We start from the raw sequence: 57,671 nt of genomic DNA on the forward strand, positions 1-57,671 counted from the left end.
TGCGAAAACACTTCGTTGATAAGCCAACCTTCGTTTCACTTTTGGGCATCACAGTCGAACGTCTGGATCAGCTTATTGCCGCCAAAGCCGTTCCGGAACCTACCTACGTTTGCAATGGAAACACTATAAGCTCCGCAGTTTTTGGGGTTATTGAGACTGAAGAATCTATTTATGGCGATTACTTTCGTGCCGAATGCAGCAGATGGGTCAAGATTGCAGATCAAGCCGCGCCAGGCCAAGAGCGTGATGCGGTGTTCTCAGTATTAAGCCATGAGCTGGAACTTGGCTTACAGGACTACTTCAAAGAGCCTGAAATTATTGAAAAAAAGATCCAGGACTTCCTGCCCTACTTTTTGAATGGCACTTTTGGCCTATGTATTGCCGATCCATCCAGCGGAACCGGCATAGCCCGAAAAGAAGTTCTTCAGCATCAACTGACAGAGCTAACAGAAAACGGCAGCAATCCATCACCTGAAGCTATGTCCAAAAGCGAACTTCTCCAACTGATTGACGACTACGCTAGCTCCAGCATGCCCTTTTCACCCGCTGAGTATGAACGTAGCAGTCGAAAACGCTTGGTTGATGATTTGCGTCTTGCTGTTGTAAACGCTTGACCCACAAACGCTGGGGGGCACGAAAAACGGGGGCAAGTCTTGCGTCTTGCCCCGATTTTCATAGCCAAGCAGAACTAAGCCGCAGCCCTATAGTTATCCAACATGGTATAACTTCGGGCATAAAGCGCAAAAACAGCAGCTGCCACTAAAGCAAAACCTGCGAAGAAGAACATTAAAAATGCGGTTTCCGATAAGCCTGTCGCTTCGACTTGCGACAATACGGTTTCACTACGAATACTGCTATTCGCCAGCAGCACCCATAAGTTACCTACTGTTACCGACAACTGCCAGAAGCTGGTAATGGTGCCTTTCATGGCAGCAGGTGCCTGGCTGTAGGCAAACTCTAAGCCTGTAGCCGATACCAATACTTCGCCAAAAGTCAGCAGCGCATAAGGCAATACCTGCCAGACAATAGACATCACAGTGCCACCGTCCATCGCCAGTTGTACCGAACCAATTACAATCCAGCTTAAACCAGCAAAGGCAATACCAGCCCCCATACGGCGCAGCGCTGTAATACGCACACCACAACGCTCCAGAAGCGGATAAAGTACCATATGGTTAAAAGGGATCAGCAGCATCACCAGCAGCGGGTTTAACGCCTGCATCATGGCAGGTTCAAACCAGTCGGGTTTGCTCATATCATTGGCTTGTAAAATCCAGGTCGAGGCTTTTTGATCAAACAAAGACCAAAAGGGTGTAACCAACGCAAACAAAATTAAAATACGCAGCACTGAACGCACACCATCTACGGCTATATCAGGGTGCACACCCCGCGCTCTTTCCAATTGCACAGCTGCACCAGCACCACCAAAACCCATCACCAGCACTAAAGCTAAACAAAAAGCTGCGACAAAACCTAAAGTTGGGGTTTGGCTTAAACTAAAAATCGCTAAAGCAAAACCGACCAAAGCCAGATACAAACCGCCATTGGCCTTGCCTTGTTCTTTGGCGAATAAAGCGGTTTTCACTACCTTTAAAAAGCTATGCGGGTTTTTAGGCTCTGGCGCTATATGCACATAACGTTTACGGCCGAGCCAGAAAAACAAAGTGGCTAATGCCATCAGTATGCCTGGTATACCAAAAGCCACTGCAGCACCAAAGTGCTTTAAGGTCAGTGGCATCAGCAAGGACGCAAAAAAGGAGCCGAAGTTAATAGTGAAATAGAAGATATCAAAAGCTTTTTGCGCCAGCTTTTTATTACTCTGGTCAAACTGGTCGCCCATAAAGGCCGAAACTAAGGGTTTAATGCCGCCCGACCCCAGGGCTATTAAAAACAAGCCGGTGTAAAAGCCTTCCTTACTGGTTTCAAACAAGGCCAAAAACAAATGACCAATACAGTACACAATACTCAGCCATAAAATGGTGTTGTATTTGCCAAGGTAACGGTCAGCCAACCAGCCGCCTAATAAAGGGAAAAAGTACACACCAATCACAAAGGAGTGAAACACTTCTTTCGCCATAGAGGCGCGCATTTCTTCAGGTATAGATAACAGCAGAGCTGTCATTAAAAAGGGCGTTAAAATATTGCGCATACCGTAGAAGCTGAAACGCTCACAAGCTTCACTGGCAATAATAAAGGGGATTTGCCGTGGCCAACGGGCCTGTTTTACATCTGTGGACATTGGTTTTCCTCTTACTGACTCCATAGCTGTGGAGTTTATTTTTTAGTTTTAATAACAAACCGATACTACCCCATCAGTCGTATAAGCCCAAGTACAGAGCGGAAAAACCGAAAAAACTGGTTGTGTTGACATCAACTTGCATAGAAAACCAGCAAACAAACCGAATAGACAAAGATGTGGTAAAAAAACGGTTGACGCAAAAAAGCCTGATGAGCATAATACGCGCCACTTGCTTAGGACAACTAAGACATAGTGGCTACATAGCTCAGCTGGTTAGAGCACAGCACTCATAATGCTGGGGTCGCAGGTTCGATTCCCGCTGTAGCCACCACTTAATTTGTTCGTCCAGTGTTTGCGGAAATGGCGAAATTGGTAGACGCACTGGATTTAGGTTCCAGCGCCGCGAGGCGTGAGAGTTCGAGTCTCTCTTTCCGCACCAAGCAAGTAAGAATTCTGCAGTTTCTGCAGGGGTATAGCCAAGCGGTAAGGCAGCGGGTTTTGATCCCGCCATTCTGGGGTTCGAATCCCTGTACCCCTGCCATTTAATTGAAGTGGCAGTGTAATCATCAAATTACACAATTTTAGCTACAACAGTTCTGCAGGGGTATAGCCAAGCGGTAAGGCAGCGGGTTTTGATCCCGCCATTCTGGGGTTCGAATCCCTGTACCCCTGCCATAAATTGGAACCCAGCCTCGGCTGGGTTTTTTCTTTTCTGCAATACCTGTTTTGCTAGTTCTGCGAACCCCACACCGCTTTACCTTCAGTGGATAAGGCACTAAAAGTCACAGTCCATTTGGCTGGTGTTTCATGCCACTGCCGTGATACCACACCTTCATAACTGCCACTGCCATCCAGGTTAATACTGATCTGCTGATTAACTCCATACACCCAGCTACCTGTTTTATCACCACTGATAGTGCCATTGGCTAACAAATTAATACTGACCGGCTTTTTGATTTGCGCTGAAATGTCTTTACCATGCTCAATCAGCTTATAACTGCCAGCTAACTGCTCTGCTGTCACTGCTTTGTCGGTATGGGCGGCATAACGATGTGGAGCTACCACAGGCCAGCCGTTTTTGTTGATAAACATCTGATGCACCCGCACCTGATGCTGCTCTCCCTGTTGTGGAAAGCGGGTGTGGAATATCAAAAAATACTGACCAGAGCTTTCGTCATAATAAGCCGAGTTATGGCCAGGTGACACATAACCAGTGCCAATGCCAGTGCCAGCCTCGCTGCTTTGGCGTTCAAACAGAAAGTTACCCATTAATTTTTCGGCATAAGGCGCTATGCTGGCATCATCAAATAACGGCAAAGCCGGGTTGGATTTTACGTCAGCCATAGAATTACCCAAGGCATCGAAATAAGGGCCTTCAGGATTACTGGAGCGCGCCACTCGTATGTTATAACCGCCGTTCGCATCCAGGCCACCAAAAGATACAAAGAGGTAATAATAATCGCTGTCCGGACTGTACAGCACGTATCCAGCTTCTATCCTGCTGTGATTACCACCCATCAGGTGTTTACCATAACCTTGATCGGGTAAGGGCAGGCCCGTGATTTTATCCAGCTCCAGAATAAATAAGCCGCCCGAATAGGAACCATACAACATCCACAAGCGGCCGTTTTTATCAAAAAACACATCAGGATCTACCACATTGGGGTGAATGGTGGCATCGTAAATTGAGCCATCTTCACTGGCTTCACCCCACATACCGGATTTCAGCAACAGCTGCTGGTTTTTGTAAGGCCCTTCGACTGAGTCTGCCACTGCAATACCTAAAGCCGAGCGTGGCGAATCGCCTTTGCAGGCGTTGTAGTACATATAAAACTTGCCACCAATTTCAATCACATCGGCAGCCCAAAGCGTTGAAGTTTGAGCCCAGTCAAAGGTTTCTTTCAGCTCTATTGCGGCATTGGGCATCAGCTTATTGTTGGCGTTGACACCATCAGCCACTAAGGTCCAGTTTTGTAAATCAGTGGATTTAGCCGCAGCTAAGTGAGAGCCAAAGATATAAAACTCTGAGCCTACCTTGATGACCGAAGGGTCGTGTACTGCCACATTGCTAAAAGCGGGTGCATTAGGCACAGGTGGCGGTATCACTACAGGCGGCGGATTGCCTATAGTTGGCGGAGCTACTGTGGTTTCAGAACCACCACCACCACAAGCGCAAAGCAATACCAGATTCAGCGCCAGCCATAAAGGCGCCTTTTTAAAAGCGGGTCTTAAAGTAGATCGTAAAGTAAAAGTCGTCATAAAAATCCCCTGTCATGTTGAATAGAAAGGCCAGCTATGCTGCTGGCTCGTCTGAAGCAGACAGGGTTAATAATAATTCAATATTATTGTATTACAAATATAACTCTCCAAAAGAAATCAGTCAGGCGCTATAAAGCCCTACCCTGTTTTTGCCTGCGCCGCCAAAGCAAAGCGCCCAGTCCCACGACCACCAAAACAGCAGCTGCATAAATCGGCATTTTAAAAGGCCGGACGGACTGGCGTAGTTGCTGTTGCCAGTTGTCGTATTGCCGTTGTTTGGCTGCGACAAAATCAGGCTCTGGGCAGTTTTGGCCAAATTCAGCTCCCCAGCTGACATAAGGCCCATGTTGCAAATAGTGCTGATAATAAGCTTTGGCCAGTTCTGGCTGACGTATTAATAACCATTTTGTCGAATGACACAAAGTGGCCACAAAAGCCTGACTGTTTTGCGGTACCAGCTCTGCAGCTTGTGCCGACAAGTCAGCGGCAAAGTGCCGGTAATGAAACCTGCTGTTGTATTTTGGCGCTGAACTGCCTAAACGCTGTAACTCAGCCAGAGGTAAAGTGGCTGCTTTCACATCATCTTCGTAAGGTTCAAGCTGGCCATAAAACACTTGATAATCTGGTGCCAGTTCAAAGCCCAGTAATTCCAGGCCGTGCTCTCTGGCCAGTTTCGCCTGTTCAAACAAAGCCTGGGCTTTGGCATTATCAGTCCAGCTGCTTTTTGCTGCTTCGGCATAGCTCTGATAGCGCTTTGCCAGTTGCTTTAATTCCGGATCGACAAAATAGGCCTGAGCCTGCTGGTAGTGACCAGCGCGCATCAATCGTCTGGCCGTTAAGTGATGCAACAACAGCTCGACTGGGGTATCACCAAAATAATGCCACTCAGATTTTTCCGGTACCGCAGCCACAGGATGCAAAGCCACAAAGCTTGTCAGTTCATCCAGCGTCAGTACCCGCTCTGCGATATAAGCCGTATCTTGCCAATACTCCATACCGGCAGCCGTTAGCAGAGAAATCGCCTGCAGATAATCGCCACGGCTTAATTCGACAATGCCGTGTTCGGCCTGCACACGACAATAGTGCTGCCTTTGTAAGTCTTCGATTGAAAGTTTGCTGTAGTAGTCTTGCTGTACCGGCACCACCTTTGTTTGGCTGAGCTCTGGGGCAAAAGATTTACTGGCTTTGGCATAAAACTCCGCGGCTTTACTGCTGTCACCGGCTTTTAATGCCATTTTTGCCCGCAGAGTAAAAGCCAAAGCCGTTTGATCCAAATGAGGCAATAACTGCTCTACCAAAGCAAACTGACCTTGCTGATAGGCGGCAACGGCCAGCTGTGTTGCATTGTGCAGTTGAATATCCGGCACCTGGTTCAACACAGCAAGCAATCGCTGTAACTGGTCTGGATCCATATAACTTAAAGCGCTGAACTGTGTCATCAGGTAACGGCTTAATAATCCAGCCACAGCTGGAGTTTGCACTAAAGGCATTAACTCCTGGTCCGGCATAGCGGCCAGCTCTTTACTTAACCACAATAAAGAAGCGCGACCACTTTCGCTCCAGCGGCTTTGCGCTGCATACAAAGCTATAGCTGTAGTCCAGTCACCTTGTTGTTTCGCTAGCTTTGCTTGTTCACCTAAACTGGCCACAGCCAACTGCAAAGGATCGGCAAGGCCAGCAGCGACTTCTTGTTGCAACTGGTTATATAAAGTAGCCACTTCGGCTCTGTGATCCACATCGTATTGCCGTAGTAAAACCCGGCTCAGTGAATACAAAGCCCAGCTGCGTCTTTGCTGCTGTTGCTCCAAAGGCAAAGCCAGCACCTGACGAAATAAGGCAATGGCCTGCTGATCGTCTTTTTGTGCAAAAGCCACAGCAGCTGCAGTGTAGAAACGCAGTTCAGCAGCTAAAGTTTCCCCCGCAGCTAAGGCCTGCTGCACTGTGGCGCTTTGACGCATTTGCTGCACTATCAGGGCCTGCTCTTTACTGAGCAACTGCTGCTCTGCTTGTTCTGTGGCACTGACCCAACGCTCGTTCTGATAATCATAACTGTCTGCAAAAACCGTATCGCCTGGCTTTGATGGCTCAGAGACAAGCGAAGGTACTGCTGCCGCCAAAGCCTGAACTTCCACTAAAAATACCGGTTCTGTTAGTGCCGCAAAGGTGTGAGCCCGGTCTGAACTCAGCATCATCGGAAAATCCGGACCACAGGCCCAGGCACTGCTGCATAAGGCAAGGCTGCTGAACAGCAAGCTTCTGTTAAATTTCAGCATAAAATCATCCTTGAGAATGAAAGAGGGTTAAGTTTTTACATAAAGCCCAGCCTACCACTAAAGATTGACCAGGTTGCAGCACAGCCTCAGTTTTGGTTAAAACAAACTGTAGCTGATTTTTATCTGCTGAAAAGTCTAACTCGTAGCCTGAGACCGCATCAGCAGCACTGCAGGAACTGCCCGACAAGCGGATTTGGGCTGGCAACTGAGCCGCCACAAAACCATGGTTTTCCGCCACCAGTTCAAACTGTGGTGCTGTACCCCGCACACTTAGCTTTAAATCGGCGGTCAGAGGTTTGCCCGAACTAACCGCCTGCAACTGCGCATAAGACCAACTGCGATTGTCGGATGGCAAAGGTAAACGAAACCAGACCAACCCTTGCAGCAGCGGCCAGTTTTGTTGCTGCAACCACAGACTAAATTGCTGTACTGCAGCCGCATCCAGCCATAACTCCTGCCGTTTGGTCTGACTTTGTAGTGGCTGTTCACTTTCAACCAGCCAGCCGTCAGCTTGTTTAAGCAAAGCCGAATGATACGAAGGTACTGCAATATAAAACGGCTTTTGCGCCTCTGCCGCCAATTGTTGCGCCCAACCTTTGGCGAGCTCTGGCTGAAACAAGCCTTGTTCAGGCGATATAACCGAATGCACCTGTAAGGTCAGTTCATCAATCTGCTGTTGCAATTCAAGCCAACCCGGCTTGCCTAACCAGTCAGGTAAAGCTGTAATGCTTAAAGCCAGAGTCTGAGGCAATAGCTGACGTAACTCTTTGATCCAGCCAGCATAAGATGCAAGCTGACTGCTGGCACAGTCATAATCCAGCTCCAGTTGCGTGACCTTCACCCCTTGCTGTTGCCATAATTGCAGCAGCGTTGTGAGTTTTTGCTGCACCAAAGCTGTTGGTAATTGTTTTAACTGACCATCGAGGCGTACCACCAGATGCACAGCGCGCCCATCGCCAGCCAGCAGCGGTAAATCGACCTTCGCTTCTGTCCAGACTGGACCAGCTTTAGCCTGATGCAGCTGCAAAGCTAAAACCCTCAGCACAGTGAAATCTGCTTTGCTTTGTGCCAAAGCCCCGGCGTGTTCAGCTGTCCAGAGTCGCTGCCAGATATAAATATGCTGAGAAAAAGCAGAGCTGCCCTGTGGGCTACAAGAGCACAACAAGCAAAGGCTGAGCACCAGACTGAGCAGTTTGAATTGAGACTTCAAGCGCTGTACTTATTTAACGAAGGAATACCTGGAGTATAAGGCCCTGCGCAGCGGCAGGGCCATAGCTTTATACCATTCGTCTTTCAAAATGCGCGGGTGTTGGCTGCGTCTGTTCACCCCAATCACTTAGTACAGCTAAGCTCATGGGGATGCACAGCCTGGCCGCCTACGCCCATGTCGAAATCCATTGGGTATAGATCAGAAACTATCTGCGGTAATTTCCACTTGTTTGACTTCACCATAAGTTTTGGCAACGTCTTTAATAGCTTCAGCTTTGCCAATCAGCACAAATTGCAGCTGATCTTTAGGGAAATAGCTGTTGATCAGGCGTTTGCTTTCAGCCACTGTCAGTTGATCCACTTTGCTTTGGAAACTGTTGATATAGTCCTGATTAAAACCATACAGGTACATATCACCTAACAAGCCAGCTAAGGCCGTATTGGTTTCAAAACGAGGTGGAAACTGGCCTTTGACATAAGCTTTGGCTGAATCCAGTGTGGCTTGATCTATGCCCTTATCCCATAGACGCTTATAGGTTTTCAGGGCTAAATCTACAGCAGCCTGAGTACTTTCAGTTTTGGTAAAACTGCCGATATTAAAAGTACCGCTGGCTGAATAACGATCAAAACCTGAGCCAGCACCATAAGTTAAACCTGAGTTAACCCTCAGCTCGTCGTTCAGCCAGGAGGTAAAACGACCACCTAACACTGTGTTCACCACACTGATGCCGACATAATCGGGGTTGTCCTGTTTAATGGCGATACCACCAATACTAAAAGTGGTTTCTATCGCATCGGCTTTATTCACCAGCAAGACTTTGGCTTTTTCTGCCTTTGGCAAAGCCGCAGTTAAATCAGGTTGCTGCACTGCTGCACCGTTTTTCCAGCTGGCAAACAGCTTTTGCAACTGAGCTTTCATCACTTCAGCTTTGAAGTCGCCCACTATGCTGATAGCGGTATTATTGGGCTGATAATAACTTTGGTGGAAGTTTTTCACCTGCTGCTGGCTGATGCTCTGTAATGAAGCAGCAGTGCCTGAAACCGCGTTGCCATAAGGGTGAGCGCCAAATACCAGCTTATTAAAGTACTGATCCATCACCATGCGCGGGCTTTCTTTGGCCTGAGCCACTGCAGCCACCTGACGTGCTTTTAACTTGTCAAACTCTGTGGCATCAAAAGCAGGCTGAGTCAGCACCTGATGAAATACAGCGAGCATTTGTTCTGTGTCTTTTGCCATAAAATCAGCACGCAGACTGGAACCTTCCATAGAGCCATCACTGTTCAAACTGGCTCCTAAAAAATCGACCATCTGTTCAATTTGCGCCTTGCTTTTACCACCAGCGCCCAACAATAACGCCTGACTGGTTAACTGGGCTAAACCTGCCACCTTGTCGTTGACGGCACCAGCGCGCACTGTGGCCTGCACTGTAATTAACGGCACTTCGTGTTGGGGCAATAAAAATACCGTTAAGCCGTTATCCAGCTTCAATTGCTCGTAGGCCGGTAACTGGAAACTGCCCGGGTTTGTGCTGCGATTTGAGTTTTGTTCTGCCATGCTCGGCAAGGCAAAAACAAAAGAGCTCAGTAAAACCAGCGCCGCAGCTTTTGGAGTTTTAGTGAAATGGCTCATAGATCTTTATCCTCAGCAGAGTCCAGCACAGCAACAGTGCGGTTGGATTTTTTCAGGTAGGTTTGCGCCACTCGCTGAATATCAGCAGGTGTCACTTTTTGATAGTTTTTCGGCGCATCAAACAACTTCTGATAGCTGCCAAAATACAGTTCGTAGGTGCCGATAATATCGGCTTTGCCATTGATGGTTTCCATTTCCCGATAGAATTGCATCAGCTTCTGGTTTTTGGCTTTTTCCAGCTCATCCTGACTGACACCTTCTTTGGCCACTTTATTAATGACACCAATCAGCGCAGTCTCGAGATCCGCAGCTTTGACGCCAGGATTGGCTATAGCCATCATATAAAATAAGTTCGGGTCAAAGGACATAGGCAAATAACTAAACACATCCACCGCCAGTTCTTTGTCGACCAGGCCCTGATACAAACGTGAGCTGTTGCCCTGACTCAAAATAGAATTCAGTAAATCCAGCGCATAATAATCCGGGCTGGAGCTGGCCGGAATATGAAAACCTAAGAGTAAATTTGGGCTGGTGACTGAAGCTTTTTGCACATAAACCCGGCGTTCACCTTTTTGTTCCGGCTCGACAGTACGCACAGCTTCAGGTTCTGGCTGAGAGGGAATAGGTGCAAAATACTGCTCCGCCAGTTTTTTCACTTCGGCTAACTTCACATCGCCCGCAACCACCATCACAGCATTATTTGGTGCGTAGTAGGTTTTGTGGTAACGCTTTAAGTCATCCAAAGTCCAGGCTTTGATATCAGACTCATGGCCAATCACAGACCAGCTGTATGGATGGGCTAAAAAAGCCACACCTTTTAATGCTTCCTGAATAGTGCGGAAGTTAGAGTTTTCAAGGCCAGTGGAGCGCTCAGAGGTAACGACGCCTCGTTCGCTTTCGACCATTTTGGCGTTGATATCCAAATGCCCAATGCGGTCTGCTTCTAAATCAAAAATAGTCTCCAGAGCGTTGGCCGGGAACCAGTTGGTATAGACAGTTAAATCTTCAGTGGTATAGGCATTATTGGCGCCACCTGCTGCTTCCATGCTTTGGTCAAACATCTTTGGGCCATATTTTTTGGCGCCGTTAAACATCATATGTTCAAAAAAGTGTGAGATACCTGTAATGCCAGGGTATTCGTTGCGTGAGCCTACTTTCCAGAATAAATAGCTGTTGGCATTGGGAATAGATGCATCTTCCAGCACCAGAATTTTCATGCCATTTTTAAGCGTAAAGCTTTGAATATCTTTAGCTTCTGTTGCCTGAGCTGAACTGATCACCAGCCCAAGCATCAGCGCCAAAGCTGACTGTTTTAACTTCATACTCACTCCCTGCCTGTGTTTTACCAAAGCTTTGCCCTACGCTCACTTCTTGGCGTAACGAAAAGAGAATGAGCAAAGCAAAAGTCTAAGACTAATCGAAAAACAAAAACGCCCTGCAACAAAATTGTTACAAGGCGTGTATTTTTTGATGACGCACGGCGGAACAATGAGTTAGTCAGGTTTGTCCTGAGCAAAATCTAACTCGCCTTTATCTGTCCAGTACAAGGGGCGGACACGAGTATGGCGATTACCGTCCTGCAGTGGATTACCCTGAATCTCTTTGTAATCACGGGCGTGGTACAGCATTAAGTCAGTGACGCCATCTTCGGCCACTACAAAGCTGTTATGACCAGGGCCAAAACGTTTGAGGCTGTCGTTGGTGTAAAACACAGGTTTGGGCGCTTTGGTCCAGCTTGAGGTTTTCAGCAAGTCGGCATCTGCTGGCGCTGTCAGCAGCCCCATCGCATATCGATGATCGGTGGCACTGGCGGAATAAGCCAGCCAGATTTTGCCATGTTTGATCAATACTGCAGCGCCTTCATTGACTTTATAACCTAAACGCTCCCAATCCAGAGTGGGTTCTGTCAGTAAAGTGGCGGGTAATTCAAGCTCTGTGGCGCTGCGCATTTTGGCTATCCACAAAGCGCTGTTATAACTTTTGTTTTTATCCTGCTGTGCCCACACCAGATAATGCTGGCCCTGATGCTCAAAGTGAGTGGCATCCAGATTAAAACTATCCCAGCCTGTGTTGAGCGGCCCCAGATCTTGCCACTGGCCTTGCAATGGATCAGCAGAGCTGTTTTTCAAGACATAAGTGCGGATATGAAAAGCTTGATCGGCCTGACCCGCGGCAAAGTAGATATACCAGGCTCCGTCTATACGATGCAGTTCAGGAGCCCAGATATTAGCGCTCATTGGGCCTTTGTCTTTTTTGCGCCAAATGACTTTAGGTTCAGCTTCCGCCAGCCCTTGAATACTTGAACTGTGGCGTAACTCAATACGATCAAATTCCGGCACTGAAGCTGTGAAGTAGTAAGAATCTGCAGCAGCTCTATACACCCAGGGATCTGCCCGGTTTTTAATCAGCAATCCGCTGTCGTTTTTGATCACATCTTGCGCCAGCAAATTAAAACTCAGCAGGCTTATCAGTAAAAAATTAACCAGCTTCAACATAAAGACCTCCGCTTTTTTGTATGGCAGCCCAGTCCAGTACCGCCAGTTCAGACTCAGGCAAGCCCTGATAAGGCGACTGATAGATCAGCAAACTACCGGCATCTGGCTCGGCATTTAACTGTTCTTCAGTTAAACCTTGTCGCGCTGTGGTAACAAACAGCAGGTTTAAGTCAGGCCCACCAAAGGCCAGGCAAGTCGGCTGACTGACAGGCAAAGTGTGTAATGCAGTTTGCTGTCCTGAAGGCGAAAAACGGGCTATAGCAGCGCCGCCCCATAAAGCACACAACAGATGATCCTCTGCATCTATCACAGCACCATCAGGTTCTGCGCCCTTGGGTACTGTGGCAAACAACTGCGGCTGCGAAGCTGTGCCTTGCTCTGCATCAAAGCCATAAGAATAAATCACGCCTGTGGGTGAGTCGGCGTGATACATCAGGCTGCTGTTGTTATTCCAGCACAGGCTATTGGGAATTTGTAAGCCGGTTATCACCGCATGACAACCTTGCTGATCCAGCCGGTATAAAGTGCCATGCTGGCCGTGATCATGCTCTTTCATAGTGCCAGCCCAAAACCGGCCCTGACGGTCGATTCTGCCATCATTCATTCGATTGCCAGATAAATGTCTTTCAGGTTTGATTAACAAAAACACCTGTTGTGTTTCTGGCTGATACAAAGCAAAACCTGACTCAAAAGCCACCAGCATCGAATAGTCAGAGCGCATTGGATCCGTGGGGTTTAATAAAGCAAAACAGCTGATGCGTTCAGGCAGCGGATAAGTATTAAGCTGTAATGAAGGCCAGAATAACTGATATAAAAAGCGGCCATGAATGTCAGTCCACCAGACCGAATCGCTGGCACCATGCCAGACAATGCCTTCACCTAATTTGTTTTTAAGCGGGATGCTGTGCAATAAAGTTAACTCGCTCATGCCTTGCCTCCGGCTTTACTTTGCCATTGTTTGCTCAGCAGCTTTTGCAAAGCGATAAAGAAAAACAGCAGACCGCCTATGACTATTTTGCTCCACCAGCTGCTTAAGCTGCCGTCAAAATTGATATAGGTTTGAATAAGGCCCATCAGTAAGACACCCAATACAGTGCCGATAATAAAACCACTGCCGCCTGTAAGTAAGGTACCGCCTATCACCACAGCAGCTATCGCATCCAGCTCTACTCCAACGGCGGACAGGGCATAACCTGAGTAGGTATAAAAACTAAAAATAATACCGGCCATGGCCGCCAGCATACTGCTTGAGGCGTACAGCAAAATAGTAGTGCGGGCGACAGGAACGCCCATCAGTTGGGCTGATTGACTATTGCCACCCAAGGCATAGACATAAGAGCCAAAGCGGCTGTAGTGAGTAAGTACCAACATCAGCAGCACCAAAGCTATGGTCAGCAAAGAGGTGGCACCCAGCCAACCACCATCCGGCAGTTCCAGTCCAAACTCGGCCACTGCATCATAAAAAGGATGCTCAATAGCCACAGACTCTTCACTTAATAAAGTCGCCACACCACGGGCTAAAAACATACCCGCCAAAGTGACAATAAAAGGTTGTAGCTGGTAATACTGAATTAAGGCACCCATACCAGCACCAAAGAGTGCGGCACAAGGCAATATCACAGCAAAAGCAACTAACGGATGCCATTGATAAGGCCCAATCAATAAGGCTGCTGCCACACCGCTTAAGGCAATAACAGAACCGACTGACAGGTCGATGCCGCCGGATAAAATCACCAGCGTCATGCCCAAAGCTGTCACCAGCAAAAAGGCATTGTCGCTAATTAAGTTAGTAACCACTCGCAGACTGGCAAAACCATCAAACTGGCTGGCCCCAGCGCCAAACATCAACAACACCAGGGCAAAAGTGATCCACAAAGGTAAATAAGTGCGGGACATCAGGCTTTTCCTCCACGCAGCTTGTTAAAACTAAACAGCGCTTTAAGCTGATTGCGAAACAGTTCAGACTGCAACATCAATACAAGCAATATCACTAAAGCTTTGATCAATAAGTTAAATTTGGCAGGTAAACCACTGACGACTATGGTGGTACTTAAGGCCTGAATAATCAGCACTCCTATCACAGCACGAGGCAGAGAAAAGCGCCCTCCTGTTAAAGCCGCGCCCCCTATCACCACAGCTAAAATGGCATCCAGTTCTAACCATAAACCCGCGTTATTGGCATCTGAGCCCTGAATATCTGCTGTAGCGATAATGCCTGCCAGAGCTGCACAGCCACCGGCCAGTAAATACACAGTCAGCTTAATGCCTCTGTCATCTATGCCCAAATAGCGGCTGGCTTTAGCATTACAGCCCACAGCTTCAATAAATAAACCCAAGGCTGTGCGTTTGAGCAGCAACTGCATAATAAGCAGCGCCAGCAAGACTAACCAGACTGGCACAGGTAAACCTAAAAAGGAGCCTGAACCTAAAGCGGCAAAGTCAGGGTTCTGAAAGGTAACAATCTGACCCTGGTTTAATAGCTGCGCCACACCACGACCTGCCACCATCAGCACCAGTGTGGCCACTATCGGCTGAATACCCAGATAACTGACCATAAAGCCATTGACCAGGCCGCAAGCTAAACCTGTCAGTACAGCCAGCCCTATCACCGCAGGAATAGACCAGTCGCCAAGCACTAATAAGTTAGCGCACACTGCGCCGCAAATCGCCATCACAGCGCCGACCGACAGATCAATACCGCCTGTGGCAATGACTAAACTCATGCCTATGGCCAGTAAAGCCACGGGCGCACTGCGATTGACAATATCAATCAAAGGCCCATACAAGCGGCCATCCTGCCATTGCAAAGAGAAAAACTGTGGGTCTAGCAGCACATTCACCAGCAATAACAAAGCTAAAGCCAGCAACGGATAAAGGTATAAGCTAAATTGATGCGCCGACTGGCCAGGGCTATAGCGCGCCTGCCTTGCTGCTTTTAATTGTTCGGCTTTTAATTGGTCAGACTGGGTAGAATTCAAAATTGTTGCCTCGTTCGTCATACGCTGGCTCCCGCTATAGCAGCCATAATGCGATCCGGGTTCAGATCTTCACCACTTAGCTCTGCTACTTTTTTCCGGTCACGCATGACCACTACTTTGCTGGAAAAGGCCGTGAGTTCTTCCAGCTCAGACGATGTCACCAGCAAAGACATACCTTGTTGACAAAGCTGCCGGATCAGCTGCAGAATTTCTGCATGAGCACCAATGTCGATGCCTCGGGTGGGCTCATCCAGTAACAACAGCTTGGGCTCCACCGCCAACCAACGCGCCAGAATCACTTTTTGCTGATTGCCACCACTTAACTGGCCTATAGGCTTATCCGCATCTGGTGTGGCAATTTGCAGTTTTTCAATATAAAAATCAGCCAGTTGTTGCTGCTTCTTTTTAGAAATCACCCGCCACCAGCCTTGTTTGGCTTGTAGCGCTAAGCTGATATTTTCACGAATGGATAAAGGTGCAATTACTCCTTCGGTTTTACGGTCTTCAGGACAAAGCGCAATACCAAGGGCTATGGCTTGTGCCGGATTACTCAGTTTAATGGGCTTACCTGCAAAACTTAAAGTACCGCCATCGGCTTGATCCAAACCAAATAACAAACGACAAATTTCAGTACGACCTGAACCTAATAAACCCGCTAAACCCACAGCCTGACCCGCAGGTAAATCCAGATCCAACTGTTGCACCGACTGACCAGAATTTAACTGCCGCGCTATTAAAATAGCTTCTGAGTGTTCCACTGCGACACACGGCGCTTGATGACGCTGCTGACACAGCTCTTTACCCAACATAGCGGCAATCAATTCGGCTTTATTTAAATGGGCAGTCTGGTATTCACCGACAAAACAACCGTTACGCATGACCGTAATACGGTCGCTGATTTGATACACCTGATCCAAAAAGTGGGTGATAAAAACGATGGCCACGCCCTGCTGTTTCAACTGGCGCAGCACCTGAAATAAAGTTTGTACTTCATCGGCATCTAAACTGGCTGTGGGTTCATCCAGCACCAGCACTTTGGTGCAAGCGGCTCCGCGTTTAGGGGCTACACCACGGGCAATAGCCACCAGCTGTTGCACTGCAACTGAGAACTCAGATAAAGGTGCAGTGACGTTGATATCAAGGCCAAAAGTGCTTAATAACTGCCGTGCCTGATTTGCCATGGCTTTTTTATCAATTAAGCCAAAACGCTTAGGTTCTGAACCTAAAAACAGGTTATGCGCTACGGATAAATTTGGCAGTAAATTCACTTCCTGATAGACGGTGCTGATGCCTGCTTGCTGCGCATCTTTAGGTGTATCAAAATTTAAAGCTGTAGAATCCAGCAACAGTTCGCCGCCATCTTTTTGCAGCACACCTGTCATCACTTTAACTAAAGTAGATTTGCCTGCGCCGTTTTCACCTAATAAGGCATGCACTTCACCGGCATATAAACTCAGCTGGGCTTGCTGCAGTGCTTTTACGCCAGGGAAGTTTTTGTTTATCTGCCGCAGTTGCAGCACTGGCGTAGCGCTGCTGTTGTTGCTCTGTTCTGACATCAGAAGCTCCTGAATAACCAAACTGAATAACCAAAATAGTAGGATTAGTTCAGGCGTCTTTTTTCATATTCAGCAGCAGCCGTATCCTGCAGGAATAAATCCCCTGTGGTACGGATCAGCTTTTCTGTGTCTTTTTTACCTTTCAGATAAGCCTCAATCACATCAAAAGCCGGGCCACCTAAATGCGGATTCAGCTCTACTGTGGCATTGGCATCACCATCGGCCATGGCTTTAAAATAATCAGGTACAGCATCCACAGACACCACCAGCAAATCTTTGCCTGGTTTCAGGCCTGCTTCTTTAATCGCCTGAATAGCGCCTAAGGCCATTTCATCGTTATGAGCCCAAAGTGCACAGATGTCTTTGCCACCCTGCTCTGCTTTGAGCAAAGATTCCATCACTTCTTTGCCTTTGGCTCGGGTAAATTCAGCGGTTTGACTGCGGACAATTTTGGCTTGTGGATGTTGCGCCAACACTTCGTTAAAACCTTTAGCACGGTCTATGGCAGCCGTAGCTCCGACTGTGCCTTGCAGTTCAATGATATTGCACTGCTGTTGAGCCTGGGGTTGACTCATTAACCAGGTCGCAGCTTTGCGGCCTTCTTCAACAAAGTCGGAGGCAATACGGGTGACAAATAACGACTCGTCCTGCACTTGCACATTACGGTCCACTATCACCACTGGAATACGGGCACGTTTGGCTTCTCTCAGCACTGGAGTCCAGCCGGTCTCCACCACAGGGGCAATGATAATGGCATCCACTCCCTGAGCAATAAAACTGCGCACTGCTTTGATTTGGTTTTCCTGCTTTTGCTGCGCATCAGAAAACTTCAGATCGATGCCGCGTTTTTTCGCTTCAGCTTTGACTGACTCGGAAAAACTGGTACGCCAGCCACTTTCCGAGCCCACCTGAGCAAAACCTACAGTGGTGGCAAAACTGCTGTGACAAACGAAACACAGGCCAAGACCTGCAACTATGGATTTGATCTTCATACGTCGACTCCCCTTGTCTACTGACAGACCCATGTAATATTTTTAAATGGCAGGCCTGCTGTGATTGAATTCTGTTTTTATACAACTGTTGTTATAAAACGTTAGCTATACCCCAATACAAAACGGCTGCACTGCCGGTACAACTGCCCTGCTTTAAGCAAAGCTGTTGGAAAATTTGCTTTATTGACCGCATTTGGATAGCCATGAGGCTCCAGACATAAAGCGGCGTATTTCTCTATTGGCTTGCCTTGGTTACCCACTATGCTGCCATCGAGAAAATTACCGCTATAAAACTGGATACCAGGTTGGTCAGTAAACAACTGCAAAGTGCGACCAGATAGCGGATCGCGCACTAAAGCGGCAGGGCGATTCTGATCGCGGTCTTTACTTAACACAAAATAATGGTCGTAGCCGTTTTCAAGCTGATCAATATGCTGGCCTATCGGCTTACCTGCTTTAAAATCAAAAGGGCTTGTTGCTGGCATTAACTCGCCTGTGGGCACCAGTTGTTTATCCAAAGCCAGAATAAAATCGGCATCTAGCTGCAATTGTTGCTCAAGCACAGTGCCTTTACCGACACCGCCAATAGCCCAATACGCATGATTGGTCAGGCTAACTGGCGTGTCTTTATCTGATACGGCGCTGTATTCCAGTACCAGCTCATTGTGCGCCAGCAAGCTATAACGCAGCTGCACATCTAACTGCCCAGGAAAACCTTGATCACCCTCTAAGCTGGTGATGCGAAAGGTGACGCTGACTCTGTCTTTTTGCTGGTCGATATCAAAACTCCAGAAGCGACTACCTAAACCATCAGGGCCACCATGCAATTGATTGGGCCCTTCATTGGCAACCAACGAAATTACCTGGCCTTTTTGCATATAAGCGGCAGCACCAATGCGGTTCGCCACCCGACCTATAGTCACGGCAAAATAATAAGGATTGCGGGCAAAGTGGCTTGGGTCCTGATAGTTTTGCAAAAGTTCTGTTTTTTCAGCGGAACCTGATTCAGGCATCAGCACTGACCATAAACCTGCACCCAGATTACTTAAGGTCACACTAAGTCCGGCCGGATTAGTCAGCTTAATCAGCTGCAAGGGCCGCTTTAAAGCAGCCACCTGCAAGGTGTCAGTAGTGACGACAAAGTCCATGTTAAGCGTCAACCGCAACGCTGGTTTTTACGCCATTGACCAGTCGTGGCAAGCCCCATGGATTGGCGTTTTGCAGCTCTGGTGGTAATAATTGTGCCGGGTAATTCTGGAAACAAATAGGACGGACAAAACGGGCAATTGAAGCAGTGCCTACCGAAGTAAAACGTGCATCAGTAGCGGCAGGGAAAGGTCCGCCGTGCATCATGGCATCACAAACCTCAACACCAGTCGGGAAGTTATTCACCACCAGACGGCCTACTTTTTGCCGCAATACACTAATCAATTCAGCCTGAGTAGCAAGCTCAGCAGCTGTGGCCTGTAAAGTGCCTGTCAGTTGACCTTTTAAAGTGCGCACTACCGCCAGCAATTGCGCCTGATCGGCACAGCTCACCAGCACAGAGACATGACCAAAGACTTCTTCCTGCAAATGTGGATTGGCTAAAAAGGCTTCGGCTGTGACTTTAAAGAGTTTGGCCTGAGTGCAGAAGCCTGCTTTGTCGCCCACAGCTTCGCCGCTACCGACCAATTCAACACCGGACTGAGCAGACAAATGCGCCGTACCCTTTTGATAAGCAGCAGCTATGCCTTCGTTCAGCATGACGCCAGCTGGTACTTTGGCTAAAGCAGCTGATGCTGCAGCGCAGAATCTGTCTAAAGCCGGGCTTTGAATAGCCACTGCCACACCAGGATTGACGCAAAATTGTCCAACGCCCAAAGTTAAAGAACCAACAAAACCAGCAGCTATCCCTTCGGCATTTTGTTCAAGCGCGTCTGGCAACAGAACTACAGGGTTGACGCTGCCCATTTCGGCAAATACAGGAATAGGTTCAGGCCTGTTATTGGCCAGTTGAAACAATGCCATGCCACCTGCTAAAGAACCGGTAAAGCCCACAGCTTTTACTTCTGGCGCTACCACCAGCTCAGAACCAACTTCGCGGCCAGAGCCCATAATCAAAGAAAACACACCAGCAGGTAAACCGGCTTTTTGCACAGCTTTATGCAAAGCACGAGCTACCAGTTCACAAGTACCAGGATGAGAGTTATGACCTTTGACAATCACAGGGCAACCCGCTGCTAAAGCCGCAGCTGTATCACCACCAGCTACAGAAAAAGCGAGTGGAAAGTTACTGGCACCAAACACCACCACCGGGCCTATAGGCTGATTGGTATAACGTAGATCTGGCCTAGGCAAAGGCTGACGTTCAGGTAAGGCGGTATCAATACGAATATTCAGGTACTCACCAGAGCGGATAGAAGAGGCAAATAAACGCAGCTGATTAACAGTACGGGCACGCTCGCCTTCACCCCGGGCTTTTGGATAACCTGTTTCCAGCGCCACACGCTCTGGCAATACATCCCCTAAAGCCATAATTTCGTCGGCGCACAATTCTAAAAACTCAGCACGCTGTTTCAGCGAAGTGGCCGCAAAAACCGGCGCAGCTTCTGCAGCAGCAGCCACAGCCTGATGCACCTGAGCTTTGCTGGCATAACTCATCACAGGTTCAATAAAAGCTGCTGCAGCTGGGTTGACCGCCTGGTATTGACCTGCTTCGCCTTGCACCCATTGCCCGTTAATCAGTTGTTGGCCTGTAATCATCATTGCTAAACCCTTGTTTACTCTTAAGTCATAAAAAGTGGTGGAAAAAAAGTGGCTGAATCACTGCAAGGCAGTTAAATCCAGCCACCGTCCACAATAAAGTTTTGTGCTGTACACAATTTGCTGTCGTCGGAGGCCAGAAACAGCGCCATAGCTGCCACATCTTCCGGCATCAGGCTGTCTTTGACGCATTGATTTTTTTCAATATCCCTTGCCGTTTCTTCGTTCACCCAGTACTTCAACTGACGTTCTGTCATCACCCAGCCCGGAGTTAAAGTATTCACGCGGATTTTATCCGGCCCTAAATCACGGGCTAAACCCCGGGTTAAACCCAAAACTGCAGCTTTAGAGCTGGTGTAGCCCGGCATACCGCCCTGGCTTTCATACCAGCTCATCGAACCTAAATTGATAATAGAACCGCCGCCCAGCTGTTTCATCTGCGGATACACCGCCTGAATGGCAAAAAACTGATGGCGTAAATTGATATTGACCCGCTGATCCCAGTACTCCGGCGTGACTTCAAGGAAGTTGTGTCTGGTATCGCTGGCAGCGTTATTAACTAATACGCTGATAGCGCCAAGCTGTTGCTTGACCTGCTCTATCACCTGCTTTAAATCATCAATATTCAGCAAATCACAGGCATAAAACTTCAGCTCTGCTCCCGGATATTTTGCCGTTAAATCAGCAACTAAAGCCTTAGATTCAGCTTCTAAGATATCAACAAAAGCCACTTTAGCGCCCTGAGCGATAAAAGCCTCTACCATGCAAGCACCAATGCCTGAACCACCGCCACTGATAAATACGGTTTTGTGACGCAGACTTGGATACTGATTGCTTAACGTCATAAGGTGTCCTTTCTAAATAAAATAATCGGCCCAGCTGGCACCACCCACAGGGCCGATCCGGCGTAAAGCCTAAACTAATGCGAATGAGCCGGTACCGCTGCACCACGACAGCCGACTAAAAAGTCGAAGTCGCAGCCTTCATCGGCCTGTAATACCCGTTCGCGATAAATTTCCATATAACCACCAGTGCGCATAATCACCTGCGTGGCTTTTAATTTCTCTAAACGTGCGGCGATTTCTTCGTCCGACACTTCCAGATGCAATACACCATTGTGTGCATCCAGCTGAATATAATCCCCTTCCTGCACCGCAGCTAAAGGCCCTAATTCCATGGCTTCAGGCGTCACATGCAATACCACAGTACCAAAAGCTGTACCACTCATACGGGCATCTGAAATACGCACCATATCTTTAATGCCTTTTTGCAGCACCTTAGGAGGTAAGCCCATATTGCCGACTTCAGCCATGCCTGGGTAGCCTTTTGGTCCACAGTTTTTCAGCACCATCACGCTGTTTTCATCAATATCCAATTCAGGATCATTAATACGGGCTTTGTACATATCAAAGTTTTCAAACACCACTGCTTTACCGCGGTGTTTTAATAAATGCGGACTGGCGGCTGATGGTTTTAACACAGCACCACGAGGTGCTAAGTTGCCACGTAAAATGCAAATGCCACCACTGGCGACCAGCGGATTGTCCATAGTGCGGATCACATCGTCGTTGTAGCATTCAGAGTCTTTGACGTTGTCCCAGATACTTTTGCCGTTGGCCGTTAACGCATCGTTATTTAGCATGCCGTTTTCGCCTAAACGGCGCAGCACTGCAGGCAAACCACCTGAGTAATAAAATTCTTCCATCAGGTATTTACCGGACGGTTGCAGGTTCACCAGGGTAGGAACACCTTTGCCGTGTGACCAGTCATCCAAAGACAAATCCACCCCAATACGACCCGCTATGGCTTTTAAGTGGATCACTGCATTGGTGGAACCACCAATAGCGGCATTGGTACGAATGGCATTAATAAAGGCATCTTTAGTCAGAATTTTCGACAGTTTTAAATCTTCATGCACCATATCAACAATACGCATACCGGATAAATGCGCCAGCACATAACGACGTGAATCTACAGCAGGAATAGCGGCATTGTGAGGTAAACTGGTGCCTAAAGACTCAGCCATACAAGCCATAGTAGAAGCCGTGCCCATGGTGTTACAGGTACCGGCAGAACGCGACATGCTGGCCTCCATATCCATAAACTGTTCCAGCGTAATACGGCCAGCTTTGTATTCTTCATGCGCCTGCCAGACAAGCGTGCCTGAGCCGACATCTTTGCCGTGGTGTTTGCCATTTAACATAGGGCCACCTGTGACCACTATGGTCGGTAAGTCACAACTGGCCGCGCCCATCAATAAGGCTGGAGTGGTTTTATCACAGCCGACCAGCAGCACCACACCATCTATTGGGTTACCACGAATCGCTTCTTCAGTATCCATAGCCGCCAGGTTGCGCGTTAACATGGCGGTTGGACGTAAATTGGATTCACCGTTGGAGAACACCGGAAATTCAACCGGAATACCACCTGCTTCACGAATGCCGTTTTTGACCCGTTCAGCAATTTGACGAAAATGTGCATTACAAGGCGTCAACTCAGACCAGGTATTACAAACCCCAATCACTGGCTTGCCCTGAAAGTGATGATCAGGAATGCCTTGATTTTTCATCCAGCTGCGATACATAAAACCGTTTTTGTCGTTAGTACCAAACCAGCTGGCAGAGCGAAGCTGCACTTTTTTCTTTTCGTCTTGGGCCATAGTTGAATCCTGAAGCAATTTGATTTAATAATATTGTATTACTAATACATCAAGCTGAAGCCAAAGTTCAAGCAGTTCGTAAAAAATTTTCACCAAAGCTGTGCAGATTTATTCACTCTGCATTGATTTAATTAGAATTTTTTCTCTGCCCCTGATTTGTGCAACTTTTGCACATCTGGCTCAAATTGGTCGTATACCCAAGTGACCAGATGCGCTGAATTCTGCATATTGAAGTTACTTGGGTATATTGGTAATACTATAAGATAATTATTATTAAATCACGACAGGGGTATTATGAAAAACGTTCAGATTTTTACCATTTTACTGTTCACCGGATTATTCAGTCTGGTTAGCAGCAGCCTGTGGGCTGCCAATCCGTTATTTACCGATGTACGTACTGCAGATCCGGCCGCTTTGGTGGTCGGTGATACCGTCTATTTGTACACAGGCCATGATGAAGCTAAAGACAATAAGACCTTTTTTGTGATGAATGACTGGTTAGTGTTTTCATCCAAAGACATGAAAAACTGGCAGGCTCATGGCGCTAAGCTTAAAGCCAAAGATTTCAGCTGGGCGAAGGGCGATGCCTGGGCTTCGCAGGTCATTGAAAAAGAGGGTAAGTTTTATTGGTATGTCACAGTACGCCACGCCACTATCAATGGTTTTGCCATTGGTGTTGCTGTAGGAGACTCACCGCTTGGGCCATTTAAAGATGCCCGCGGCACTGCGCTTATTACCAACGATATGACGACCGACACCCACATCGACTGGGATGATATAGACCCATCGGTCTTTATTGACGACGACGGTCAGGCCTATTTGTTTTGGGGTAATACCAAAGCCCGCTACGCCAAACTCAAAGCCAATATGACAGAGCTGGATGGCCCTATCCATAATCTGGATTTACCCAATTTTACCGAAGCCATTTGGGTGCATAAAAAAGCCGATTTGTATTACCTGTCTTATGCTTCGGGTTTTCCAGAAAAAATTGTCTACGCCACCAGCAAAAAAATCACAGGGCCTTGGGTTTATCAGGACATTCTGAATGAAGTAGCGGGCAACTCCCCCACTAACCATCAGGCCATTATTGAATTTAAAGGCAAAGATTACTTTTTTTATCACACAGGCGCAGCTCAGCCTGATGGTGGCGAATTCCGTCGTTCAGTCGCAGTTGACCGCCTTTATTACAATAAAGATGGCACTTTGAAAAGGGTCATTATGACCAGTGAAGGTTTAGATAAAGATCAGAACTGATGCGGCGGGCTGGGCAGGGGCCGCGGCTTGTCCCGGCCCGTCCATGGGCATCGCGGTGTCATTAGACAGGCGGGGATAAACCCCGCCCCTAGGTTTTATGGTTCTGCTTGACAACAGGTAGCAGAAAACAGATATTAATCTTATTGTAATACAAATATAAAATTAACGAGGATGTGCGATGCGTTTAATTCAATTTGTGACACCAGGGCAGCAACGCGCTGTGGCTCTGGTGTTATCCAGCACAGAGGTTCAGCCTTTAAGTCAGATTCAAACCGTCTATCAGCTGGCAAATCAGGCTTTGGCTGCTAAAAAGCCATTGCAGCAGTTAGTGACAGAACTGGTCAGTGACCAGCGACTGGATTATCAGGCGATAGTAACCGAAGGCCGTTTACTGGCGCCTTTTGATCATCCGGACAATGCGCATTTGCTGGTGACAGGCACAGGACTGACGCATTTAGGCAGCGCTGATACCCGCGCTACTATGCATGCCCAAACCAGCGGCAAAGCAGTGGCTGAACTGACTGATACCATGAAAATGTTTAAGTTAGGTCTGGATGGCGGTAAACCTGCTGCAGGTGAAACCGGTGTACAACCTGAATGGTTTTATAAAGGAGATGGCAGCATAGTGGTCCCCCCCGGAGCTGCGCTGCTATCTCCTTCTTTTGCTTTAGATGGTGGCGAAGAACCTGAAATTGTTGGTGTTTATATCAATGACGCTGAAGGCCAGCCATGGCGCATAGGTTTTGCTTTAGGCAATGAGTTCTCCGATCACAAAACCGAACGACTGAATTATTTATACCTGGCGCATTCCAAATTACGGCCTTGTGCTGTGGGCCCTGAATTGCTGCTGGGGGATTTACCTGCTCATATTGAAGGTACATCTCGCATTTACCGTGACGGTAAACTGCTGTGGCAAAAAGCTTTTGTTAGTGGCGAAGACAATATGTCGCACAGCATCAGTAATCTGGAACATCACCACTTTAAATATGATTTATTTTGCCGCCCAGGTGATGCCCACCTGCATTACTTTGGTACTGCCACTTTAAGTGTGGGTGATGGTATTGAAACTCGCTCTGGTGACGTATTTGAAATTGAAGCACCTGTCTTTGGTCTGCCGCTGCGTAATGCTTTGGCTGTAGATAGCAAACAACCTTTGAAAGTGAAGGCGCTTTAAAACGTTCGGCAGGCAGAGTCTCAGACTCTGCCTGCAATCATCTACTCCGGCTGTTTTGCCAGATTTTTCAGCGCATATTCCAAGTTTTCTTTCGATTTAGCCAGCAACTGGAACATCTCTATTTTTGCTTTAGCGGCATCGCCTGCAGCTATCGCCTGATACACAGCTTTATGGCCAGGCAATGAGTCAACATACTCTTCGGCAATAGCACTACTTAAACGGAACAAGCCCATCAAAGCCGTTTGTATTGTCATGCCTAGCGAGATCATAAATTCATTATTCGTGGCATCCAGTACCGCCATATGAAATTCCAAATCGCTTGAGAACACAGCATCAGTGCCAATTTCAGCTTTTTCCATCGCATCGTAGGCTGCGCCTAAAGTAGCTGATTGTTCTTCGCTACGGTTTTTCGCAGCCAACTCAGCAGCTGCTGGTTCAAAAATCTCGCGAATTTCAAATAAAGAGATAAAAAACTGCGGTGATGGTTTGGATTCAAAGCACCAGCTTAAAATTTCGCTGTCGAACATATTCCAGTGCTTGCGCGGCCGAATGCGGGTACCCAACTTAGGCCGGGATTCCAGTAAACCTTTGGAGGTCAGAATTTTAAAAGCTTCACGCAGCGCAGTGCGGGACACGCCTAACTCTTCACCTATAGTAGTTTCGTTAGGAATATATTCACCTGGTGAATAAATACCACTGACAATACGAGTGCCTAATTCTTCCGCCACCCAGCCATGAATACTTTGAGGCCGGCTTTTTAACTGATTTGCCATGCAGATCCCCTAAACATCGACCTGCAATTCAGGCCAAAACCAAATTCTTACTACAATAGGATTTATGTTAACCGATTTACTGTTAAAAAGCTTAACAGCAGTCTGATTTCATTAGTTTTTCATGATAAGCGCGAAAAAATCATAGGCATTAGGTTAGCAAATAGCAATAGCCACCTTTGCTGTTCCGCCTTGGTGCGTTTTTGCACAATCACAGCGCAAGCTTTCGATATTTCACTGTTACAACATCAACACAAACCAACCTAATCCAATGAAAAATATAAGGATTTAAAAGCTGGCATAAGAGCTGCTTTGTTTTTGTTATCGCATTGGCTGCGGTTAAATAATCATCTTTTGGCAAAGGCGCCATCTGTTTGTCTCCGGTTTTCGGGGCCAGACAGATGGCGTTTTTTTTTGAGGAAAACCTATGAGACTTTTAACTCTTACTCTATTGCTCGGCGCCTGTTGCCTGAGTCAGACAGAGGCTGCTCTTGCAGAAAAAACCGATCTGCGTTTGGGGTTTGTCAAACTAACCGATATGGCACCTTTAGCTGTGGCGCTGGAACAAGGTTATTTTGAAGACGAAGGGTTATTTGTCAGCGTGGAAGCGCAGGCCAACTGGAAAGTATTACAGGACAGAGTAACAGACGGCCAACTGGATGCAGCTCATATGCTGGCAGGCCAAGTGGTGGCTGCCTCTGCAGGTTTAGGCAGTCAGGCTAGGCTACAAACCAGTCTGGTGTTGGATTTACATGGCAACGCCTGCACCGTCTCTAAAACCATCTGGGATCAAGTGCCGGCGGCGCAAAAATTAGCTGCAGGTCAGGCACAATCAGCATCCACGCTGCAAACAACGCTGAAAGCTTATGCCGAACAAGGCAAAACCATGCAGTTTGGTACTGTATTTCCTTATTCCAGCCATAACTATGAACTGCGTTATTGGCTGGCTGCTGGCGGTATTCACCCTGGTTTTTATGCACCAGAGCAAGGCGATAACTCAGGCCAGTTGCAAGCGCAGTTACTGATTTCTGTGACTCCACCACCCCAAATGCCAGCCACTATGGAAGCTGGTACTTTGCAGGGCTTTTGTGTCGGTGAGCCCTGGAATCAACAAGCGGTACAAAAAGGTTTAGGTGTGGTGCTGGTGACCAATGAACAGCTACATGGCGCTATGGCGGAAAAGGTATTGGGCGTCACCGCAGACTGGGCCAAAGCCAATCCCAATACCCATATCAAACTGATTAAAGCCTTATTGCGTGCAGGTTACTGGCTGGATCAAAACAACAATGCCAACAGAGCTGCAGCGGCAAAAATGATCTCTCAGCCGCATTATGTCGGCGCTGACGTCGGCATTTTAAGCCGCAGCATGACAGGCACCTTTGAATTTGAACAAGGCAAAGCCAGCCAGCAGCAGGATTTTAATGTGTTTTTCCGCTATCACGCCACCTACCCCTTTTATGCCGATGCGATTTGGTATCTGACCCAAATGCGCCGCTGGGGCCAAATAGCTGAAGCTCAGGACGATGCCTGGTATTTGCAACAAGCTCAGCAGGTATTTCAGCCAGAGCCTTACCAACAAGCTGCGACTGCACTGATAGCCGAAGGCAAACTAAAAACGACCGACTTTGTTGATTTTACAGCCACCTATTTAACCAGACCAGGCAAAGCGTCCAGCTTTATCGACGGTAAAGCCTTTGACCCCAGTCAGCCTAACGCCTATTTGCAGCAGTTTGCCATTGGGCAACAAAGCGCTGCTACGCCAAACATGGCCACAGCCAAAAACTAACAGGAGTAGTTGATGAATATTCTGAAACACCCGGCCTTAAGCCAATGGCAAAACCAGTTCAGCTCGACTCTGTTCTGGCGTAAACAGCTGAAACAAAGCCTGTTGACCTTAAGCGGCCTGCTGGTGTTTGTACTCTGCTGGCAACTGGCGTCCAGCCAAATCCAAACCTCTTTGGGTCAGTTTCCCGGACCAGCTCAGGCGGCTGCTCAGTGGTCGCAGTTAGTCGACGAATACCAGGCTGAAAAACAACGTGAAGGTGCGTTTTATCTACGTCAGCAGGAACGTCATGCCGCTGCGTTGGCTGAAGATCCAACGGCTGAATTGACCAGCTTGCCCTACCGCGCCAGACCAACCTTTTTTTCACAAATTTTGACCAGCCTGCAAACGGTGTTAACTGGCTTTGTGCTCGCCAGCTTAATCGCAATACCGCTTGGCATTTTGATTGGACTGAGCAGCAACTTGTATCAGGTGTTTAACCCACTGATCCAGCTGTTTAAACCTATTTCACCTTTAGCCTGGTTGCCGCTGGTGACCTTAATAGTCAGCTCGGTGGATTTGAGCTCAGCCTGGGGCAGCCGCTCTTTTGTGGTCTCGGTCTGTACTGTGATGCTGTGTTCACTCTGGCCAACCTTACTGAACACTGCAGTAGGCGTCAGTCAGGTGCCACAGGATTTACTCAATGTCAGCAAAGTGCTGCGCTTAAGCTGGTGGCGTCACCTGCGCATCATAGTTCTGCCCTCTGCTGTGCCTATGATTTTTACCGGCTTACGTTTGTCTTTGGGCATTGCTTGGATGGTGCTTATTGCCGCCGAAATGCTGGCGCAAAACCCCGGCCTTGGCAAGTTTGTCTGGGATGAGTTTCAGAACGGTTCATCCGATTCATTAAGCCGCATTTGTGTGGCTGTGCTGGTGATAGGCCTGCTGGGTTTTGCGTTAGACCGGCTGATGTTGATGCTACAGCGCAAAGTGAACTGGGATAAAACTGCGGTCAGCCGCTAGGAGCTTGTTATGCAAAAAACACATTTAGAACTGACTCAGGTCGGTATCAGTTTTCCCACTGAAAAAGGCCCTTTTGTTGCGCTGCAAAACGTCAATCTGCATATCAAAAAAGGCGAGTTTGTCAGCCTGATAGGCCACTCAGGCTGCGGTAAATCCACAGTGCTGAATATTGTCGCAGGTTTACATCAAGCAACAGCAGGTGGGGTAATTTTAAATCACAAAGAAGTGACAGAACCAGGCCCTGAGCGGGCTGTGGTGTTTCAGAACCATTCATTATTGCCCTGGCTGACTGTGTATCAAAACGTTGAGCTTGCGGTAAAACAGCAGTCTGACGGCAAAAAAACCAAAGCGGAAATCCGTGATTGGGTGGAACACAACCTGGAGCTGGTGCATATGAGCCATGCACTGGATAAAAGACCCAACGAAATCTCAGGCGGTATGAAACAACGGGTGGGCATAGCCCGGGCTTTGGCGATGCAACCTGAAGTGCTACTGATGGATGAGCCTTTTGGCGCTTTGGACGCTTTAACCCGTGCTCACTTGCAGGATTCGTTAATGGAAATTCAGGCTCAGCTCAATACCACTGTGATGATGATCACCCATGATGTGGATGAAGCTGTGTTGTTATCTGACCGCATTGTGATGATGACCAATGGCCCAGCCGCCACTATAGGCGAAATTTTAACAGTCGATTTACCACGCCCGCGCCACAGACTGCAACTGGCCGATGACCCCAGCTATAACCATTATCGTCATCAGGTGCTGAGCTTCCTTTATGAAAAACAGCGCAAAGTGGAAGATCTGGGCAGTAAAAGAGCGGAAAAACAGCAAAGTAAAACTCAGGCCAGCGCTTGAAGGAGCGACAAATGACAGACGCAGATTTAGTCATTATTGGTAACGGTATGGCGTGCCACAAATTGCTGGCCGATTTGGTGCAACACCCCAACAGACCTGCCCGTATTCTGGTGTTTGGTGCTGAAACCAAAGCAGCTTATAACAGAGTCTTGCTGTCGTCTCTACTGGCGGGTGAACTGGCTGACGAAGCTGCAGAACTTAGTCCTGCCGACTGGTATCAGCAGCATCAGATTGAACTGGTTTTGGGCGATGCCATAGTGCATCTGGATAAACACAATAAACAACTGATTAGCCGAAGTGGTTTAGTAGTGCGTTATCAGCAACTGGTGCTGGCCCTTGGTGCAGAAGCCACCACACCACCTTATGCAAAAACAGCACTGCCAGGGCTTTGTACTTTCCGAAACTGGCAGGATTTAGAACAACTACGGCAAGTCGCAGCCAAAGGCGGTAAAGCGCTGGTGTTAGGTGGTGGTTTTTTAGGTTTGGAAGCCGCTGAGGGTTTACGTAAACAAGGCATGCAGGTCAGCTTGTTGCAGCGCAGCGGTTATCTGCTGAATCGCCAACTGGACCCAGCCGCTGCGATTTTATTGCAGCAACAGCTGGAGCATAGAGGCCTGACTATTTACACCCATGCTTCAGTATCAACATTGCTGCAGCAGGATCAAAAATTTAGTGGTGTGGTGCTTACGGATGGCCGCCAGTTGGAGGCTGATGTACTGGTGATGGCCCTTGGCATCACGCCGAATATTCAACTGGCACAACAGGCCGGATTAAAAACAGATCAGGGCATTTGTGTCGATGCGCAACTACGAAGTTCAGACCCTGATATTTTTGCTTTAGGTGAATGTTGTCAGTTTGGTGAACATACTTTTGGTCTGGTGGCCCCTATCGCCGCTCAGGCACAAGTGTTAGCCGCCGTATTATCAGGCCAAAACGCCGGTTATCAGCTGTCCGACAGCAGCACACAGCTAAAAATCAGCGGCATTCAATTAAGCTCCTGCGGTGATATTCCCGCCTTATTGCAGCAACAGGATTTACAGCAGTTTTGTTATCAGGATCAGCAGCACCATGACTATCGCAGGCTCTGGCTGGATAAAGAGAGCCGTTTGGTGGGAGCTGTTTGTCTAGGCGATACCAGCTTGTCCGGTTTTTATGCCGAGCTGATTAATCAGCAAAAAGCTGTCAGTTGTAGTACGGAGCTGCTATTTGGCCCTGCACAGCAAGCAGCGTAGAAAAAAGGATCCGTCATGCAGCACAAGCCACTATCCACTTCAGCCAGCAACAACAAAGCCTTGACCGACAGCTTTGGTCGCAGCTTCGGTTATCTGCGTTTATCTGTTACCGAACAATGTAATTTCCGTTGCCTGTATTGCCTGCCGGATGGCAGCAGTTGTGTGGCTAAAACCGAATTAAATCTGCAGGAAATTAAACAGCTGGTGACCACTTTTGCTGAACTGGGCACCAGCAAAGTACGGATCACAGGCGGAGAGCCCAGCTTACGTAAAGACTTAACCAGCATTATCTCTACAGTCAAAGCTATTCCCGGTATTCAGACAGTGGCTTTAAGTACCAATGGCTACCGGCTGCAAAAAGACGTCAGGCACTGGCGTGAAGCAGGTTTGGATCAACTGACGGTCAGTGTCGATAGTCTGGATGAAGCAACTTTTGCGCTGGTGACAGGCCAGGATAAATTGCCGCAGATCATGGCGGGGCTGGAGCTTGCTGACAGCCTGGGCTTTGACAGCATTAAACTGAACACTGTGCTGTTGAAACAACACAATGCCGCAGCTTTGGCTGATTTTCAGGCTTTGGTACGGCAAAAAAACTGGGCCTTACGTTTTATCGAGCTGATGCAAACCCAAACAGGTTCGGCCTTTTTTCGTACGCAGCATTTATCCGCCCAAGCGCTGGAACACCAGCTGCAACAACAAGGCTGGACAGTGTTAACAAAAACCGCCACTGCAGGGCCAGCCCGCGAATACCAGCATCCGGATTATCTGGGTCGTTTAGGTTTTATTACCCCTTATCAACAGGATTTTTGTGACAGCTGTAACAGATTAAGAGTGTCCAGCACAGGCCAGTTGTTTTTGTGTTTATTTGCCGAACAGCATCAAAACCTGCGGCCCTGGTTGAGCCAGCCCACAGAGCTACTCAAAGGTTGGCTGCAACAGCAAGTACAGCAGAAAAAAGCCAGCCATTTTTTACATCAGCAGAACCCGGGCGCCACCCGGAACTTCGCCATGATAGGTGGTTAAGGAGCAATAATGCTTGAGAACTTTGGGGCCATTTTACTTTGTGGTGGCAAGTCCAGCCGGATGGGGCAAGACAAAGCTTTGTTACGCTATCAGGCTTCAGCTTATTGCTGGCAAGGGGTAGCGCCAACCTTGCTGGAACATCAACAACTGGTGCTGATCCAATCCGGTGCCAGCGAAATTTTATTAAGTGGCAACAGAGCCGGAGCCATTGCCGATCACTGGCCTGATAAAGGGCCACTGGCTGGCATTCATGCCTGTTTAAGCCAAAGCAAATATCAGCTGAATCTGGTGATCCCTGTGGATATGCCGGGCCTAAGCCCCAGGTTATTGGAAACTTTAGTACAACGTCATCAAGGCGATGTCAGCACTTTTGCCGAAAGCACTTTGCCTTGTGTGCTGCGCCGATCTGAAGCATTGCTCGACTATCTGGAGCTGCAACTACAACAAGGCGGCTCCGGCTGTTCACTCCGGCAATTGCAGCAGCAATGGCAAGTGCTTCAAACACCCTGCCCGGCACCGGAGCAGCTTTTTAACCTCAATACCATCACAGAATGGCGCCAGCATCAAAGCGTCAGGGAGAATTTATGGCCTTTCAGTTCAGCAGCGTATTAACCCCTTTATCTGTGGCCGTTCTGACGGTGTCAGACACCAGAACACCAGATAACGACAGTTCAGGCGATTGCCTGGCCGAACGTTTAACCAAGGCAGGCCACCTGTTGGCAGAGCGGCGTATTGTCAAAGACGACTTGTATCAGATACGGGCTTTGATCTCGCAGTGGATTATTTCACCTGCTATTCAGGTGATTTTGCTGACAGGAGGCACAGGATTTACCGCCCGAGATTCGACACCTGAAGCGGTCAAACCTTTGCTGGATATAGAAATTATTGGTTTTGGTGAGTCCTTCCGGCAACTCAGCTGGCAGCAGGTCGGCAGCTCCACTATTCAATCCCGCGCTTTAGCGGGTTTAGCGAATAAAACCCTGATTGTCTGCCTGCCTGGATCGCCCAACGCCTGCGCCACAGGCTGGGATTTGATTTTACAGGACCAGCTCGACTCCCGGCATAAGCCCTGTAATTTAGTGCCCCATTTAAAAGCCTCTACTGCGGCTTTATGTCAACCAAGGAGCGCCTGATGCACGCATTCACTCATTTAGACAGCAAGGGTCAGGCCTTTATGGTGGATGTCAGCCAAAAAGCCGTGACCACCCGACAAGCCACAGCCACAGCTTTGCTGCAAACCACCAGTCAGGTGATCCAGCTGATAGAACAACAACTGGTCATCAAAGGCGATGTGTTGGCCACAGCCCGTCTGGCCGGCATTATGGCCGCCAAACAAACCAGCCAGTTGATCCCTTTGTGCCACCCCTTGCCGCTGAGTCAGGTGCAGGTGCATTTTCAGCTGGACCAGAATAAAGGCCAAATCCGCATTCAGTGCTGCTGCAAAGTCACAGCCAACACTGGCGTTGAAATGGAAGCCATGACAGGAGTTTGTGTTGCAGCTTTAACCTTGTACGACATGGTCAAAGCTGTGGATCCAGCTTTGCAGATCAGTGCTGTGCAACTGCTGGAAAAACAAGGTGGCAAATCCGGGCTATGGCAGACGCCGCATGTACAAAAGGAGACTGTAGATGCTTAAAGTGGTGTTTTTTGCCAGTTTGCGTGAAGAGCTGGCAACCCGTGAACTGGAGTTATCCCTGAATGGGCCTCTGACTGTAGCAGAGCTAAAACAACAACTGGCGTTAACCAGCCCTGTCTGGTTACGTCAGCTTTGTCAGCGGCAAATACTGCAGGCCGTCAATCAACAATTAGTAGGTCAGGATCATCCACTGCAGCAAGGTGATGAAGTAGCTTTTTTTCCCATGGTGACAGGAGGTTAAGCATGTTCAGCTGCCAGATTGAAGTACGGGTACAAACTGCAGACTTTGCCGTTGAGCCCATTTATCAGCAGTTGTTAAAACAAAGCCCGGACTGTGGCGCTTTGTGTTTTTTTGTCGGTAAAGTGCGGCAGTTCCAACCGGATGATTCAGGCCAGAGCCACCAGAAAACCAGCGCTTTATTGCTGGAACATTATCCGGGCATGACAGAGCTGGTATTACAGCAATTGGCTGAACAAGCCGCCAGCCGCTGGCCTTTGCAGCATATTCAGCTTATTCATAGAACAGGGCTGCTGGGGCCTAATGAGCAAATCGTGCTGGTGGCTGTGAGTTCGCCACACAGAGCCGATAGTTTTGCCGCCACAGAGTTTTTAATGGATCAGCTGAAAAGCCAGGCGCCTTTTTGGAAAAAACAACAAAACCAGCAACAAAGCCAATGGCTGGAGTCAAAAGACAGCGATCTGGCCGCGGCACGGCGTTGGTATAAACCGGAACAGTTACCGCTGCTGTTAAAACAAAAGGCTATAGATGCGCGGCCTTAAACTGGTTTTTGCCTGCTTTATTTTCAGTTGTAATGCTGCTGCATCACAGCTGATAGCTGCGGCTTCGGATTTACGGCTGGTTTTGCCTTTGTTGCTGGCGCAGTATCAGGCTGAAACTGGCGTCAGCATTCAGCCGGTATTTGCGTCCTCCGGCAAGCTCAGTCAACAAATTCAGCATGGTGCACCTTTTTCTCTGTTTCTGGCGGCCGATCCTTTGTACACCAACACCCTGCTGCGCCACTGCAGCGCCGAACAGCAATGTCAGACCGGTGTATATGGCCAGGGTCAGTTGCTACTTTGGTATCACAATCGTTTTCAAACTGCCGAGCAAGCGCTGGCACAAAGCCAACATATAGCGATAGCCGATCCAAACCACGCGCCTTATGGCAAAGCCGCTTTGGCTTATTTGCAACAGCACCAGCTCTGGTCGCAACTGCAAGCAAAAATACGCCGCACTGACAACGCTGCTTTGGTGTTGCATTTATTGCGTACAGGTCAGGCCGAAGTGGGAATTGTGGGTCATGCATTGTTGCCAGAGACCAGGCTGCAGCAATTGTTGCCACAAGCCCAGCAACAACAGTTGCAGTTATTACAACAGCTGGGCCGGACAGAAGTTGTGCCTGCACATTTATACCCGCCCATCCGTCATAGCTGGTTTTACCGGACTGAGCAGAAACACCCTGAAATCAAAGCTTTTTTAGACTGGATGCTGGCACCAGAACAACAGCAGTTCTGGACCGATGCTGGCTTTCGGGAGCACAACTAATGCTGTACCCGGCCGAATGGCAAGCCTTGTTACTTACCGTCAAACTGGCGCTTTTAAGCAGTTTTTTCTTACTGCTGCTGACAGCACCGCTGGCCTGGTGGCTCAGCCGTGGCCACAGCACAACACGTAATGCCATCAATGCGCTTTTGACTTTGCCTTTGGTGTTGCCTCCTACCGTATTAGGTTTTTATTTAGTCTTGCTGTTAAGTCCGGATTCCTGGTTCAGCCAGTTATTACGCCTTGCTGGTATTGAAGCTCTGGCGTTTCGTTTTGAGGGCCTGGTGCTGGCTTCTATGTTGTATTCGCTGCCTTTTGTGGTGCAGCCACTACAGCAAGGTTTTGCGCAAATAGCTCAGGAGTTGTTGGATCAAAACCGGGCTTTAGGTGCCAATAGCTGGCAGTTAATGGCTCAGTTAATTTGGCCTTTAAGCCGACCTGCACTTTTCAGCGCCTTTATTTTAAGTTTTGCTCATACGCTGGGCGAATTTGGCATAGTGCTGATGATAGGTGGCAATATTCCCGGTCAGACTCAGCTGCTGTCGATGTTGATTTATGATCAAGTCGAAAGCCTGAACTACGCCCGAGCTCATCTGTTATCCGGTTTGTTATTGCTGTTTTCTTTTAGTGTGCTGTTTTGGCTTTATCAACAACAACGGGGGCAGCAGCAACGAGGGCAACAACAAAGGAGCCAGAAATGAGTCTGCAATTAAAGTTGAACTGGTCAGCCAGCAGCTTTTGTTTGCAGCTGGAATTAAAGCTGGATAACAACTGGATTGGTATTTATGGTCAGTCCGGCAGTGGTAAAACTTCGATGCTCAAAGCCATAGCGGGTTTACAACCAGATGCCGCTGAACACTGCAGTTTTCGTGGCGAGTTATGGCAGCAAGGCCAGTATCAAAGGTCTTTATCCAGCCGAAAAGCTTTGTATCTGGCGCCTGAAGCTTTGTTAATGCCACATAAAACTGCGTTGCAGCATCTGCAACTGGCCAGCGACTGGAGCAAGTCGCCTGAAGATACAGCACAAATTATTCAGGATTTTGAACTGCAACCCTTATTGGCTTTGTATCCATCACAATTGTCATCTGGCCAGCAGCAAAAACTGGCGTTAGCTCAGGCTTTGATCACCAGGCCCCGGCTTTTGTTGCTGGATGAAGCGCTGGCCCATCTGGATCATCAACAAAAAACAGCGGTGCTGAAACAACTGAAACATTATCAACAACAGCAGGGTTTTATGCTGCTGTGGGTCAGCCATCAAATGGAAGATTTATGCCTTTATTGTCAGGAGATTGTCTGGTTAAAACAGGGGCAACTGCAGCAACAACAACAGCTGTGGCCGCTGCAGCAAGGCCAGACTTTTTTTGCAATTTAACGTAAACAAAAGGCCAATGGTTGCAACAGCACCTGCTCTCCGGCTTTTACGCCTGAACCTTCGGCAGGCAACACCACCAGGGTATCTGCACGCGCCAGTTCAATTAAGGCGGCAGAGCTTTGACTGGCCGCAGGCTCTACAAAACCCGCTTCGGCGTTCTCACTAAAACGCGCGCGTTGGAATTCCAGCCGCCCTGGCTTTTTACGAAAATCCACAGCTGCAGTGGTATAAAAATCAGCTGCAGGTACAGCCACTACTCCGGCAGCCTGTTCAAGCACTGGCAATACCAACTGTTGAAAGGTGATGGCCGCAGAGACCGGATTGCCCGGTAAACCAAAAAACCAGCAACGACCTAACTTGCCAAAAGCAAAAGGTTTACCTGGCTTTATCGCCACTTGCCAAAATTGCACCTGACCCAGCTCTATTAACACTTGACGGGTAAAATCAGCTTGCCCTACAGACACACCACCTGAGCAAATCAGCAGATCAGCCTCTGAACTGGCCTGTAAAAAAGCCTGCCTTAGTAATTCAGGCTTATCCGGCACTATGCCCAGATCAAGGGGTTCGCAGTCGAGTCGTTTTAAAGCGGCTTGTAACAAATATCTATTTGCATCGTAACAATGACCAGATTTTAACGGCTGACCTGGTTCTGTTAACTCATCACCACTGGAGCAATAGGCCACTTTGAGTTTGTTATACACTTGCGCTCCGGCCAAACCAGAAGCGGCCAACACGGCCAGATCCAAAGCCCCCATTCTGTGACCTGCAGCAAATAACAAAGCACCTGCTTGTAAGTCTTCCCCTAACCAGCGGATATGATCACCTTGTTGATAGCGCTGATCGGTGTCAAACCGCAGCTTTCCTTGCTCAACCACACAATATTCCTGCATCAGCACAGTATCAGCACCTTCAGGAATAGCGGCTCCTGTCATCACCGCCATGGCCTGGCCTGCTTGCAGCGGGTCTTGTGCTTGTTGTCCGGCTAATACAGTGCCCACTAACTCTAAAGCAACACCTGCGTTGATATCCTCATAACGCAGCGCATAACCATCCATAGCCGATTGGGTAAAAGCCGGCATAGCCACAGGGCTATAAACAGCTTCTGCCACTACTCTGTCTAAAAGCTCTGGCAAAGGGCAATACTGGTGTTGAATGGGTGGCGACACTTCACTTAACATCAGCTGCAACGCTTCTGCCATAGTCAGACTTTGTTGTTCCAAGCAGGCGCTGTGGCTCATAGGCTTTGTCCTTGTGTAGTGATTTCTGACGCAATCAAGGCTTTTAACTCAGGGATACAGGAACCACAGTTAGTGCCGCACTTAAGCTGCTGCCCCAGTTGTTGGTAGCTGTTGCAACCTTCACGAATAGCCGCACAAATTGACGCTTCCCGCACCTGAAAACAGCTGCAAATCACTGCACTTTGTGGCTCTCCAGAGTTACTGCGCCCTGTCAGTAGCTGACGCCTGTCGTTCAGACTGAGCTCTTTATTAAATTGCTGATCCAGATACTCCAAAGCTAAATTCAGTGGCTGTAGGCTGATAAAGACACAACAACTTAGCTGCTCTGCTTCAAAAGCTGCAGCTCTGTAATGGCCAAGACTTAACGCCTGACTACTCAGTTCTGGTTGAATATGTAAAGCAGATAACCACAGCTGCAGCTTGGTTGGATCCAGCCCTGAGTCAGCAGTAGTGGCCAGATCAGATTCAGCCAGCTGCAGATGGTAAAGCACTGTCTGGGCACTTTTTTGTTTGCTGGCATAGCCACTGCTGCGGCATAAAGGCCAAAGCAGTTCATCCAGTTCTGGTTTTAAAATCAGCCAGACCTGCCAGTGCAAATTTAAAGGATTGATTTGCACCTGCGCTTGTTTTAAGGCTGGCTGGCCTGAGACGGGATCGACCAAAGCTGGCACCAGCACATCACAACGGCCTCTACTGCTAAATTGTTCAGTCCAATGAATAGGCACAAAACATTCGCCGCTACGCTGAGCTTCGGTCAGCCGGACACGCGCATCCATCTGACCTAATGAATTCGACAATCTCGCCAAACCGCCATCAATCAAGCCCAGTTGCTCTGCGTCCACGGGATGAAGTTCCAGAAAAGGTTCGGCTCTGTGTTGCAGTAAAGAAGCAGCCCGACCTGTTCTGGTCATGCTGTGCCATTGGTCCCGAATTCTTCCTGTGTTCAGCAGTAAATGATCCGCTGCCAGCTCAGCGTTCTGTTGTTGTGAGACCGCAATAAAGCGTGCCTTGCCAGAGGGCGTATAAAACTGACCATCAGCACCTAAACGACTGGCACCCTTTGGGTATTTGTGATTCACCGGCCATTGCACAGGAGCTAAGTCCTGATACTGCTGCGCTGTTAAATGCATCAAACCGGATAAATCAAAAGCGCGCTGACCGCTGTTCTGATAGGCAGATAAAGCGGCATGTTCGGCGAAAATGGCGGCAGGCCCTGCATAAGTAAAATGTTCGGCAAATCCCATAGCTTTGGCAACATCACAGATCATCTGCCAGTCATGCCTTGCTAAACCAGGAGCGGGTAATAAAGTGCATTGCCTGGAGATACGCCGCTCTGAATTAGTCACAGTGCCGTCTTTTTCACTCCAGCCTGTGGCGGGTAACACAATATCAGCACAGGCGATAGTGTCGGTGTGGCTGACAATGTCGGAGACGATCACTAAAGGACAAGCTTCTAACGCGGCTCTCACTCTGTTGGCTTCCGGCATACTGACCACCGGGTTAGTCGCCATAATCCAGATGGCTTTAATCTCACCACGCTCTACAGCCTCAAATAAATCCACAGCTTTATAGCCGGGCTGATGGCAGATATTCGGCGCTTGCCAGAATTGCCGCACCAGTTCTATATCGGCGTTTTGGCTGTAATCCATATGAGCAGCCAGTTGATTAGCCAAGCCCCCTACTTCGCGACCTCCCATCGCATTGGGCTGACCTGTAAGCGAAAAAGGCCCACGACCTGCTTTGCCGATACGGCCTGTCGCCAGATGGCAATTGATAATAGCATTGACTTTATCTGTGCCGTTTTGTGCCTGATTCACCCCTTGCGAAAACAAAGTTAAGGTCAAAGGTTCATCAATAAAACAACGATAAAAAGCGTCCACTTGCTCTGGAGGCAGATCACAACCCAAGGCGACTTGTTCAATAGTGCCAGCTTGTTGTTGCGCACTGGCCAAGGCTTCAGAAAATCCTTCGGTATGGGCTTTGATGAAGTTGTGATCCAGTTGGTTTTCTTTGGCTAAAAAGCTCAGCAGACCATTAAATAACAACAAGTCTGTGCCGGGTTTGAGCGCAAGATGCAAATCAGCACCTTCGCAGCTGGCCGAGCGGCGTGGGTCTATCACAATAATTTTCCGGCCAGGGTCTTGTTGTTTACAGGCCTGAATGCGCTGAAATAACACCGGATGATTCCAGGCCATATTAGCCCCGACCAGAATGTAACAACGCGCCAGCTCAATATCGGCATAACAACCCGGCACTATATCGGCACCAAAAGCGCGTTTGTGGCCAGCCACAGTTGAGGCCATACAGAGCCTGGAATTGGTATCAACATGAGGGCTGCCAATAAAACCTTTCATCAGCTTATTGGCGACATAATAATCCTCCGTCAGCAGCTGGCCAGATAAATACATAGCGACAGAGGCTGGGCCATATTCGGCAACAATAGCGCTAAGACGACTGGATACTGCATCTATAGCTTCAGGCCAGCTCACAGTCTGACCATCTACTTTGGGTGCCAGTAGCCGGCCTTGTTCGCCCAGGGTCTGAGCCAAGGCAGAGCCTTTGACGCATAAACGACCATAGTTGGCCGGATGCTCACTATCACCTGATATCTGCAGGTCAGTCTGGCCTTCAACACGAACTCCACAACCTACACCACAATAGGGGCAAGTGCTTTGCAGTTGCATGTCTGCTCCTCTTTAAAATAAAAAACGCCCGTCTACGCCTCTAAGAAAAGAAACAGTAAGACGAGCGCCTTTGCTCATATAGTTGCTTAAAGCTTAAGCAAAGCCGATGCCAAGCTTCTTTTGAGGTGTTTTGTGCTCTGCAGGCCAGTGCGGCTGACGGAAACGACTAAAAGGGCATGATTCTGGTGCAGACTGACCTAAAAAAGTGCAGTGGTGTTGGAATTAAACTGCCACAGAACAAACAGGACAATGCGGGTTTTTAGCAATCTGCAGTTGTTGCCACTGACTAAACAACGCGTCAAAACACCAAAGTTTTCCGGCCAGCTCTGAGCCTAAACCTGACAGTATTTTTATAGCTTCCAACGCAGCAAGACTGCCGATAACTCCAACCAAAGGAGATAACACGCCTTGATCCAGACAATTGAATTCCTGTTGCGACAATGCACTGCTGTAACAGCAATAACAAGGGCCTGCAGCAGAGGCAGGAAAATAACTGATTTGACCTTCCAGCCGCACAGCGGCGGCACTAAGCAAAGGTTTTTGTTGGTGATAACAAGCGCGTTGTAACTGCTGACGGCTATCCAGATTGTCGGTGCAATCCAGTACTAAATCAAACTCAGCTAGTCTTTTGTTCAGGCTGTCAGCCGTCACTTGTTCAGACCAGCTTTGCAGGCTACAGGCCGGATTTAGCAACTGTAGTTTTTGTTGTGCCACCTGTACTTTTTGTTGTCCTACATCCGCATCCTGATACAACAACTGACGGGGTAAATTACTTAAGCTAATCTGATCAAAATCCGCCAGCGTTAAATGTCCAAGGCCGGAGCTGACCAGATAAGGCGCAGCAGCAGAGCCCACCCCACCCAAGCCCACTAACAAGACTTTTTGTTCTGCAAGTTGCTGCTGGCGATCCTCGTTCCACTGTGCCAGCAGAAAATGCCTGCTATACCTTAATTGCTCTGTCATCTGAAAGGCTGACCACTAAAATCAGGGGAAGGAGTCAAAAATCTGAGCATTTATTGTGCCAGCTCATGAAATTGATAAAAACTGTAATCCTGTATTGCCTTTCATTGCATTCTTGATTATAAAGCGGCTCGTATAAAACCTGAATGAACTCTACAGCAGAGGTTACAACTCCAGTGCCAGTGAAAATAGCGCCAAAAGATATCAAGCTGGGTTATGCCATTAAACTGCCGGTCGGCTGGATGAAACATCCATTTCTGACCAATAAATTGGTGGTGGAATCTGCGCAGCAGTTGCGGATTATTTTGTCGTTAGAACTGGACTATGTGTATTTTTATCCGGAGCGTAGTTCTGTTGTGGTTGATAGCACAGCGGATCACAACGAAGCTTCTGTCAGTCGGGATATAGAGGATCTGCAACTTCGCACCCAAATGCAACTGGAAAAAGAGCAACGTATAGAGCAAGCCAAAGCCCACAGACGCGAACTGCAAAAAACTGAAAAGGCTTTTGCCCAGTCCATGGCACAAGTACGTAATCTGATGACCAAAGTACAAGGCCGTCCGCTCAATGCCATCGAAGATGCCAGCCAATTGATCAGTAATCTGGCCGATACTATTTTGAGTGAAGACGCTTTGGTATTGCACCTGATATCCCAGGCAGGCAAAGAACAGGAGTCGATGTACTTTCACGTCTTAAACGTGTCTATTCTGGCGATGATGCTGGCAAAAAACTTAAACTACAGTGCAGACGAAGTGAAATGGACAGGTTTAGGTGCCATGTTTCACGACATAGGAAAACTGAAGATCCCCAGCCAGATTTTGCGTAAAACTTCAGCTTTAACCACTCCTGAGCTGAATTTCCTGAAACTTCACCCCAAACTTGGCCTGGAGCTGCTGGGCCTGACCCAACAATTTCCGGCTGAAGCCAAAGCTATAGTAGAACAACATCATGAGTATCTGGACGGTAGTGGTTATCCGGCTGCTTTAAAAGCCGGGCAAATTAATAAACTGGCCCGTATTGTCGCTGTAGTGAACGAATTTGATAACCTCTGCCATCCGCTTGATATGTCACAGGCCCGTTCGCCTCACCATGCTTTATCCCTGATGTATAAAACAATGAAAGGCAAACTTGGCGATCTGGAAATGAGAGTCATGATCAAGATGATGGGAATTTATCCACCCGGCACAGTGGTACTGCTGTCCGACAAAAGAGTGGGCATCGTCATGGCGGTGAACTCAGACTCTATGCTCTACCCCGATGTGCTGATTTATGATGCCGATGTTCCCCGCCTTGAAGCCGCTATAGTCACGCTGGAAGCCAATAAGCTATCGGTTGAAAAAGTGGTTAAACCTAAAGCCCTGCCACCTGAAGTTTTTGCTTATTTAAATCCACGAGCTCAGATCAGTTATTTTGTACAACAAAAAAACTGAATGAAGTCATAAGCTTCAGCATGCTTAGCTGGCTGAGATGGATATTCAGCTACGATAGTCTGGTATTTACCTCTATAATGTCAGACCAGTTACAAAACCTTGGTTGAGTGGCTGTGTACAAACCTCTTATCAGCTGTCAGGATGTATTAAGCTGAATTTTTATACTGCATGTTGCAGATGACGTAAAGCGTTCAATAAATTGATTTTATTGCCCGCCGGACAGAACTAAAAATTTATGATTGATCATCCTCCATCAGAGTTACTGCTGTCATTTATCTGGTTATTGGCATTAGTTGCCGGTATAGCCTGGTGTTTAATGGCCCATCCACTGCGTGTCGCCCCCAAAGCCAGTTTTCGGTTTTTTGCCGCCAATCTGGCATTAGGTGTTGGCATTTATTTACTGACCTTACGCACAGCAGACGCCAATTTACTGAACTGGTTTCTTGCCGATATGGCGATACTGAGCAGTTTTATGTTGATGGGCTGGGGTATTCAGCAGTTGTTTAAACTGCAATCAAGTGTGAAGCGGGATAGCCTGATCCTGTTGCTCACTGCTGTATTGATGCTGGCAGGTCAGTTACAACAACTGCATCCGATCTTTTTAGGTGTGGTGTTTTCAGTTACTGCTACTGTGTTTTCGTTTTCAGCCAGCCGCAATAATTTTCAGGCTATACAAAAAGATTTTGGTTTTGCTGCAGCTTGCCTGATGTCCGCGCCATTATTTGTCATGACAGCTATTTTCTTCGCCCGCAGCTTAATCCTGTTGTGGCCTGAACCCCAGGCAGATGCTTTTGTTGCCACTTACACAGATGAAGCTATGCCGTTATTATGGTCTTATGTCATTCTGACGCTGGCCATTAACATAGTGATGGTCGGAGGCGCGTTAGCGCGGCTGGTTGCCAAAATCCGCCAATTTGCCGAGCGGGACCAGTTAACAGGCTTATGGAACAGAAGAGCCGCATTAAAAAAACTGCAGGAAATACATGAACAATGGCAGAAACAACAACAGAGCTACAGCCTGATATTGTTGGATTTAGACCACTTTAAACTGATTAATGACAGCTTAGGCCATGACGCTGGTGATGCCGCTTTACGCCGCTGCGCTACCACTTTATCTGCTGTGGTGCGTACTCAGGATCTGGTCAGCCGTTATGGTGGCGAAGAGTTTTTATTAATGTTTCCCGGAGTGTCTGCTACTGAATTGCCTCTGATCGCCGAAAAAATCCGCAGTACACTGTCAGGCTGCCAGTTGATTTGGCACAACAATCCTATAGAACTCAGCGCCAGCCTGGGTTATGTCACTGTCTATCCTGGCGCTAAAGCCGAACATCTGCTGACGCTGGCAGACCACGCTATGTATCAGGCGAAAGCTGAAGGTCGCAATAAAGCCTGCGCTGCTGTTGCAGACTAACAAACCGGCATCAGGTGCGATTCAACAGATCAATCAGTTCTGATACTGCTCAGTAGATGTTGAATGATACGATCTGCCTGAGTTTTGTAGAGGGCCCATTGCAGATAATTGCCTTGAGTCAGTACCAACACCATATCCAGAGTTGGAAACACAGCAATGTACTGGCCTCCATCGCCTTCAGCTGTGTAATAAGAAACGCCATCTTGCTGTCGTAGCCAGAAGTAATAGCCATAGTCTCCGGCAGGACTTTTAGCCTGAGGGCTTGTCATCTGCTGGACCCAGCCAGTTGGCAACAGCTGCTCCCCCTGCCACTGACCTTGCTGCAAATACAAAATACCTAGTTTGAGCATGTCACGTGGTGTGAGCCATAAACGAGCCGAACCTTCGGGCACGCCGTCGGGTTGAGTGTCCCAGCGGTACTGGATAAATCCTAACTTATCAAATAGCTGCTGTTTGGCCCAAGGCTGCAGAGGCTGTTTTAACTGCTGCTGTAGTAGCTGCAATACCAGATTAGGTAAAGCACTGTTGTACGCCCAGCTTTTGCCCGGCCCTGTATTGGGCTGTTGCAGCAGGTAATAGACAAAATTCTGTTGCTGCCACAGCTTCACCAAATCCTGCCCTGTCCATTCATCCCAAACAAAACCTGCCTGCATCGACAACAGCTGATGCAGGCTAATACTGGCTTTTAACGGGTCCGATTTGATCACAGCATCTTGTGGTAACAACTGTGCCAAAGTGGCATCAACAGTCAGGCCTGTTTGCTGCAAGGCAATACCGGTTAAAGTGGCTGTGACAGCTTTTGTCACAGAAGCTACATAATGAGGTTTATCCGAAGTCCAGACAAAATCCTGCGACCCTTTCACCACCTTGATCCCTTGTTCAAAGTTGATAAAGTCGTTATTGCCCTTTTGATACTGCTCCAGCACCAAAGCACCGGACTTATACAGCAACAGACTATGTACTTGCTGATAACCGCTTACTGTCTTGTCCTGCAGCTGCAACAACAGCTGATGCAAAATCTGCTCATTCAAGCCTTTCACCTCAGGTCTTTGCACAGGCAAAGCCGGGTCTGGTGTGTGGTGCTGATGAAACTGGATTTTGTCCTCTAGGGGCGCGCTCTGCGCCAAAGCAGATAAAAAAGCACAACACAGAACAGCGCCTAGGATCAGCCATTTGCCTGCAGCAGATAACATCAGTCAGAACTCCACTGTGCGGCCAAGCTGCTGGCTTTGTTGTGCCAGTTCAATCAGCCGGATCCCTTGCAAAGCTTGTGTTGCAGAAACCGGGCTGGCTTTGCCTTGCTGCAATGCGGCCACCAGGTGCTGATAAAACAGCTGATAATTGCCAGCCAAGGTGGGATAAGTTCTTTGTCCGTCGGCTTTAGCCACCACACCATACAGAGCTTCAGGCTCCAAACCCCAGCTTTCCCCCAAAGGTTTTTGCCCTGCTCTTAATGCGTCTTCCTGCGGATCTAAACCCGTTTTATGATAAGAGCCGTTATCACCCTGCAGAATAAAACGAGTGGTAGGAAGCGCACAAAAAGGGCTGGAATGCAGCAGCACTTCTTTATCAGCGTAATGCAGCATCAAATGAAAATAATCCACTGTCTCACTGCCCTGCCGTAAAGCGCGACAACGGGCAGTTAATGCCTCTGGAGCACCAAATAACGCGATGGCCTGGTCAATCAGATGAGGGCCTAAGTCATACAAAATACCGGTGCCAGCTCCTTGTTTTTCACGCCAGCGTGGTCTTGGCACAGGCCGGAAACGGTCAAAATGCGATTCAAAATAACGGATAACACCGAGTTCACCGGACTCAATCAGTTGCTGTAGTGTCAGAAAATCTCCATCAAAACGCCTGTTATGGTAAACAAAAAGCTGGCGTTGCTGCTGGTCAGCCAGCTCAAACAGTTCCTGTCCTTGCTCCTCCGTCAGCACAAAAGGTTTTTCCACCAGCACATGTTTTCCGGCCAGCAAGGCTTGTTTTGCCAGTGGGTAATGACTGTCATTAGGTGAGGTGATCACCACCAGCTCAGCCTCTGATAAACGGATCAGCTCATCGCCATTTTGATAATGCTGTAACTGTGGATACTCTGATTTGAGTTCAGGCTGACTGCTGCTGATAGCCACCAGTTCCAGCTCTGGTTGCTGCACAATAAAAGGCAAATGAAAGGTTTTGGCGGATAAGCCATAGCCAATAACGGCAGTTTTGATCATAGATGCTCCTGTATGATTTCGGGCATAAGCAGGCATTGTAATACGACGGAAGCAGGGAAAGGGTGAAAAGATCAGAGAAAACGGCAGTGTATGTATATTTTAAAAGTGACAAAAAGTGTTTTTCCAGAAAGTCTGAGTATTCAGATCAGGATTGTCCTTTTTTGCCCAAAATCGGTTTCTTTACCCTACTTGTTATCAGAATTTGGTCCATAAAAAGCGGAGCAACAGCCGAAAATTATCCCCTAAAAGGGATTAATCATGAGTAATCCTTTACAGGGGATAAGCCATAAACTATCCTCAGAAAAGGATAAAAAAAGAGCAGCATTATGATTTATAGCCCCCAGCAGCTGGCCAATAAGATTAGGTTAATTCGTACCAGTAACAATTGGTCTCAAGCCGAGATTGCTAAAAAAGTAGGGATCAAACAGTCGACCTTATCGAATTTTGAAAACGATCCCGACCGCTGCCAATTACAGACCTTGTTTAAAATCTTGCAAGGGTTGCAGTTACATATGGAGCTGCTTGAACAACCACAGAAATTAGCCTCTGATCCAGATGATGAGAACTGGTAAATGCCGTCATTATCGCTCTATATGAACCAATCCTATGTCGGAGAGTTAATCCAGCAGCCAAACGGCGCTCATCAACTGAGCTACGCTCCGTCATGGCTTCAGGACAAAAAATCCAGACCATTGTCACTGTCATTGCCGTTACAAAAGGGAAAAATCAGCTCAGAAAAAGTATTCAACTTTTTCGATAACCTACTTCCTGACTCTCCATTAATTCGCCAGCGTATCATGAAGCGATTTACTGCACGGTCAAACCGCCCTTTTGACTTATTAAGCCATATTGGTAGAGACAGTGTGGGTGCAATTACCTTGCTAACTGAGCCTCTGCCGCCCATGGCATCATCAGAAAAACCAGAACTTCAGTTCGAGCCACTCACTGATACCAGGCTACAAGCGCTGCTGTTAGGCTATCAGTCTGAAAAACCTCTTGGCATGCTGGATGATGAAGATGATTTTCGTATTTCCGTTGCTGGGGCTCAAGAGAAAACGGCGCTGTTGCATTATCAGGGGCAATGGTGCATCCCCAAAGGCATGACTCCAACCACCCATATTCTAAAACTACCGATTGGAGAGATTAAAGGCCCCACAGCAACACTGGATTTATCGGAGAGTGTCGAAAATGAATGGCTATGTATTGAATTAGCCCGTGAGTGTGGCTTTGAAGTGCCGACCGTCGAGATTGTTACCTTAGACGACATCAAAGCCCTGGCAGTGACCCGTTTTGACAGACGTTGGACCTCTGCACACAACTGGCTTATTCGACTACCACAGGAAGATATGTGTCAGGCACATGGCATTTCACCTGCGCTGAAATATGAAAAAGATGGCGGGCCCGGCATCAGCGACATTATGAAACTACTGATGGGGTCAAGTAATGCACTGGCCGATCGAGACAGTTTTATGCGCTTTCAGGTTTTTCAGTGGTTGATTGGTGCAACAGATGGCCATGCTAAAAACTTCTCTATCTATCTTGAAGCTGGCGGTACTTATCGTTTAACTCCTTTTTACGACATTCTATCGGCTTACCCTTTACAGGGAGGAAAAGGCTTAGATATTCGCAAGCTAAGTTTGGCCATGGGTCTGACCGCCAGTAAAGGCAAAAAATATAAACTGGATTTAATCCAACCCCGCCATTTCATCAATACAGCTAAAGCCACTGGTTTTGACCCAGAACGGATGCAACAGATCATGGATGAATTTGCCGAGACCATGCCAAGCGCTGTTAGCCGGCTTCAGCAGCGTATGCATACACAGATACCGCAGCGGATCCAAACAGCAATTTTTGACCATACCCTGCGGCAACTAAAACGACTGCGGGGTGACTGAACTGCTGTCGCCAGACAGCCTTTCCAAATGTTAGACACAAACAATTGCCCGGAGCAATTGTTAACATCGGAACGAAGTGACGATGGCCCGATAGGGTGAGCGCCATGGACGGCGGCGAATAAAAAAACCAGCTCAAGGCTGGTTGATTTTTTTACTGGTCTTTACACCAGTAAAGTGGCGGAGCGGACGGGACTCGAACCCGCGCATCTTTCAACCTTGGGCGTGACAAGCCGGCCATGCTTTAACAGAGAGCAACCGACTGAACTGCTGTCGCCAGACAGCCCTTCCAAATTTTAGACACAAACAATTGCCCGGAGCAATTGTTAACATCGGAACGAAGTGACGATGGCCCGACAGAGTGAGCGCCATGGACGGCGGCGAATAAAAAAACCAGCTCAAGGCTGGTTGATTTGTTTACTGAGTGGCTAACCCAGTAAAATGGCGGAGCGGACGGGACTCGAACCCGCGACCCCCGGCGTGACAGGCCGTGACCACTTTCAATAGTGGCTATAATCTCAATAGATGAAAGTGGTAACTAACTGTTTTTAAATGATGTCAGTCCCCTAATAAGCCGGACATCAACCAAGATCTATTAACGCGGTGACCATGGACACAGGTGTCCAAAAAGCAGGCCGAGGGTCAGCGGTAAAGACTTTTTGGTCGGCTATGGTATGAAATTTCAGACCATAATTTTTACACTTTGCTGAAAATGAGGAGGGAACTTGAATAACTCTTTCATTGCGGTCTGAATATTCAGACTCAGTTCAACTTTGTCGGTAAAAATTTGACCATCAGAACGAAAACCATCGCTTGCCGCCACAGAACTTTATTTTCGCTTCAGATAAAAAAAGTCCTGCATTAATTAATTTTTGTCGATGTCAAATTCAAGCAGGTCTGACTATTCAGACCTTAATTTCAGCACTTTTCGCTCATTTTTTCTGCTTATGACTATGCTTGACCAAGCTCAAAATGCTTCTGCCTGAACGAGCCTATTTTTTAAATGGCAGAAAAACTGTATCGCCGGAAGGTCTGAAAAATAGGACCAGAAATTGAAGCCTACAAAAAGCACATCCTCAAAGCAGAATACTGGCTCACAGCTGGTTAATCTGCCGCTGCTTTTTTGCAAAAACGTATTACCGGACAGTCTGAAACTTAAGACTTTGCGGTATTTCAAAGACGTAAAATTTAAATCAACATGCACTGCACTTTGAAATCAGACAGCAATCATTCAATCACCCTTGCCACTTGATTTCAGATTGCACTGGCTTCGTACACCAAAGATCTTGCGCTGTATAGAGAACCAGCACCAAAGAACTTTGAACTGAGACAGCAAACCAAATTGTATTTATTCAATTCCAAACACAGCGGAAACAACAAGTGAAAAAAAGATGTGAAGGATCTAATAAATATCCTCCTGCAAAGGGTAAAAATAGAGCAGCCATATGATTTATTGTCCCAGCAACTCACCAAGAAGGTTAGGTTAATTAATGCCATCTTCAGATGAGGTGAACATGACTTGATTCTTCAATAAAGAAACAAATAAACGAATTCAGCCTCTAACATAGCCAAAGGCTGAATGGACGGAGCACATGCTTTTACCTGTTCGATACTTTAATACTTAATCAGTGACGAGGCCGATACATCAGATAATAAGCTGCAGGGATCACAAACATCGACAGAAGCGGCGCAGAAATCATTCCGCCGACCATAGGTGCAGCAATCCGCTGCATGATCTCGCTACCGGCGCCTGCTCCCCATAAGATGGGTAAAAGACCGGCCAGGATCACAGCAACTGTCATGGCTTTGGGCCGCACGCGTAACACTGCGCCTTCACGAATGGCATCCAGCAAATCAGCTTCACTGCTCTGATGTTGATCGGTTCGTGCCTGCCATGCTTGTTTGAGGTAAAGCAGCATGATCACACCGAATTCGGCAGCCACACCGGCGAGGGCGATAAAACCCACTACGCCAGCAACAGAAAGATTGTGACCGAGACCAAACAACAACCAGATCCCGCCGACCAGTGCAAAAGGCAAGGTTGCCATCAATAGCAAAGCCTCGGCAAAGTGCTTAAAGGTCAGGTAAAGCAGGATAAAAATGATCAGCAAAGTAAACGGCACAACCAGTTTTAGCTTCTCTGTGGCTCGTTCAAGAAATTCAAATTGTCCTGACCACGAAACTGAATAACCGGGTGGTAATTTGACCTGCTCAGCGACGGCTTGTTGCATCTCCCGCACCGCGGTGCCCAGATCCCGACCACGCAGGTCCACATACACAAAGCCCGCCAAACGTGCGTTTTCACTGCGCAACATCGGTGGACCGTCTTCTATACGAATGTTAGCGACATCACTAAGTATCAACTGCTGCCCTCTGGGTGTAACAATAGGCAAACTGCGTAACAGTGCTAGTGAATCGCGGACCTCACGTGGGTAACGAACGTTGATGGGGTAACGCTGCAGCCCTTCAATAGTTTCGCCAATGTTCATCCCGCCCACAGCACTGGCGACAATCAACTGGACATCAGCGATATTCAGCCCATAACGAGCCGCCCGCTCGCGCTGGATATCGATATTGACATAACGTCCTCCCGTCAAACGCTCAGCAAAAGCGCTGGTTACTCCGGGAATCTGTTTAACCTTTTGCTCAATCTCTTTTGTCAGTTGATTAATCACCGAAAGATCGCTGCCCAACACCTTCACCCCTACCGGACTTTTGATACCTGTGGCCAGCATATCGATACGGTTACGAATTGGCGGGATCCAGATATTCGTCAGGCCGGGCACCCGCACTGTTCTGTCCAGTTCTTCAATGATCTTTTCCGCCGTCATCCCTGAACGCCATTCGCTTTTGGGCTTAAACTGAATGGTGGTCTCAAACATCTCTAATGGTGCTGGATCCGTTGCAGTATCTGCTCTGCCCGCTTTTCCGTATACACTGGCAACTTCGGGTACCGCTTTGATCAGACGATCGGTTTGCTGCAGTAACTGCGCAGCTTTACTGGCCGACAGGCCCGGCAGTGCCGTTGGCATATACAGCACATCACCTTCGTCAAGAGGCGGCATAAATTCAGTGCCAAGATGTTGCAATGGCCATAAACTGGCCACAAAAATGACAAAGGAAAATACAATGGTGGTCCAGGGAAAACGCAAGACGATATTTAGTAAAGGCCGGTAAGCAGCGCTTAACCAGCGATTAAGCGGATTCTTTTGCTCATCAGGGATCCGGCCCCGGATCAGGTAGCCCATCAGTACGGGGATCAAAGTGACCGCCAGACCAGCACTGGCCGCCATCGCATAGGTTTTAGTAAAGGCCAGCGGCGAAAACAGCCGTCCTTCTTGTGCCTCCAATGTAAAAACCGGCACAAATGACAGCGTAATGATCAGCAGAGAAAAAAACAGCGCTGGACCTACCTCTGCAGCTGCATCGGCGATCACCCGCCAACGAGTTTCACCATGCAACAACTCCTCAGGATGATCCTGATGCCATTTCTCCAGATGTTTATGAGCATTTTCAATCATAACCACAGCAGCGTCAACCATAGCGCCTATGGCAATGGCAATGCCGCCCAATGACATAATGTTGGCATTGACCCCCTGCCAATGCATCACAATAAATGCAGCCAGAATACCCAAAGGCAAAGAGACAATAGCCACCAAAGCTGATCGGAGATGGAACAGAAACAGCGCACAAACGACTGCAACAACAGCAAACTCCTCAAGCAGTTTGAAGCTAAGATTCTCAATGGCTCTTTCAATAAGCCTCGAACGGTCATAAGTCGGCACTATTTCCACACCGGGCGGCAGACTCTTCTTCAACGCCGTCAATTTTGTTTTGACCGCCGCTATGGTTGTTAAGGCGTTCTCACCGGAGCGCATAATAATCACGCCTCCAACGGCTTCGCCCTCACCGTCCAGCTCGCCTATCCCCCTGCGCATCTCTGGCCCAATCTGAACATGGGCAACATCACCCAGCAAAACCGATACTCCGGCATCAGTAGTTCTCAGTGGAATGGCACGAAAGTCGTCCAATGTTTTCAGGTAGCCGGAGGCTCGTACCATAAACTCAGCCTCGCCCATTTCCAGTACCGATCCACCCGATTCCTGATTAGCCCGGCGAATGGCCTCGATCACTTGCTCCACAGGAATACGATAAGCAGCAAGTTTGTCCGGGTTCAGTACCACTTGATACTGCCGTACCATGCCGCCGATAGTCGCGACTTCAGCCACTCCGGATACTGCCTTTAATTCAAACTTGAGAAACCAGTCTTGCAAGCTGCGCAGCTGGGCCAGATCCTGCTGACCAGAGCGGTCGATTAATGCGTACTGGTAAATCCAGCCCACCCCAGTCGCATCAGGACCAAGCGCTGAGCTTGCGCCCGGAGGTAGCCGGGATTGCACCTGATTGAGGTATTCAAGTACTCGCGAACGAGCCCAATAGAGATCAGTCCCATCTTCGAACAACACATACACATAACTATCGCCAAAAAACGAATAACCACGCACCACCCGCGCCCCAGGCACTGACAACATAGTGGTCGTCATCGGATAAGTGATCTGATTTTCAATCAGCTGAGGTGCTTGCCCTGGCCAACTGGTACGGACGATTACCTGAGTGTCCGACAGATCTGGCAAAGCGTCCAGCGGAGTACGAAGCAAAGAGAAGACGCCCCATGCAGCTACTAGCAAGGTGGCAAGTAAAACCAGAATGCGGTTGCTAATCGACCAGTGGATCAAGCGGGCAATCATTGCTCACCTCCGTTTGCCTTGTTGTGTTCTGGTTGCCATTGGATAATCAGTGGCGCTTCGTCCTCCGGCAGGAGAAACTCAATTTGTATCGTGCTACCCACCTCAGGTTTGATGGATGAGTGATCAGGAGCCAACCTGAAATCCATCGTCATGCCAGGCCATTTTAATGCCGGTATTTCCGGATGCGTCAGCGTAAGGGTTTCATCGGCTACTGCTTCCACTAATGCAGATGTGTGGTAGCTTTGAGCCTCTGGTTTTACTGAACCTTGTTTCTTGTCTAAAGACCAACGGCCTTCAACACCTTTTAAGTTGGCTTCAGAGTCGATAAGGAATTGTCCGGAAAGCACAATTTTTTGCCCTTGCTTTAATCCTGACAAAATTTCAGTCTGACCATTTTGCTCGTGACCAATACGCACTTCGAACGGACGAAAGGCTTCATTTTCAACCCCAATAACAAGGGTTCGTTGACCGGTACGTACCAGCGCCTCTGACGGAACGACCAACGCAGTGCGGGCTGGTCCGCCGCTGAGCTTCATCTGCACAAACATGCCTGGCGCTAACAATTCGTGCGGGTTATCGAGCACCATCCGGGCTTTACGTGTGCGAGTCGTTGGATTAATCTCAGGCAATAAGGCTTGCACCTGACCACGGAACACTTCTGCTGGTAACGCAGCAGTTTGTGCCTCAACTTCTGAGCCAACCCTCACCTGAGCGGTCAGACTTTCCGGTATTTCAGCCTCAACCCACAGACTCGAAAGACTGTTGATGCGCATAAGCGGCGTCCCCATAGTTACTGTGGCTCCGTCACGAACCATCAATTCCGTGATAACGCCACTGGCCGGAGCGCTGAGCGTGATACGGGCATGAACCTGCCTTGTGCTTTTTACCTGGCTGATCTGAGTTTCGGTCATACCCGCCTGACGCATGCGCTGCAGGGCAGCTTGAGTAAGCCTCTCCAGCCCCTCTGTTTTCAAACCCAGAGTGGTCAGGTAATCTTGCTGCGCTGCTACCCAGTCCGGTACATAGAGCTCCAGCAATGACTGTCCCTTACTAACCGGATCTAATGCTGTGCGGACATGTAGCTTCTCCACAAAACCAGTTGCGCGAGCCTGCACCATAAATTGGCTACGGTCATTCCACGCCACTGTACCCACAGCTGATAGTTCAGGAGTCCATTGAGCCTGCATCACTTCACCTGTCCGCACGCCCAGATTCTGCTGAATACGCGAACTGACGGAGACTGTACTGTTGTCTGAGCTTTCGGCTCCGGCGTAGGTCGGCACTAACATCATATCCATAAAGGGAGATTTTCCCGGCGCCTCAAACTTGTTCCCCGGAACCATAGGATCGTGGTAATAGAGAATTTTTCGCTCTGTAACGGGATCTATATCTCCGGCCTTTAGGCCTGCTTCAATATGGCGCTTCGAAGCCACCTCTCCTTCAGAAATCCCCCAGCTTGAGGGGTCAACGACTTGAGTTGTTCTTTTAGTTTCTGCAGACCCGGCACTTAATGCATGTGCCTCTCCATTGCTGAAACCTAATTGATAGAAACTTAATCCCCCAGCCATGAGTCCGGCTGTCACAAGACCTATGAGCAGGATAGTTTTGCTATTCATGGCAAAGTCTCCTCAGCTGAGTGATTAGACGGATGGTATGAGTTGGCTGGTCTGCTGGGGTCGCGGGGAATAAGAAATTCCAGTTCAGCCCACCAGGCAGCCGTCTGTTTTTCAAGACCTAGCTTGTCCAGCTGGGTGTCGATCAGCATTCGCTTAGCTTCAAGTACTTCTGCCAAAGATGCTTTGCCGCCACGAAATGCAGCAATTAAAGCGTCAACGCGCTGGGTTGCCAACGGGATCAACCTCGTGTTGTAGTTCTCCAGGCGGGTCAGGTTGCTGCGCCAGTTGACAAAGAGTCTTTGAGTCTCAAAAAGGTGCTCACGCCGCAATTCTTCGCGCTCAAAACGCAGCTGTTCAACTTGCGCAAGTCTGGCTGCAACTTCTCTGTCCTGCTTATTCGCCCGATCCCACTGCAGAGGGATGGACACGCCAAGCGATACCATATCGCCAAACTGACTGCCTCTCTTGCTGTACATAAAAGACCAGCTCCAATCAGCATCTTTTTCCAGCTCAGCCAGGTCGACATCCGCCAGCGCAATACGCTCACGGGCATTCAGCACGGCGACATCCGGATGCAAATCAATGTCATCTGCTAACTGGTGTGCAACAAGACGAGTACTGTCAATGCGGGGCGGAGCTGCAAGTGGGTTTGAGGCCGCGTCACCAATCCAACGTTGCAAAAGTGCCTCAATGGTGCTGAGTTCCGCCCTCGCCTCCAGCATTCGGTTCTCGATTTGTGCCACTACAGAATGCGCAGTCAGGACATCTGCCTGACTATGACGACCGGCACTATAGGAGGATTCGATAGCCTCACTCACCCCTTTGGCTTCATCACGCTGACGTTGCAACAGTTCGAGCATTTGCTCTTGGTAATAGCGATCGAACCAGGCCTTGGCTGTTTGGGTGAGTAGCCATGCTTTAAGTAATGATTGCTCAGAGGAAGTCACCTCAGCTTCGCGTTCATAACGAACACTGCGCGCCTGACGTTTATCAGCTGCTGTAAACGTCTGCATCAGGCTGACTGAACGCATGGTCATAAAATCCTCAGTCAGACCGTAGCGCATGGCTCCTTCGACAGGCAGATTGTCTACAGACAAACGCAGCAGAGGATCAGGCAGGCGAGATGCGGAAACTGCCATCTCACGCGCAGCTCGTTTTACTGAATCCTGAGCCTGAAGTGTTGCAGAACGGCTTTCAGCAAGCTCCAAAGCAGCTTGCAGAGTCAGTGCTGTTGAAGATGATTGCGCTGCTGCAACATTGGCAAAACAAAGCAACAAACAAGCACTGATAACGAAGTTGTTTGAGCAGAGCCTATGGTGGCGAATTGGAGATAACAGAGACCCCCTGACGCCCAATGTAAAAATTGAATGCATTTACGTAATTCCATCAATGATCTTCGCCCAGGCTCTGCGAGCCCGGTTAAAAAGCTGTTGCCTGTATTGGTCAACAACCACATTCCTGGTTAGATGGGATTACTGAATAGAAGGAGGCCGCCAATGACTGGATGGATTACGACTGGCTGTCATGTTTGTTTTAGCTGATAGAGAGTCAGGGAGCTTCAAAGCTAAAGGATAATCGTAAGATGCAAATAAAATGCAAGCAGTTGCAGTGCTACAGGAGGTATCGGCTTTACAGAGCTTGCCGGTCATAGCAATTGTTTTGGCATCCTGACAGCAATCCGCAACGGGGGCTGTCATTTCATCGTTTTCAACGGACGATTCACTGACATTTTTCATCATTGGGCAAGGTTCTGCAGGCGTAAAGGGGGCCGCGAAGCCTTGGCAGGCCACGAAAAGGCAAAGCATGAAGGTGAATATGGTGCGCATTTGATTACTGTAGCAAATACAGAATTTCAATGAAAGTTTCGCATGACTTACTTTAGGAGTCTTTGAACACCTAAATCCGTTTCCGCAACGACTTTGACCTCGAACATTTAGACTTGCAAACAACATAAGAAGTCTTACGAGGCTTATTAACACTGGAATACTTCAATTTTCTACCCGTATCGGATAAGCGAGCGTTTACCGAAGATTAAGACATTCAGCTACCTATTTTGCACCTAAAACTACCACTTGGCGGCATCACTTTTTTTATTTATTTTTATTATTCTTGGCGTTAAAGCGAGGTCTGCAAAAACGATTCATTTTGAAAGAGAAATGAAGCCTCACTTACCAAACCAATGCTGACTGTGAGGCAAACATGAAACATGTACTCATATCCGCAGTATCAAGCTGCGGTAGCTTGCACGATCAGCTTCTGCGCGCAACTGCCTCAGCGCTGGTTGATAAACCTCTCGCCTCACTGCAGGAACTGGCTAAGTCTATTGATGTTAGCGAAGCCATTTTGCGTGGTTTTTGTTCAGACAGGGATAATCTAATTGAGCTGCTGTATAGCAGATCTTTAGGGCAGCTCCATATGGCAATTGAAGTAGCACATCTGGATTCTGGAGTAATACAAGAATCTTTTAAATCTCTCACTGAGGGTTTATTGAGATATAAAGAGCTCCTTATTTTTCTGACACATAGATTCGAACTAGATGAAGTGTCTAGCCCCCGAAAAGCTTCCTGGCAAGATTTTCAAACTAAAATTGATCGTTTTTTTCTGAGAGGCAAATTCGAAGGTTCGTTCCGCAACGACGTAAGTGCAGCCGCCATGAGTGATGTATTTATCGGTATGTTGCTGGCTTTAATAAATTCAGCACGAGTCGGTCGGATAGCAGAATCCGAAATACTCTGTAGTATGGAAACCATGTTTTTAAAAGGTGTTAATTCAGACTGTAAAGCCTAATAACCCAGCT

General features: G+C 48.2%; 48 protein-coding genes and 4 tRNA genes. 25 read left to right on the plus strand and 27 right to left on the minus strand.

The genetic code is table 11. The annotated features are described in order from the left end of the window. A partial coding sequence (locus LSG37_RS07360) for a DUF6058 family natural product biosynthesis protein (protein WP_233079275.1) occupies positions 1–614 on the plus strand: 614 nt, incomplete at its 5' end. Positions 615–688: 74 nt separating this feature from the next. Here LSG37_RS07360 and LSG37_RS07365 read toward each other — a convergent pair. After that, entirely contained in the window at positions 689–2,239 is a 1,551-nt protein-coding gene (locus LSG37_RS07365) for a POT-type proton-dependent oligopeptide transporter (protein ID WP_233079276.1), read from the minus strand. 254 nt (positions 2,240–2,493) lie between these two features. Here LSG37_RS07365 and LSG37_RS07370 point away from each other — a divergent pair. From LSG37_RS07370 to LSG37_RS07385, 4 genes are all read left to right on the plus strand, one after another. After that, positions 2,494–2,570, plus strand: a tRNA-Met gene (locus LSG37_RS07370). 23 nt (positions 2,571–2,593) lie between these two features. Beyond that, positions 2,594–2,678 (plus strand) — tRNA-Leu (locus tag LSG37_RS07375). 27 nt (positions 2,679–2,705) lie between these two features. Next, positions 2,706–2,780, plus strand: a tRNA-Gln gene (locus LSG37_RS07380). A gap of 59 nt (positions 2,781–2,839) precedes the next feature. Next, positions 2,840–2,914, plus strand: a tRNA-Gln gene (locus tag LSG37_RS07385). A gap of 54 nt (positions 2,915–2,968) precedes the next feature. On the opposite strand, the gene LSG37_RS07390 is transcribed toward LSG37_RS07385, so the two are convergent. The 15 genes from LSG37_RS07390 to LSG37_RS07460 form a co-directional block, all read right to left on the minus strand. Beyond that, complete coding sequence (locus tag LSG37_RS07390) at positions 2,969–4,498, minus strand: glycoside hydrolase family 43 protein (RefSeq protein ID WP_269836514.1); 1,530 nt, start codon at positions 4,496–4,498, stop codon at positions 2,969–2,971. A 128-nt stretch (positions 4,499–4,626) separates the two neighbouring features. Continuing rightward, entirely contained in the window at positions 4,627–6,771 is a 2,145-nt protein-coding gene (locus LSG37_RS07395; RefSeq protein WP_233079277.1) for a hypothetical protein, read from the minus strand. 4 nt (positions 6,772–6,775) lie between these two features. Then, positions 6,776–7,981, minus strand: coding sequence for a DUF3142 domain-containing protein (locus tag LSG37_RS07400; RefSeq protein ID WP_233079278.1), 1,206 nt, complete (start codon positions 7,979–7,981; stop codon positions 6,776–6,778). Between the two features lie 198 nt (positions 7,982–8,179). Beyond that, on the minus strand, positions 8,180–9,610 hold the full coding sequence (locus LSG37_RS07405) for a M16 family metallopeptidase (protein ID WP_233079279.1): 1,431 nt from the start codon (positions 9,608–9,610) through the stop codon (positions 8,180–8,182). Continuing rightward, on the minus strand, positions 9,607–10,932 hold the full coding sequence (locus LSG37_RS07410; RefSeq protein ID WP_233079280.1) for a M16 family metallopeptidase: 1,326 nt from the start codon (positions 10,930–10,932) through the stop codon (positions 9,607–9,609). Before LSG37_RS07410 ends, LSG37_RS07405 begins: the two co-directional genes overlap by 4 nt. Positions 10,933–11,103: 171 nt before the next feature. Beyond that, positions 11,104–12,105: a glycoside hydrolase family 43 protein gene (locus LSG37_RS07415; protein ID WP_233079281.1), complete on the minus strand. Its 1,002-nt coding sequence runs from the start codon at positions 12,103–12,105 to the stop codon at positions 11,104–11,106. Continuing rightward, on the minus strand, positions 12,089–13,033 hold the full coding sequence (locus LSG37_RS07420; RefSeq protein ID WP_233079282.1) for an SMP-30/gluconolactonase/LRE family protein: 945 nt from the start codon (positions 13,031–13,033) through the stop codon (positions 12,089–12,091). Before LSG37_RS07420 ends, LSG37_RS07415 begins: the two co-directional genes overlap by 17 nt. Beyond that, on the minus strand, positions 13,030–14,001 hold the full coding sequence (gene yjfF, locus LSG37_RS07425; RefSeq protein ID WP_233079283.1) for a galactofuranose ABC transporter, permease protein YjfF: 972 nt from the start codon (positions 13,999–14,001) through the stop codon (positions 13,030–13,032). Before yjfF ends, LSG37_RS07420 begins: the two co-directional genes overlap by 4 nt. Further along, positions 14,001–15,104, minus strand: a complete 1,104-nt coding sequence (locus tag LSG37_RS07430) for an ABC transporter permease (RefSeq protein ID WP_233079284.1) — start codon at positions 15,102–15,104, stop codon at positions 14,001–14,003. The genes yjfF and LSG37_RS07430 overlap by 1 nt, the downstream gene beginning before the upstream one ends. Further along, the gene (locus LSG37_RS07435; RefSeq protein ID WP_233079285.1) at positions 15,101–16,639 is read right to left on the minus strand and encodes a sugar ABC transporter ATP-binding protein; all 1,539 of its coding nucleotides are present in this window, start codon (positions 16,637–16,639) and stop codon (positions 15,101–15,103) included. Before LSG37_RS07435 ends, LSG37_RS07430 begins: the two co-directional genes overlap by 4 nt. Positions 16,640–16,683: 44 nt before the next feature. Continuing rightward, entirely contained in the window at positions 16,684–17,631 is a 948-nt protein-coding gene (locus tag LSG37_RS07440) for an ABC transporter substrate-binding protein (RefSeq protein ID WP_269836515.1), read from the minus strand. Between the two features lie 101 nt (positions 17,632–17,732). Next, positions 17,733–18,779 (minus strand): aldose epimerase family protein, encoded by a 1,047-nt coding sequence (locus LSG37_RS07445; RefSeq protein WP_233079286.1) that lies wholly within the window; start codon positions 18,777–18,779, stop codon positions 17,733–17,735. Position 18,780: 1 nt separating this feature from the next. Further along, a complete protein-coding gene (locus tag LSG37_RS07450; protein WP_233079287.1) occupies positions 18,781–20,379 on the minus strand; it encodes an aldehyde dehydrogenase (NADP(+)) in 1,599 nt (532 codons plus the stop codon). A gap of 71 nt (positions 20,380–20,450) precedes the next feature. Next, entirely contained in the window at positions 20,451–21,221 is a 771-nt protein-coding gene (locus LSG37_RS07455; protein ID WP_233079288.1) for an SDR family NAD(P)-dependent oxidoreductase, read from the minus strand. Positions 21,222–21,295: 74 nt separating this feature from the next. Continuing rightward, positions 21,296–23,035 (minus strand): IlvD/Edd family dehydratase, encoded by a 1,740-nt coding sequence (locus LSG37_RS07460; protein ID WP_233079289.1) that lies wholly within the window; start codon positions 23,033–23,035, stop codon positions 21,296–21,298. Positions 23,036–23,329: 294 nt separating this feature from the next. Between LSG37_RS07460 and LSG37_RS07465 the strand changes: the two genes are divergently transcribed. Together LSG37_RS07465 and araD1 are read left to right on the plus strand one after the other, a co-directional pair. Continuing rightward, positions 23,330–24,289, plus strand: coding sequence for a glycoside hydrolase family 43 protein (locus tag LSG37_RS07465; protein ID WP_233079290.1), 960 nt, complete (start codon positions 23,330–23,332; stop codon positions 24,287–24,289). 178 nt (positions 24,290–24,467) lie between these two features. Beyond that, positions 24,468–25,463 carry an AraD1 family protein gene (araD1, locus tag LSG37_RS07470; protein WP_269836516.1) on the plus strand — a complete coding sequence of 332 codons (996 nt, stop codon included), beginning with the start codon at positions 24,468–24,470 and terminating at the stop codon, positions 25,461–25,463. Between the two features lie 41 nt (positions 25,464–25,504). On the opposite strand, the gene LSG37_RS07475 is transcribed toward araD1, so the two are convergent. Both LSG37_RS07475 and LSG37_RS07480 read right to left on the minus strand, forming a co-directional pair. Next, positions 25,505–26,236: a FadR/GntR family transcriptional regulator gene (locus LSG37_RS07475; RefSeq protein ID WP_233079291.1), complete on the minus strand. Its 732-nt coding sequence runs from the start codon at positions 26,234–26,236 to the stop codon at positions 25,505–25,507. A 208-nt stretch (positions 26,237–26,444) separates the two neighbouring features. Next, positions 26,445–26,603 carry a hypothetical protein gene (locus tag LSG37_RS07480; RefSeq protein ID WP_233079292.1) on the minus strand — a complete coding sequence of 53 codons (159 nt, stop codon included), beginning with the start codon at positions 26,601–26,603 and terminating at the stop codon, positions 26,445–26,447. A gap of 57 nt (positions 26,604–26,660) precedes the next feature. On the opposite strand from LSG37_RS07480, the gene LSG37_RS07485 reads away from it, so the two are divergent. The 13 genes from LSG37_RS07485 to LSG37_RS07545 are packed head-to-tail and all read left to right on the plus strand — an operon-like array spanning position 26,661 to position 36,679. Further along, positions 26,661–28,019, plus strand: a complete 1,359-nt coding sequence (locus LSG37_RS07485) for a CmpA/NrtA family ABC transporter substrate-binding protein (RefSeq protein WP_233079293.1) — start codon at positions 26,661–26,663, stop codon at positions 28,017–28,019. Between the two features lie 12 nt (positions 28,020–28,031). After that, complete coding sequence (locus tag LSG37_RS07490) at positions 28,032–29,018, plus strand: ABC transporter permease (RefSeq protein ID WP_233079294.1); 987 nt, start codon at positions 28,032–28,034, stop codon at positions 29,016–29,018. A 9-nt stretch (positions 29,019–29,027) separates the two neighbouring features. Continuing rightward, the gene (locus tag LSG37_RS07495; protein ID WP_233079295.1) at positions 29,028–29,873 is read left to right on the plus strand and encodes an ABC transporter ATP-binding protein; all 846 of its coding nucleotides are present in this window, start codon (positions 29,028–29,030) and stop codon (positions 29,871–29,873) included. 11 nt (positions 29,874–29,884) lie between these two features. Next, a complete protein-coding gene (locus LSG37_RS07500; protein WP_233079296.1) occupies positions 29,885–31,105 on the plus strand; it encodes an NAD(P)/FAD-dependent oxidoreductase in 1,221 nt (406 codons plus the stop codon). 15 nt (positions 31,106–31,120) lie between these two features. Continuing rightward, positions 31,121–32,128: a GTP 3',8-cyclase MoaA gene (gene moaA / locus LSG37_RS07505; protein ID WP_233079297.1), complete on the plus strand. Its 1,008-nt coding sequence runs from the start codon at positions 31,121–31,123 to the stop codon at positions 32,126–32,128. Positions 32,129–32,137: 9 nt separating this feature from the next. After that, positions 32,138–32,740: a molybdenum cofactor guanylyltransferase gene (mobA, locus tag LSG37_RS07510; RefSeq protein WP_233079298.1), complete on the plus strand. Its 603-nt coding sequence runs from the start codon at positions 32,138–32,140 to the stop codon at positions 32,738–32,740. Further along, a complete protein-coding gene (gene moaB, locus LSG37_RS07515) occupies positions 32,713–33,261 on the plus strand; it encodes a molybdenum cofactor biosynthesis protein B (protein WP_233079299.1) in 549 nt (182 codons plus the stop codon). The genes mobA and moaB overlap by 28 nt, the downstream gene beginning before the upstream one ends. Then, the gene (gene moaC, locus LSG37_RS07520) at positions 33,261–33,764 is read left to right on the plus strand and encodes a cyclic pyranopterin monophosphate synthase MoaC (protein WP_233079300.1); all 504 of its coding nucleotides are present in this window, start codon (positions 33,261–33,263) and stop codon (positions 33,762–33,764) included. The genes moaB and moaC overlap by 1 nt, the downstream gene beginning before the upstream one ends. Further along, positions 33,757–34,005: a molybdopterin converting factor subunit 1 gene (gene moaD / locus LSG37_RS07525; protein ID WP_233079301.1), complete on the plus strand. Its 249-nt coding sequence runs from the start codon at positions 33,757–33,759 to the stop codon at positions 34,003–34,005. The genes moaC and moaD overlap by 8 nt, the downstream gene beginning before the upstream one ends. A gap of 2 nt (positions 34,006–34,007) precedes the next feature. Then, entirely contained in the window at positions 34,008–34,544 is a 537-nt protein-coding gene (locus LSG37_RS07530; protein WP_233079302.1) for a molybdenum cofactor biosynthesis protein MoaE, read from the plus strand. Beyond that, positions 34,531–35,310 carry a molybdate ABC transporter substrate-binding protein gene (modA, locus tag LSG37_RS07535; RefSeq protein WP_233079303.1) on the plus strand — a complete coding sequence of 260 codons (780 nt, stop codon included), beginning with the start codon at positions 34,531–34,533 and terminating at the stop codon, positions 35,308–35,310. Before LSG37_RS07530 ends, modA begins: the two co-directional genes overlap by 14 nt. After that, a complete protein-coding gene (gene modB, locus LSG37_RS07540) occupies positions 35,310–36,008 on the plus strand; it encodes a molybdate ABC transporter permease subunit (RefSeq protein WP_233079304.1) in 699 nt (232 codons plus the stop codon). Before modA ends, modB begins: the two co-directional genes overlap by 1 nt. Continuing rightward, positions 36,005–36,679 (plus strand): ATP-binding cassette domain-containing protein, encoded by a 675-nt coding sequence (locus LSG37_RS07545; protein ID WP_233079305.1) that lies wholly within the window; start codon positions 36,005–36,007, stop codon positions 36,677–36,679. The genes modB and LSG37_RS07545 overlap by 4 nt, the downstream gene beginning before the upstream one ends. On the opposite strand, the gene moeA is transcribed toward LSG37_RS07545, so the two are convergent. The 3 genes from moeA to LSG37_RS07560 all read right to left on the minus strand — a co-directional run bounded on the left by moeA (position 36,676) and on the right by LSG37_RS07560 (position 41,564). Next, positions 36,676–37,917, minus strand: a complete 1,242-nt coding sequence (moeA, locus tag LSG37_RS07550) for a molybdopterin molybdotransferase MoeA (protein WP_233079306.1) — start codon at positions 37,915–37,917, stop codon at positions 36,676–36,678. The two genes, LSG37_RS07545 and moeA, sit on opposite strands and share 4 nt — an antisense overlap. After that, positions 37,914–40,601 (minus strand): nitrate reductase, encoded by a 2,688-nt coding sequence (locus LSG37_RS07555; protein ID WP_233079307.1) that lies wholly within the window; start codon positions 40,599–40,601, stop codon positions 37,914–37,916. The genes moeA and LSG37_RS07555 overlap by 4 nt, the downstream gene beginning before the upstream one ends. Positions 40,602–40,823: 222 nt before the next feature. Beyond that, positions 40,824–41,564: a HesA/MoeB/ThiF family protein gene (locus LSG37_RS07560; protein ID WP_233079308.1), complete on the minus strand. Its 741-nt coding sequence runs from the start codon at positions 41,562–41,564 to the stop codon at positions 40,824–40,826. Positions 41,565–41,707: 143 nt separating this feature from the next. On the opposite strand from LSG37_RS07560, the gene LSG37_RS07565 reads away from it, so the two are divergent. Both LSG37_RS07565 and LSG37_RS07570 read left to right on the plus strand, forming a co-directional pair. Further along, entirely contained in the window at positions 41,708–42,991 is a 1,284-nt protein-coding gene (locus LSG37_RS07565; RefSeq protein WP_233079309.1) for an HD-GYP domain-containing protein, read from the plus strand. A gap of 235 nt (positions 42,992–43,226) precedes the next feature. Further along, a complete protein-coding gene (locus LSG37_RS07570; protein WP_233079310.1) occupies positions 43,227–44,402 on the plus strand; it encodes a GGDEF domain-containing protein in 1,176 nt (391 codons plus the stop codon). A 29-nt stretch (positions 44,403–44,431) separates the two neighbouring features. On the opposite strand, the gene LSG37_RS07575 is transcribed toward LSG37_RS07570, so the two are convergent. Both LSG37_RS07575 and LSG37_RS07580 read right to left on the minus strand, forming a co-directional pair. Next, positions 44,432–45,595 carry a serine hydrolase domain-containing protein gene (locus LSG37_RS07575; RefSeq protein WP_233079311.1) on the minus strand — a complete coding sequence of 388 codons (1,164 nt, stop codon included), beginning with the start codon at positions 45,593–45,595 and terminating at the stop codon, positions 44,432–44,434. 3 nt (positions 45,596–45,598) lie between these two features. Next, the gene (locus LSG37_RS07580) at positions 45,599–46,618 is read right to left on the minus strand and encodes an oxidoreductase (RefSeq protein WP_233079312.1); all 1,020 of its coding nucleotides are present in this window, start codon (positions 46,616–46,618) and stop codon (positions 45,599–45,601) included. Between the two features lie 326 nt (positions 46,619–46,944). On the opposite strand from LSG37_RS07580, the gene hipB reads away from it, so the two are divergent. Both hipB and LSG37_RS07590 read left to right on the plus strand, forming a co-directional pair. Then, positions 46,945–47,190 (plus strand): type II toxin-antitoxin system antitoxin HipB, encoded by a 246-nt coding sequence (gene hipB / locus LSG37_RS07585; protein ID WP_233079313.1) that lies wholly within the window; start codon positions 46,945–46,947, stop codon positions 47,188–47,190. Continuing rightward, positions 47,191–48,513 (plus strand): type II toxin-antitoxin system HipA family toxin, encoded by a 1,323-nt coding sequence (locus LSG37_RS07590; RefSeq protein WP_233079314.1) that lies wholly within the window; start codon positions 47,191–47,193, stop codon positions 48,511–48,513. 1,622 nt (positions 48,514–50,135) lie between these two features. On the opposite strand, the gene LSG37_RS07595 is transcribed toward LSG37_RS07590, so the two are convergent. From LSG37_RS07595 to LSG37_RS07610, 4 genes are all read right to left on the minus strand, one after another. Beyond that, a complete protein-coding gene (locus LSG37_RS07595) occupies positions 50,136–53,258 on the minus strand; it encodes an efflux RND transporter permease subunit (protein WP_233079315.1) in 3,123 nt (1,040 codons plus the stop codon). After that, positions 53,255–54,874 (minus strand): efflux RND transporter periplasmic adaptor subunit, encoded by a 1,620-nt coding sequence (locus tag LSG37_RS07600; RefSeq protein WP_233079316.1) that lies wholly within the window; start codon positions 54,872–54,874, stop codon positions 53,255–53,257. The genes LSG37_RS07595 and LSG37_RS07600 overlap by 4 nt, the downstream gene beginning before the upstream one ends. After that, positions 54,871–56,247, minus strand: a complete 1,377-nt coding sequence (locus LSG37_RS07605) for a TolC family protein (protein ID WP_233079317.1) — start codon at positions 56,245–56,247, stop codon at positions 54,871–54,873. Before LSG37_RS07605 ends, LSG37_RS07600 begins: the two co-directional genes overlap by 4 nt. 99 nt (positions 56,248–56,346) lie before the next feature. Beyond that, positions 56,347–56,613, minus strand: coding sequence for a hypothetical protein (locus LSG37_RS07610; protein WP_233079318.1), 267 nt, complete (start codon positions 56,611–56,613; stop codon positions 56,347–56,349). A gap of 460 nt (positions 56,614–57,073) precedes the next feature. Between LSG37_RS07610 and LSG37_RS07615 the strand changes: the two genes are divergently transcribed. After that, complete coding sequence (locus LSG37_RS07615; RefSeq protein WP_233079319.1) at positions 57,074–57,661, plus strand: hypothetical protein; 588 nt, start codon at positions 57,074–57,076, stop codon at positions 57,659–57,661. Positions 57,662–57,671 lie beyond the last annotated feature (10 nt).

This window comes from Rheinheimera soli, assembly GCF_021290985.1.
GTDB classification, from domain to species: domain Bacteria; phylum Pseudomonadota; class Gammaproteobacteria; order Enterobacterales; family Alteromonadaceae; genus Pararheinheimera; species Pararheinheimera soli.

Bases quoted from the DNA above. Each gene is read 5' to 3' on its own strand.
- LSG37_RS07465 (WP_233079290.1), top strand. From the start codon at position 23,330: ATGAAAAACGTTCAGATTTTTACCATTTTACTGTTCACCGGATTATTC.
- araD1 (WP_269836516.1), top strand. From the start codon at position 24,468: ATGCGTTTAATTCAATTTGTGACACCAGGGCAGCAACGCGCTGTGGCT.
- LSG37_RS07455 (WP_233079288.1), bottom strand. From the start codon at position 21,221: ATGACGTTAAGCAATCAGTATCCAAGTCTGCGTCACAAAACCGTATTT.
- LSG37_RS07405 (WP_233079279.1), bottom strand. From the start codon at position 9,610: ATGAGCCATTTCACTAAAACTCCAAAAGCTGCGGCGCTGGTTTTACTG.
- LSG37_RS07430 (WP_233079284.1), bottom strand. From the start codon at position 15,104: ATGACGAACGAGGCAACAATTTTGAATTCTACCCAGTCTGACCAATTA.
- moaA (WP_233079297.1), top strand. From the start codon at position 31,121: ATGCAGCACAAGCCACTATCCACTTCAGCCAGCAACAACAAAGCCTTG.
- LSG37_RS07490 (WP_233079294.1), top strand. From the start codon at position 28,032: ATGAATATTCTGAAACACCCGGCCTTAAGCCAATGGCAAAACCAGTTC.
- LSG37_RS07615 (WP_233079319.1), top strand. From the start codon at position 57,074: ATGAAACATGTACTCATATCCGCAGTATCAAGCTGCGGTAGCTTGCAC.
- LSG37_RS07605 (WP_233079317.1), bottom strand. From the start codon at position 56,247: ATGCATTCAATTTTTACATTGGGCGTCAGGGGGTCTCTGTTATCTCCA.
- mobA (WP_233079298.1), top strand. From the start codon at position 32,138: ATGCTTGAGAACTTTGGGGCCATTTTACTTTGTGGTGGCAAGTCCAGC.
- moaC (WP_233079300.1), top strand. From the start codon at position 33,261: ATGCACGCATTCACTCATTTAGACAGCAAGGGTCAGGCCTTTATGGTG.
- LSG37_RS07410 (WP_233079280.1), bottom strand. From the start codon at position 10,932: ATGAAGTTAAAACAGTCAGCTTTGGCGCTGATGCTTGGGCTGGTGATC.
- modB (WP_233079304.1), top strand. From the start codon at position 35,310: ATGCTGTACCCGGCCGAATGGCAAGCCTTGTTACTTACCGTCAAACTG.
- LSG37_RS07575 (WP_233079311.1), bottom strand. From the start codon at position 45,595: ATGTTATCTGCTGCAGGCAAATGGCTGATCCTAGGCGCTGTTCTGTGT.
- LSG37_RS07390 (WP_269836514.1), bottom strand. From the start codon at position 4,498: ATGACGACTTTTACTTTACGATCTACTTTAAGACCCGCTTTTAAAAAG.
- LSG37_RS07610 (WP_233079318.1), bottom strand. From the start codon at position 56,613: ATGATGAAAAATGTCAGTGAATCGTCCGTTGAAAACGATGAAATGACA.
- LSG37_RS07600 (WP_233079316.1), bottom strand. From the start codon at position 54,874: ATGAATAGCAAAACTATCCTGCTCATAGGTCTTGTGACAGCCGGACTC.
- LSG37_RS07460 (WP_233079289.1), bottom strand. From the start codon at position 23,035: ATGGCCCAAGACGAAAAGAAAAAAGTGCAGCTTCGCTCTGCCAGCTGG.
- yjfF (WP_233079283.1), bottom strand. From the start codon at position 14,001: ATGTCCCGCACTTATTTACCTTTGTGGATCACTTTTGCCCTGGTGTTG.
- hipB (WP_233079313.1), top strand. From the start codon at position 46,945: ATGATTTATAGCCCCCAGCAGCTGGCCAATAAGATTAGGTTAATTCGT.
- LSG37_RS07450 (WP_233079287.1), bottom strand. From the start codon at position 20,379: ATGATGATTACAGGCCAACAACTGATTAACGGGCAATGGGTGCAAGGC.
- LSG37_RS07560 (WP_233079308.1), bottom strand. From the start codon at position 41,564: ATGACAGAGCAATTAAGGTATAGCAGGCATTTTCTGCTGGCACAGTGG.
- modA (WP_233079303.1), top strand. From the start codon at position 34,531: ATGCGCGGCCTTAAACTGGTTTTTGCCTGCTTTATTTTCAGTTGTAAT.
- LSG37_RS07395 (WP_233079277.1), bottom strand. From the start codon at position 6,771: ATGCTGAAATTTAACAGAAGCTTGCTGTTCAGCAGCCTTGCCTTATGC.
- LSG37_RS07570 (WP_233079310.1), top strand. From the start codon at position 43,227: ATGATTGATCATCCTCCATCAGAGTTACTGCTGTCATTTATCTGGTTA.
- LSG37_RS07555 (WP_233079307.1), bottom strand. From the start codon at position 40,601: ATGCAACTGCAAAGCACTTGCCCCTATTGTGGTGTAGGTTGTGGAGTT.
- LSG37_RS07485 (WP_233079293.1), top strand. From the start codon at position 26,661: ATGAGACTTTTAACTCTTACTCTATTGCTCGGCGCCTGTTGCCTGAGT.
- LSG37_RS07445 (WP_233079286.1), bottom strand. From the start codon at position 18,779: ATGGACTTTGTCGTCACTACTGACACCTTGCAGGTGGCTGCTTTAAAG.
- moaD (WP_233079301.1), top strand. From the start codon at position 33,757: ATGCTTAAAGTGGTGTTTTTTGCCAGTTTGCGTGAAGAGCTGGCAACC.
- moeA (WP_233079306.1), bottom strand. From the start codon at position 37,917: ATGAGCCACAGCGCCTGCTTGGAACAACAAAGTCTGACTATGGCAGAA.
- LSG37_RS07440 (WP_269836515.1), bottom strand. From the start codon at position 17,631: ATGAAGATCAAATCCATAGTTGCAGGTCTTGGCCTGTGTTTCGTTTGT.
- LSG37_RS07420 (WP_233079282.1), bottom strand. From the start codon at position 13,033: ATGAGCGAGTTAACTTTATTGCACAGCATCCCGCTTAAAAACAAATTA.
- LSG37_RS07495 (WP_233079295.1), top strand. From the start codon at position 29,028: ATGCAAAAAACACATTTAGAACTGACTCAGGTCGGTATCAGTTTTCCC.
- LSG37_RS07580 (WP_233079312.1), bottom strand. From the start codon at position 46,618: ATGATCAAAACTGCCGTTATTGGCTATGGCTTATCCGCCAAAACCTTT.
- LSG37_RS07565 (WP_233079309.1), top strand. From the start codon at position 41,708: ATGAACTCTACAGCAGAGGTTACAACTCCAGTGCCAGTGAAAATAGCG.
- LSG37_RS07590 (WP_233079314.1), top strand. From the start codon at position 47,191: ATGCCGTCATTATCGCTCTATATGAACCAATCCTATGTCGGAGAGTTA.
- LSG37_RS07500 (WP_233079296.1), top strand. From the start codon at position 29,885: ATGACAGACGCAGATTTAGTCATTATTGGTAACGGTATGGCGTGCCAC.
- LSG37_RS07595 (WP_233079315.1), bottom strand. From the start codon at position 53,258: ATGATTGCCCGCTTGATCCACTGGTCGATTAGCAACCGCATTCTGGTT.
- LSG37_RS07365 (WP_233079276.1), bottom strand. From the start codon at position 2,239: ATGTCCACAGATGTAAAACAGGCCCGTTGGCCACGGCAAATCCCCTTT.
- moaB (WP_233079299.1), top strand. From the start codon at position 32,713: ATGGCCTTTCAGTTCAGCAGCGTATTAACCCCTTTATCTGTGGCCGTT.
- LSG37_RS07530 (WP_233079302.1), top strand. From the start codon at position 34,008: ATGTTCAGCTGCCAGATTGAAGTACGGGTACAAACTGCAGACTTTGCC.
- LSG37_RS07415 (WP_233079281.1), bottom strand. From the start codon at position 12,105: ATGTTGAAGCTGGTTAATTTTTTACTGATAAGCCTGCTGAGTTTTAAT.
- LSG37_RS07545 (WP_233079305.1), top strand. From the start codon at position 36,005: ATGAGTCTGCAATTAAAGTTGAACTGGTCAGCCAGCAGCTTTTGTTTG.
- LSG37_RS07475 (WP_233079291.1), bottom strand. From the start codon at position 26,236: ATGGCAAATCAGTTAAAAAGCCGGCCTCAAAGTATTCATGGCTGGGTG.
- LSG37_RS07435 (WP_233079285.1), bottom strand. From the start codon at position 16,639: ATGTCAGAACAGAGCAACAACAGCAGCGCTACGCCAGTGCTGCAACTG.
- LSG37_RS07480 (WP_233079292.1), bottom strand. From the start codon at position 26,603: ATGGCGCCTTTGCCAAAAGATGATTATTTAACCGCAGCCAATGCGATA.